56 protein-coding genes and 2 riboswitches (1 of these 58 cut by a window edge) are annotated in these 57,019 nt (G+C 50.6%); of the genes, 47 read left to right on the forward strand and 9 right to left on the reverse strand.

Annotation, left to right across the window (positions count from 1 at the left end):
* Positions 1 to 215 precede the first annotated feature (215 nt).
* The 27 genes from AB9R92_RS00690 (at position 216) to AB9R92_RS00820 (ending at position 30,331) form a co-directional block, all read left to right on the forward strand.
* The gene (locus tag AB9R92_RS00690) at positions 216 to 737 is read left to right on the forward strand and encodes a DUF2179 domain-containing protein (RefSeq protein WP_370667716.1); all 522 of its coding nucleotides are present in this window, start codon (positions 216 to 218) and stop codon (positions 735 to 737) included.
* Entirely contained in the window at positions 734 to 922 is a 189-nt protein-coding gene (locus tag AB9R92_RS00695) for an NETI motif-containing protein (RefSeq protein ID WP_370667641.1), read from the forward strand. The genes AB9R92_RS00690 and AB9R92_RS00695 overlap by 4 nt, the downstream gene beginning before the upstream one ends.
* Before the next feature lie 85 nt (positions 923 to 1,007).
* Positions 1,008 to 1,108, forward strand: a riboswitch (purine riboswitch).
* 136 nt (positions 1,109 to 1,244) lie between these two features.
* Entirely contained in the window at positions 1,245 to 1,733 is a 489-nt protein-coding gene (gene purE, locus AB9R92_RS00700; protein ID WP_370667642.1) for a 5-(carboxyamino)imidazole ribonucleotide mutase, read from the forward strand.
* On the forward strand, positions 1,730 to 2,854 hold the full coding sequence (purK, locus tag AB9R92_RS00705; protein ID WP_370667643.1) for a 5-(carboxyamino)imidazole ribonucleotide synthase: 1,125 nt from the start codon (positions 1,730 to 1,732) through the stop codon (positions 2,852 to 2,854). Before purE ends, purK begins: the two co-directional genes overlap by 4 nt.
* A 16-nt stretch (positions 2,855 to 2,870) precedes the next feature.
* On the forward strand, positions 2,871 to 4,166 hold the full coding sequence (gene purB, locus AB9R92_RS00710; protein ID WP_370667644.1) for an adenylosuccinate lyase: 1,296 nt from the start codon (positions 2,871 to 2,873) through the stop codon (positions 4,164 to 4,166).
* Between the two features lie 16 nt (positions 4,167 to 4,182).
* Complete coding sequence (gene purC, locus AB9R92_RS00715) at positions 4,183 to 4,896, forward strand: phosphoribosylaminoimidazolesuccinocarboxamide synthase (protein ID WP_370667645.1); 714 nt, start codon at positions 4,183 to 4,185, stop codon at positions 4,894 to 4,896.
* A complete protein-coding gene (purS, locus tag AB9R92_RS00720) occupies positions 4,896 to 5,150 on the forward strand; it encodes a phosphoribosylformylglycinamidine synthase subunit PurS (RefSeq protein WP_058381411.1) in 255 nt (84 codons plus the stop codon). The genes purC and purS overlap by 1 nt, the downstream gene beginning before the upstream one ends.
* On the forward strand, positions 5,147 to 5,830 hold the full coding sequence (purQ, locus tag AB9R92_RS00725) for a phosphoribosylformylglycinamidine synthase subunit PurQ (RefSeq protein WP_370667646.1): 684 nt from the start codon (positions 5,147 to 5,149) through the stop codon (positions 5,828 to 5,830). Before purS ends, purQ begins: the two co-directional genes overlap by 4 nt.
* Positions 5,814 to 8,039, forward strand: a complete 2,226-nt coding sequence (gene purL / locus AB9R92_RS00730) for a phosphoribosylformylglycinamidine synthase subunit PurL (protein WP_370667647.1) — start codon at positions 5,814 to 5,816, stop codon at positions 8,037 to 8,039. Before purQ ends, purL begins: the two co-directional genes overlap by 17 nt.
* Positions 8,015 to 9,436: an amidophosphoribosyltransferase gene (purF, locus tag AB9R92_RS00735; RefSeq protein WP_370667648.1), complete on the forward strand. Its 1,422-nt coding sequence runs from the start codon at positions 8,015 to 8,017 to the stop codon at positions 9,434 to 9,436. The genes purL and purF overlap by 25 nt, the downstream gene beginning before the upstream one ends.
* An 11-nt stretch (positions 9,437 to 9,447) precedes the next feature.
* Positions 9,448 to 10,509, forward strand: a complete 1,062-nt coding sequence (purM, locus tag AB9R92_RS00740; protein WP_370667649.1) for a phosphoribosylformylglycinamidine cyclo-ligase — start codon at positions 9,448 to 9,450, stop codon at positions 10,507 to 10,509.
* The gene (gene purN / locus AB9R92_RS00745) at positions 10,499 to 11,083 is read left to right on the forward strand and encodes a phosphoribosylglycinamide formyltransferase (RefSeq protein ID WP_370667650.1); all 585 of its coding nucleotides are present in this window, start codon (positions 10,499 to 10,501) and stop codon (positions 11,081 to 11,083) included. The genes purM and purN overlap by 11 nt, the downstream gene beginning before the upstream one ends.
* Before the next feature lie 11 nt (positions 11,084 to 11,094).
* Complete coding sequence (gene purH / locus AB9R92_RS00750; protein ID WP_370667651.1) at positions 11,095 to 12,630, forward strand: bifunctional phosphoribosylaminoimidazolecarboxamide formyltransferase/IMP cyclohydrolase; 1,536 nt, start codon at positions 11,095 to 11,097, stop codon at positions 12,628 to 12,630.
* A 16-nt stretch (positions 12,631 to 12,646) separates the two neighbouring features.
* On the forward strand, positions 12,647 to 13,897 hold the full coding sequence (gene purD, locus AB9R92_RS00755) for a phosphoribosylamine--glycine ligase (protein WP_370667652.1): 1,251 nt from the start codon (positions 12,647 to 12,649) through the stop codon (positions 13,895 to 13,897).
* Positions 13,898 to 14,087: 190 nt separating this feature from the next.
* Positions 14,088 to 14,678, forward strand: a complete 591-nt coding sequence (locus AB9R92_RS00760) for a GNAT family N-acetyltransferase (protein ID WP_370667718.1) — start codon at positions 14,088 to 14,090, stop codon at positions 14,676 to 14,678.
* 145 nt (positions 14,679 to 14,823) lie between these two features.
* A complete protein-coding gene (locus tag AB9R92_RS00765; protein WP_370667653.1) occupies positions 14,824 to 16,554 on the forward strand; it encodes an adenine deaminase C-terminal domain-containing protein in 1,731 nt (576 codons plus the stop codon).
* Positions 16,555 to 16,559: 5 nt separating this feature from the next.
* Positions 16,560 to 17,609: a DUF3048 domain-containing protein gene (locus tag AB9R92_RS00770; protein WP_370667654.1), complete on the forward strand. Its 1,050-nt coding sequence runs from the start codon at positions 16,560 to 16,562 to the stop codon at positions 17,607 to 17,609.
* Between the two features lie 43 nt (positions 17,610 to 17,652).
* The gene (locus AB9R92_RS00775; RefSeq protein WP_370667655.1) at positions 17,653 to 17,973 is read left to right on the forward strand and encodes a YerC/YecD family TrpR-related protein; all 321 of its coding nucleotides are present in this window, start codon (positions 17,653 to 17,655) and stop codon (positions 17,971 to 17,973) included.
* 129 nt (positions 17,974 to 18,102) lie between these two features.
* Positions 18,103 to 18,804 carry a heptaprenylglyceryl phosphate synthase gene (pcrB, locus tag AB9R92_RS00780; protein WP_370667656.1) on the forward strand — a complete coding sequence of 234 codons (702 nt, stop codon included), beginning with the start codon at positions 18,103 to 18,105 and terminating at the stop codon, positions 18,802 to 18,804.
* Positions 18,805 to 18,835: 31 nt separating this feature from the next.
* Positions 18,836 to 21,052 carry a DNA helicase PcrA gene (gene pcrA, locus AB9R92_RS00785; RefSeq protein WP_370667657.1) on the forward strand — a complete coding sequence of 739 codons (2,217 nt, stop codon included), beginning with the start codon at positions 18,836 to 18,838 and terminating at the stop codon, positions 21,050 to 21,052.
* 15 nt (positions 21,053 to 21,067) lie between these two features.
* Entirely contained in the window at positions 21,068 to 23,074 is a 2,007-nt protein-coding gene (gene ligA, locus AB9R92_RS00790) for an NAD-dependent DNA ligase LigA (RefSeq protein WP_370667658.1), read from the forward strand.
* A gap of 12 nt (positions 23,075 to 23,086) precedes the next feature.
* Positions 23,087 to 24,217 carry a CamS family sex pheromone protein gene (locus AB9R92_RS00795; RefSeq protein WP_370667660.1) on the forward strand — a complete coding sequence of 377 codons (1,131 nt, stop codon included), beginning with the start codon at positions 23,087 to 23,089 and terminating at the stop codon, positions 24,215 to 24,217.
* A 100-nt stretch (positions 24,218 to 24,317) separates the two neighbouring features.
* Positions 24,318 to 24,608, forward strand: coding sequence for an Asp-tRNA(Asn)/Glu-tRNA(Gln) amidotransferase subunit GatC (gene gatC / locus AB9R92_RS00800; RefSeq protein ID WP_370667661.1), 291 nt, complete (start codon positions 24,318 to 24,320; stop codon positions 24,606 to 24,608).
* Positions 24,609 to 24,626: 18 nt separating this feature from the next.
* Positions 24,627 to 26,096, forward strand: a complete 1,470-nt coding sequence (gatA, locus tag AB9R92_RS00805; RefSeq protein ID WP_370667662.1) for an Asp-tRNA(Asn)/Glu-tRNA(Gln) amidotransferase subunit GatA — start codon at positions 24,627 to 24,629, stop codon at positions 26,094 to 26,096.
* A complete protein-coding gene (gene gatB / locus AB9R92_RS00810; RefSeq protein ID WP_370667663.1) occupies positions 26,093 to 27,523 on the forward strand; it encodes an Asp-tRNA(Asn)/Glu-tRNA(Gln) amidotransferase subunit GatB in 1,431 nt (476 codons plus the stop codon). The genes gatA and gatB overlap by 4 nt, the downstream gene beginning before the upstream one ends.
* A 1,232-nt stretch (positions 27,524 to 28,755) precedes the next feature.
* Positions 28,756 to 29,316, forward strand: coding sequence for a thioredoxin family protein (locus tag AB9R92_RS00815; protein WP_370667664.1), 561 nt, complete (start codon positions 28,756 to 28,758; stop codon positions 29,314 to 29,316).
* 100 nt (positions 29,317 to 29,416) lie between these two features.
* A complete protein-coding gene (locus AB9R92_RS00820; protein WP_370667665.1) occupies positions 29,417 to 30,331 on the forward strand; it encodes a diacylglycerol kinase in 915 nt (304 codons plus the stop codon).
* A gap of 51 nt (positions 30,332 to 30,382) precedes the next feature.
* On the opposite strand, the gene AB9R92_RS00825 is transcribed toward AB9R92_RS00820, so the two are convergent.
* Complete coding sequence (locus AB9R92_RS00825; RefSeq protein ID WP_370667666.1) at positions 30,383 to 30,817, reverse strand: NUDIX hydrolase; 435 nt, start codon at positions 30,815 to 30,817, stop codon at positions 30,383 to 30,385.
* 199 nt (positions 30,818 to 31,016) lie between these two features.
* Between AB9R92_RS00825 and AB9R92_RS00830 the strand changes: the two genes are divergently transcribed.
* From AB9R92_RS00830 to AB9R92_RS00865, 9 genes are all read left to right on the forward strand, one after another.
* Complete coding sequence (locus tag AB9R92_RS00830; RefSeq protein WP_370667667.1) at positions 31,017 to 32,363, forward strand: cytochrome ubiquinol oxidase subunit I; 1,347 nt, start codon at positions 31,017 to 31,019, stop codon at positions 32,361 to 32,363.
* The gene (locus AB9R92_RS00835; RefSeq protein ID WP_370667668.1) at positions 32,360 to 33,388 is read left to right on the forward strand and encodes a cytochrome d ubiquinol oxidase subunit II; all 1,029 of its coding nucleotides are present in this window, start codon (positions 32,360 to 32,362) and stop codon (positions 33,386 to 33,388) included. Before AB9R92_RS00830 ends, AB9R92_RS00835 begins: the two co-directional genes overlap by 4 nt.
* Before the next feature lie 15 nt (positions 33,389 to 33,403).
* On the forward strand, positions 33,404 to 33,514 hold the full coding sequence (cydS, locus tag AB9R92_RS17085) for a cytochrome bd oxidase small subunit CydS family protein (RefSeq protein WP_374703198.1): 111 nt from the start codon (positions 33,404 to 33,406) through the stop codon (positions 33,512 to 33,514).
* Between the two features lie 88 nt (positions 33,515 to 33,602).
* A complete protein-coding gene (rlmD, locus tag AB9R92_RS00840; protein WP_370667669.1) occupies positions 33,603 to 34,964 on the forward strand; it encodes a 23S rRNA (uracil(1939)-C(5))-methyltransferase RlmD in 1,362 nt (453 codons plus the stop codon).
* Between the two features lie 229 nt (positions 34,965 to 35,193).
* Complete coding sequence (locus AB9R92_RS00845) at positions 35,194 to 35,670, forward strand: flavodoxin family protein (RefSeq protein ID WP_370667670.1); 477 nt, start codon at positions 35,194 to 35,196, stop codon at positions 35,668 to 35,670.
* A gap of 48 nt (positions 35,671 to 35,718) precedes the next feature.
* The gene (locus AB9R92_RS00850) at positions 35,719 to 36,189 is read left to right on the forward strand and encodes a GNAT family N-acetyltransferase (protein WP_370667671.1); all 471 of its coding nucleotides are present in this window, start codon (positions 35,719 to 35,721) and stop codon (positions 36,187 to 36,189) included.
* Positions 36,190 to 36,264: 75 nt separating this feature from the next.
* A complete protein-coding gene (locus tag AB9R92_RS00855) occupies positions 36,265 to 36,690 on the forward strand; it encodes a DUF1801 domain-containing protein (RefSeq protein ID WP_370667672.1) in 426 nt (141 codons plus the stop codon).
* Between the two features lie 125 nt (positions 36,691 to 36,815).
* Positions 36,816 to 36,974, forward strand: a complete 159-nt coding sequence (gene fbpA / locus AB9R92_RS00860) for a Fur-regulated basic protein FbpA (protein WP_083509116.1) — start codon at positions 36,816 to 36,818, stop codon at positions 36,972 to 36,974.
* A gap of 70 nt (positions 36,975 to 37,044) precedes the next feature.
* On the forward strand, positions 37,045 to 38,493 hold the full coding sequence (locus tag AB9R92_RS00865; RefSeq protein ID WP_370667674.1) for an amidase family protein: 1,449 nt from the start codon (positions 37,045 to 37,047) through the stop codon (positions 38,491 to 38,493).
* 41 nt (positions 38,494 to 38,534) lie between these two features.
* On the opposite strand, the gene AB9R92_RS00870 is transcribed toward AB9R92_RS00865, so the two are convergent.
* Entirely contained in the window at positions 38,535 to 39,374 is an 840-nt protein-coding gene (locus AB9R92_RS00870) for a TetR/AcrR family transcriptional regulator (protein WP_370667675.1), read from the reverse strand.
* Positions 39,375 to 39,556: 182 nt separating this feature from the next.
* On the opposite strand from AB9R92_RS00870, the gene AB9R92_RS00875 reads away from it, so the two are divergent.
* The 4 genes from AB9R92_RS00875 (at position 39,557) to AB9R92_RS00890 (ending at position 44,464) form a co-directional block, all read left to right on the forward strand.
* A complete protein-coding gene (locus AB9R92_RS00875) occupies positions 39,557 to 41,023 on the forward strand; it encodes a DHA2 family efflux MFS transporter permease subunit (protein ID WP_370667676.1) in 1,467 nt (488 codons plus the stop codon).
* Between the two features lie 109 nt (positions 41,024 to 41,132).
* The gene (locus AB9R92_RS00880; protein ID WP_370667677.1) at positions 41,133 to 42,290 is read left to right on the forward strand and encodes a DEAD/DEAH box helicase; all 1,158 of its coding nucleotides are present in this window, start codon (positions 41,133 to 41,135) and stop codon (positions 42,288 to 42,290) included.
* Positions 42,290 to 43,513 (forward strand): aminopeptidase, encoded by a 1,224-nt coding sequence (locus tag AB9R92_RS00885; RefSeq protein ID WP_370667719.1) that lies wholly within the window; start codon positions 42,290 to 42,292, stop codon positions 43,511 to 43,513. The genes AB9R92_RS00880 and AB9R92_RS00885 overlap by 1 nt, the downstream gene beginning before the upstream one ends.
* A 12-nt stretch (positions 43,514 to 43,525) precedes the next feature.
* Positions 43,526 to 44,464: an SGNH/GDSL hydrolase family protein gene (locus tag AB9R92_RS00890; RefSeq protein ID WP_370667678.1), complete on the forward strand. Its 939-nt coding sequence runs from the start codon at positions 43,526 to 43,528 to the stop codon at positions 44,462 to 44,464.
* A gap of 60 nt (positions 44,465 to 44,524) precedes the next feature.
* On the opposite strand, the gene AB9R92_RS00895 is transcribed toward AB9R92_RS00890, so the two are convergent.
* On the reverse strand, positions 44,525 to 44,674 hold the full coding sequence (locus AB9R92_RS00895; protein ID WP_167456542.1) for a hypothetical protein: 150 nt from the start codon (positions 44,672 to 44,674) through the stop codon (positions 44,525 to 44,527).
* Positions 44,675 to 44,738: 64 nt separating this feature from the next.
* Positions 44,739 to 45,821 (reverse strand): M20 family metallopeptidase, encoded by a 1,083-nt coding sequence (locus tag AB9R92_RS00900; RefSeq protein ID WP_370667720.1) that lies wholly within the window; start codon positions 45,819 to 45,821, stop codon positions 44,739 to 44,741.
* A 139-nt stretch (positions 45,822 to 45,960) separates the two neighbouring features.
* Positions 45,961 to 46,060: riboswitch (TPP riboswitch) on the forward strand.
* Positions 46,061 to 46,160: 100 nt separating this feature from the next.
* Between AB9R92_RS00900 and thiT the strand changes: the two genes are divergently transcribed.
* Together thiT and map are read left to right on the forward strand one after the other, a co-directional pair.
* Complete coding sequence (thiT, locus tag AB9R92_RS00905; RefSeq protein ID WP_370667679.1) at positions 46,161 to 46,736, forward strand: energy-coupled thiamine transporter ThiT; 576 nt, start codon at positions 46,161 to 46,163, stop codon at positions 46,734 to 46,736.
* A 159-nt stretch (positions 46,737 to 46,895) separates the two neighbouring features.
* The gene (gene map, locus AB9R92_RS00910) at positions 46,896 to 47,648 is read left to right on the forward strand and encodes a type I methionyl aminopeptidase (protein ID WP_211653615.1); all 753 of its coding nucleotides are present in this window, start codon (positions 46,896 to 46,898) and stop codon (positions 47,646 to 47,648) included.
* Between the two features lie 45 nt (positions 47,649 to 47,693).
* Here the strand turns inward: map and AB9R92_RS00915 are convergent, their stop codons facing one another.
* Entirely contained in the window at positions 47,694 to 48,434 is a 741-nt protein-coding gene (locus tag AB9R92_RS00915) for a tryptophan-rich sensory protein (protein WP_370667680.1), read from the reverse strand.
* 186 nt (positions 48,435 to 48,620) lie between these two features.
* Between AB9R92_RS00915 and AB9R92_RS00920 the strand changes: the two genes are divergently transcribed.
* From AB9R92_RS00920 to AB9R92_RS00930, 3 genes are all read left to right on the forward strand, one after another.
* Positions 48,621 to 50,420, forward strand: coding sequence for a M3 family oligoendopeptidase (locus tag AB9R92_RS00920; protein ID WP_370667681.1), 1,800 nt, complete (start codon positions 48,621 to 48,623; stop codon positions 50,418 to 50,420).
* 1 nt (position 50,421) lies between these two features.
* Positions 50,422 to 50,970: a GNAT family N-acetyltransferase gene (locus AB9R92_RS00925; RefSeq protein WP_370667682.1), complete on the forward strand. Its 549-nt coding sequence runs from the start codon at positions 50,422 to 50,424 to the stop codon at positions 50,968 to 50,970.
* A gap of 79 nt (positions 50,971 to 51,049) precedes the next feature.
* Positions 51,050 to 51,532, forward strand: a complete 483-nt coding sequence (locus tag AB9R92_RS00930) for a DinB family protein (protein ID WP_370667683.1) — start codon at positions 51,050 to 51,052, stop codon at positions 51,530 to 51,532.
* A gap of 416 nt (positions 51,533 to 51,948) precedes the next feature.
* On the opposite strand, the gene AB9R92_RS00935 is transcribed toward AB9R92_RS00930, so the two are convergent.
* From AB9R92_RS00935 to AB9R92_RS00950, 4 genes are all read right to left on the reverse strand, one after another.
* On the reverse strand, positions 51,949 to 52,521 hold the full coding sequence (locus AB9R92_RS00935; RefSeq protein ID WP_370667684.1) for a beta-class carbonic anhydrase: 573 nt from the start codon (positions 52,519 to 52,521) through the stop codon (positions 51,949 to 51,951).
* Between the two features lie 30 nt (positions 52,522 to 52,551).
* Positions 52,552 to 53,559 (reverse strand): rod-share determining protein MreBH, encoded by a 1,008-nt coding sequence (gene mreBH / locus AB9R92_RS00940; protein ID WP_370667685.1) that lies wholly within the window; start codon positions 53,557 to 53,559, stop codon positions 52,552 to 52,554.
* 128 nt (positions 53,560 to 53,687) lie between these two features.
* On the reverse strand, positions 53,688 to 53,828 hold the full coding sequence (locus AB9R92_RS00945) for a hypothetical protein (RefSeq protein WP_167358028.1): 141 nt from the start codon (positions 53,826 to 53,828) through the stop codon (positions 53,688 to 53,690).
* Positions 53,829 to 53,912: 84 nt separating this feature from the next.
* Positions 53,913 to 55,145 carry an aminopeptidase gene (locus AB9R92_RS00950; protein ID WP_370667686.1) on the reverse strand — a complete coding sequence of 411 codons (1,233 nt, stop codon included), beginning with the start codon at positions 55,143 to 55,145 and terminating at the stop codon, positions 53,913 to 53,915.
* A gap of 143 nt (positions 55,146 to 55,288) precedes the next feature.
* On the opposite strand from AB9R92_RS00950, the gene AB9R92_RS00955 reads away from it, so the two are divergent.
* Positions 55,289 to 56,383, forward strand: coding sequence for a carbohydrate kinase (locus AB9R92_RS00955; RefSeq protein ID WP_370667687.1), 1,095 nt, complete (start codon positions 55,289 to 55,291; stop codon positions 56,381 to 56,383).
* On the forward strand, positions 56,380 to 57,019 hold the 5' portion of the coding sequence (locus AB9R92_RS00960; RefSeq protein ID WP_370667688.1) for a pseudouridine-5'-phosphate glycosidase. 272 nt of this gene lie beyond the right edge of the window; the window shows 640 of its 912 coding nt (coding positions 1-640); its start codon is at positions 56,380 to 56,382; its stop codon lies off the right edge, out of view. The genes AB9R92_RS00955 and AB9R92_RS00960 overlap by 4 nt, the downstream gene beginning before the upstream one ends.

Consider the following 57,019-nt stretch of genomic DNA (forward strand, 5'->3'; position numbering starts at 1 on the left):
TAGTTGGGGGTTTCCCCCTGTGAGAGTAGGACGTCGCTGGGCAAATTGAAAGGCCGTTACCGGTTCATTCCGGTAGCGGCTTTTTTTTCTTTGAAATCATTTTTATTTTTCTTGAAACAAGGCATATTCCCTCTTGCATTCGTACTTTGATTGACCTAATATGAAATTTAATTGCGAAGGAAAGGGTGCAGAAATTGGATATTAATCCGTGGTTAATGGTTCTCATAATATTTTCAATCAATATAGTCTATGTCACCTTCTTTACTGTGCGTATGATTATGACCCTCAAAGGATTCCGTTATTTAGCGGCGCTTGTCAGCATGATCGAAGTGGTTATATATATAGTAGGACTTGGCTTAGTGTTGGATAATCTGGATCAGATTCAGAACTTGATTGCTTACGCGATTGGCTATGGATCGGGGGTAGTAATTGGTTCCAAAATCGAGGAGAAAATGGCTCTTGGATATATAACGGTCAATGTTATTAGCAACGATGAAAGTGATTATCTTCCCCGCAAGTTGCGTGAACAAGGTTATGGTGTAACAGATTGGGATGCGAACGGAAGAGACGGCGGCCGGCAAGCTATGCAGATCTTGACCCCGCGGAAGATGGAATTGAAATTATATAAAACCATTCAAGATATAGATCCTAAAGCGTTTATTATCGCGTATGAACCGAAAACGATTCATGGCGGGTTCTGGGTAAAACAAGTGAAAAGAGGTAGATTATTTAAATGAGTAAAAAGACAATCTGGTTTGAAGTGCAGGAGCATGAAACAATGGAAGACTGCCTAAACCGGATGAAACAAGAAGGTTATATGGCTGTTGGGCGAAAAGAAGAGCCCTTATTCGAAGAAATTAATGGAGAACCGGTACCGGTGCGCCAGATTATCAAGTTTAAAGGGAATAAAATCGAAAATTAACAGATGATGGGTAAAAAACACGAACGATGAAAGGGAGCTTTTATTTATCGTTCGACTTTATCGTTGACGCACTAGCGCCATCTTGTTATGATTAATAAGGAAACCCCATATATGCAGAAGAATTGGCTTCTGCGTCTCTACCAGGACACCGTAAATGTCCGGACTATGCGGGAAAGCAACTTATGGTACTTAAAACGGAGGATGTGCTTTTTTATGCCATCACGTATGTTTTCGTTGAATCAAAGTCCTTAAGTAAACTGCTTTTCACGTCATGTGAGCAGTTTATTTGAGGGCTTTTTACTTTTGAAAGAGAGGTTATTGAATGAATCCGCGAATCGGCATTATTATGGGAAGCTCGAGCGATTGGGAAACGATGAAACATGCTTGCGACGTTCTGGACGAATTAAAGATTGGCTACGAAAAAAAAGTGATATCGGCCCACCGGACACCGGATTTAATGTTCAGTTATGCAGAAGAGGCACGCGGTAAAGGTTTGCTTGTGATCATTGCAGGAGCTGGAGGTGCCGCTCATCTACCTGGAATGGTGGCGGCAAAAACCACTTTACCGGTTATCGGTGTTCCAGTGCAGTCAAAAGCCTTGAACGGGATGGATTCATTATTGTCGATTGTCCAGATGCCCGGCGGGGTGCCTGTCGCAACTGTAGCAATCGGAAAAGCGGGCGCGATCAATGCCGGACTCTTAGCTGCCCAAATTCTTGGGACGGTTGACAAAGAAGCGGCGCAAGCCTTAGAAAATAGACGCACGCGGACTGCCGAAGCCGTTTTGGAAAGTTCAGGTGATTTGGTGTGACGAGAACAATTTTACCGGGACAGACGATCGGTATTATCGGCGGCGGGCAATTAGGCCGCATGATGGCGCTGGCAGCTAAGGAAGCAGGATTTAAAATTGCGGTTTTGGACCCAGGCATGGATTCACCAACCGGCCAAGTCGCAGATATCCAAATTGTGGCCCCCTTCAATGATTCGGAAGCGTTGGAAGAACTGGCAGAGGTCAGTGATGTCATTACCTATGAGTTTGAAAACATTGATGTGGATGGGCTTCGCCACCTCACTGAAATCGCTTATGTGCCTCAAGGGGCTGAGTTGATCGGCGTCACGCAAAACCGGATTTTCGAGAAAAAGGCCATTCGGGAAGCAGGTGTGCCAGTAGCGGATTATATAGAAGCTTCTACATTTGCTGAGTTGAAGGAGCGCATTGCCGTTCTGGAATATCCATTCGTCGTCAAAACCGCAAGAGGCGGGTATGACGGCAAAGGCCAACAGATTGTAGAAAATGCGGAGCAGTTAGTAGAGGCGGAAGCCCTGTTCCAAAACGGGGATTGTGTGGCAGAAGCGTTTATCGATTTTACGATGGAAATATCCGTTGTCATCCAGCGCAATACATTAGGCGAAACGGCTATATTGCCGGTTGGGGAGAATATCCATAAAAACCATATTCTTCATCAAACCATCGTTCCAGCGCGAGTTAGTGAAGAGACGCTAACAAAAGCGAAACAGGCAGCGGAAGCAATTGCGGAGCATCTGCAAATGATTGGAACGCTTGCGGTTGAAATGTTTGTGTTGCCAAATGGAGAGATCCTGGTCAACGAACTGGCACCGCGCCCTCATAATTCAGGTCATTATTCAATCGAAGCGACGAACATCTCCCAGTTCCACCAGCACGTCCGCGCCATTTGCGGATGGCCGTTAAGAAAACCGAAGCTTTGGAGTACGGCTGTCATGGTCAATGTGCTCGGAGAACATGTGGCGCCGCTCACGACGAAAATCGCACATTATCCGGACTGGTCGATTCATTTATACGGCAAGGACGAAGCAAAACATAAACGCAAAATGGGGCATGTGACCATTTTGACCGATGATATAAACCAAACATTAAACGAAATCGACGCATCCGGCATTTGGCCGGAATAATTGGAGGAAATAGATTATGATCGCACGTTATACACGCCCGGAAATGGGTGCCATTTGGACAGAAGAAAATAAATACCAGGCTTGGTTGGAAGTGGAGATCCTTGCATGTGAAGCTTGGGCAGAAATCGGCGATATTCCAAAAGAAGACGTGGCCACAATCCGCGAGAATGCAGGGTTTTCAGTCGATCGTATCCTAGAGATTGAAGAAGAGACCCGCCACGATGTGGTTGCGTTCACACGTGCTGTTTCCGAGACGCTTGGGGAAGAGCGCAAATGGGTTCATTACGGATTGACGTCGACGGATGTTGTCGATACGGCACTTTCTTATCTGTTGAAGCAGGCGAATGAAATCTTGCGCAAAGACTTAACGAACTTTATCGACATTTTGGCTGTCAAAGCGAAAGAACATAAAATGACGGTCATGATGGGCCGCACACACGGGGTTCATGCAGAGCCGACAACATTCGGTTTGAAATTGGCGCTTTGGCACGAAGAGATGAAGCGCAACCTGGAGCGTTTTGAAGCGGCAGCGAAGTCGATCGAAACGGGCAAAATGTCCGGCGCGGTCGGAACATATGCCAATATCGACCCGTTCGTTGAAGAGTATGTATGCAAAAACCTAGGCATCGCTGCATCGCGCATTTCCACACAGACATTGCAGCGCGACCGCCATGCACAGTATATGAGCACACTCGCGTTGATCGCTTCTTCAATTGAGAAATTCGCGACGGAAATCCGCGGTTTGCAGAAATCCGAAACGCGTGAAGTCGAAGAGTTTTTCGCGAAAGGGCAAAAAGGATCATCAGCGATGCCGCATAAACGCAACCCGATCGGTTCTGAAAACATGACAGGCCTTGCACGCCTTATCCGAGGCTATATGGTGACGGCTTATGAGAACGTCTCGCTATGGCACGAACGCGATATCTCGCATTCATCTGCTGAACGCGTCATCTTGCCGGATGCGACGATTGCTTTAAACTATATGCTCAACCGTTTCGGCAATATCGTTAAAAACTTGACGGTGTTCCCGGAGAACATGAAGCGCAATATGGATTCGACTCTTGGATTGATTTATTCCCAGCGCGTATTGCTTACGCTGATTGATAAAGGAATGGCGCGTGAAGCAGCCTACGATACAGTTCAGCCGTGTGCAATGGAAGCTTGGGAAACGCAGACTTCTTTCCGCAAGGTCGTGGAAGCGAATGACACGATCACCTCGCAGCTGACAAAAGAAGAGCTGGATGATTGCTTTGATTACAACCACCATTTGCAGCAAGTCGATATGATCTTCAACCGTCTCGAATTAAATTAAACGGAGGCTTCAAATCATGGAAAAAGCTCAGCTATTGTACGAAGGAAAAGCGAAGCGTCTGTATCAAACGGATGAGCAAGGCATTCTTTGGGTGGAATATAAAGATTCCGCCACGGCGTTCAACGGAGAGAAGAAAGAAGAGATTTCAGGCAAAGGGCGCTTGAATAATCAAATCACCTCTTTGCTGTTTGAGAAATTGAAAGCAAACGGCATCGCTTCACATTTTGTGAAGCAGTTATCCGATAGCGAGCAATTGGTGCGCGAAGTGAGCATCGTACCTATCGAAGTCGTCGTGCGTAATATCGTCGCCGGCAGCATGGCGAAACGCCTTGGCATCGAGGAAGGCAAAGAGATCGAAAAGCCGGTCGTCGAGTTTTACCTGAAAGACGATGAACTGGGCGATCCACTTATTACGGATGATCATGTCGCCATGCTTGAGCTTGCAACGGAACAGGAAGTCGCTGTACTGAAAGACAAAGCGCGGAAGATCAATGATGTATTGATCGGCTTTTTCCAAGATATTGGCGTTGATTTGGTCGATTTCAAAATTGAATTCGGCCGTGATGAAAACGGAGAAATTCTATTGGCTGACGAAATTTCACCGGACACATGCAGGTTGTGGGATAAGGAAACAAAACAAAAACTCGATAAAGACGTATTTCGCCGCAATCTTGGCAATTTGACCGATGCTTATGAACTCATTTTATCTCGACTGGGAGGACAAAACTGATGAAAAAAGTAAAAGTGTATGTGACATTGCGTGAAAGTGTACTCGATCCACAAGGTTCCGCTGTGATGGGATCGCTCCATAAGATGGGCTATGACGAGGTTCAAGATGTCCGAATCGGCAAATATTTGGAACTTGTTATTGGAGACAGCGAGCGCGATGTCGATGCTTTGGTCGATGAACTCTGTAACCGGATGCTTGCGAATACGGTGATTGAAGATTACAGGTACGAAATCGAGGAGGTTGTCTCGCAATGAAATTTGCAGTGATTGTTTTCCCAGGGTCGAATTGTGACTTGGACATGTACCACGCCATCAAGGATGAGCTCGGCGAAGAAGCGGAATACGTTTGGCATGATACGCAAGACTTAAGCGGCTATGACGGAATCTTGCTTCCGGGCGGTTTCTCATACGGGGATTATTTGCGCGCAGGAGCGATTGCCCGTTTTTCAGGCGTCATGGACGAAGTGCGCAAAGCAGCGGAAGACGGCAAGCCGGTTCTCGGCATTTGCAACGGATTCCAGATCCTCACAGAAGCGGGTTTGCTTCCAGGCATGCTGATGCGCAATAAAGATTTGAAATTCACTTGCCGCACGGTCAGCTTAAAAGTGGAGAACGCCCATACTTTATTCACGAATGAATACAAAGAAGGCGAAGAAATCCGCATTCCGGTCGCGCACGGGGAAGGCAATTATTACTGCGACGATGCGACGTACCAGCATTTAAAAGACAATAACCAAATCGTTTTCACATACGCCGAAGATTTCAACGGCAGCCGCAATAATATTGCCGGCATCATCAACGATCGCGGCAATGTGCTTGGCATGATGCCGCATCCGGAACGTGCGGTTTCCGACTTGATTGGCGGAACGGACGGCTTGCCATTATTCAGATCAATCGTCAAACAGTGGAGGGAATCACATGTCAGTCACGCTTGAGCCGAACACACAACAGATTAAAGAGCAGAAAATCTACCAGCAGATGGGCTTGTCGGACGCTGAGTTCAAAATGGTCGAAGATATCCTGGGCAGAACGCCGAATTACACGGAAACAGGCTTGTTTTCTGTCATGTGGTCTGAGCATTGTTCTTATAAAAACTCCAAGCCGGTATTGTCGAAATTCCCGACTAAAGGCGACCATGTCTTGCAGGGGCCAGGAGAAGGCGCCGGCATCGTCGATATTGGCGACGGCCAGGCAGCAGTCTTCAAAATGGAATCCCATAACCACCCGTCGGCCATTGAGCCTTACCAAGGAGCAGCGACAGGCGTCGGCGGCATCATCCGCGACGTGTTCTCGATGGGCGCACGTCCAGTTGCATTATTGAACTCACTGCGCTTCGGTGAACTTGAAACACCGCGTGTGAAATATCTGTTTGAAGAGGTGGTTGCAGGCATCGCTGGTTACGGCAATTGCATCGGCATCCCGACCGTGGGCGGCGAAGTGCAATTCGATGCGTCATATGATGGAAACCCGCTCGTTAATGCGATGTGCGTTGGTTTGATTGACCATAAAGATATTCAAAAAGGCGTCGCTAAAGGAACCGGCAATCCGGTCATGTACGTCGGCGCAAAAACTGGGCGCGACGGTATCCACGGTGCGACCTTCGCTTCAGAAGAATTGACGGACGCATCCGATGAGAAACGCCCGGCTGTTCAAGTGGGTGACCCATTCATGGAGAAATTGCTCCTTGAAGCTTGCCTTGAATTGGTCAAATCCGATGCGCTGATTGGCATACAGGATATGGGTGCTGCAGGACTTACTTCATCTTCAGCGGAAATGGCGTCAAAAGCCGGATCCGGCATCGAGATGGATTTGGATCATGTGCCGCAGCGCGAAACGGGCATGACGGCTTACGAAATGATGCTGTCGGAATCACAGGAACGCATGCTCATCGTCGTCAAACAAGGGCGCGAACCGGAAATCGTCGAGTTGTTCGAAAAATACGGTCTTGACGCCGTTACGGTCGGACGGGTAACGGACGATTCCACATTGCGCTTGAAGCATAAAGGCGAAATCGTTGCGGAAGTGCCGGTTGACGCACTGGCAGAAGATGCGCCGGTCTATCACCAAAAATCAAGCGTGCCGGAATATTACCGTGAATTCCAAAGCTTGCCGAACGAAGAGCCGAAAGTGGAAGACCATCAGGCGACGCTTTTGGCGCTGTTGCAGCAGCCGACTATTGCTTCAAAAGAGTGGGTTTACAATCAATACGATCACCAAGTGCGTACTAGCACAGTCGTATCCCCAGGCTCTGACGCTGCGGTCATCCGTGTGCGCGGAACGAATAAAGGCCTTGCGATGACGACGGATTGCAACTCCCGCTATATCTATTTGGATCCTGAAACGGGCGGCAAAATCGCTGTCGCAGAAGCGGCGCGCAATGTCGTCGTATCAGGCGGGCGCCCGCTTGCGATCACCGATTGCTTGAACTTCGGAAACCCGGAAAAGCCGGAGATTTTTTGGCAATTGGAAAAAGCGGCGGACGGCATGTCTGCCGCTTGCCTTCAATTAAATGCGCCGGTCATCGGCGGAAACGTCTCTTTATACAATGAAACGAGCGGCACCGCGATTTACCCGACGCCGACGATTGGGCTTGTCGGGCTGGTCGAAGATTTGAAACATGTAACGACGCAGGACGCGAAAAAGCAAGGCGATTTCGTGTATCTCGTCGGCGGCACAATGACGGAGTTCGGCGGCAGTGAATTGCAGAAAATGGTGGAAGGCCGCATTTTCGGAAAAGCGCCGTCGATCGATTTGGAAGTCGAAGCACAGCGCCAATCGCAGATTCTTTCTGCGATCCAGCAAGGCTTGGTCCAGTCGGCTCACGATACGGCAGAAGGCGGCGTCGCAGTCGCATTGGCTGAGAAAACATTCGGCAATGGGCTTGGCGTCGAAGTGACATTGACAGGCTCAAAAACGACAGCGCTCTTCAGCGAAACACAGTCACGCTTTTTGCTGACGGTATCAGCTGAACAGGCGGAAGCATTCGAGAATATGGTTACAGATGCACGGAAAATCGGTGAAGTCACGGGTGATCGCATGATCGTCAAAGGGGAAGACGGAGCCGTATGGATCGATGAATCGGTCGACACGCTCCGCTCCGCCTGGAAAGGGGCTATACCATGCTTGCTGAAATCAGAGGCTTAAACGAAGAATGTGGGATTTTTGGCATTTGGGGCCACACCAACGCAGCGCAACTCACGTATTATGGGCTTCATGCTTTGCAGCACCGCGGCCAAGAAGGCGCAGGAATCGTTTCGACTGATGGCGAGGCTTTACGGGCATTAAAAGGCGAAGGCATGGTCAGTGAAGTGTTCACTCCGGAAAAATTGGAGCAGATCACCGGTACTGCCGCAATCGGACATGTCCGCTATGCAACAGCAGGAGGCAGCGGCATTGAAAATGTCCAGCCTTTGCTGTTCAATTCGACAACTGGCAGCTTGGCGATTTCGCATAACGGAAATCTCGTGAATGCGACGCAATTAAAGGGGCATCTGGAGCGTCAAGGAAGTATTTTCCAAACGACATCCGATACCGAAGTGCTCGCCCATTTGATCAAGCGCAGCGGTTATGAAAGCTTTGAAGAAAAAGCGAAAAATGCCTTGTCGCTATTAAAAGGCGCGTTTGCATGCTTGATTTTGACGGAAGAAGCCATGTTTGTGGCGCTCGACCCGAACGGCTTGCGTCCATTGTCCGTCGGGAAAATGGGCGATGCTTGGGTTGTCGCTTCTGAAACCTGTGCATTTGATATCGTCGGGGCGGAATTTGTCCATTCGGTTGAACCGGGTGAATTTTTGATTGTCAATGATGACGGCATGCGCAAAGAACGCTTTGCCTATCCGGAAGAACGCTCGATCTGTACGATGGAGTATGTGTATTTCTCGCGCCCGGATTCGGATATCGATGGCATCAATATCCATTCGGCGAGAAAAAGGCTCGGCAAGCAATTGGCGAAAGAAGTCCATATCGAAGCGGACGTCGTCACGGGCGTGCCAGATTCCAGTATTTCCGCAGCGATCGGTTTTTCTGAGCAAAGCGGCATTCCATATGAGCTAGGGCTGATCAAGAACCGTTACGTCGGCCGGACATTCATCCAGCCTTCACAGGAAATGCGCGAACGCGGCGTCAAGATGAAGCTGTCTCCAGTGCGCCAAGTCGTCAACGGCAAACGTGTCGTCATGGTCGATGACTCGATCGTCCGCGGCACGACATCCCGCCGCATCGTCGCTTTATTGAAAGAAGCGGGTGCGACGGAAGTTCACGTCGTCATCAGCTCGCCGCCGATCAAGAACCCTTGTTTTTACGGTATCGATATCAGCACATCCGGCGAATTGATCGCCGCAAACAATACAGTAGAAGAAATGCGTGAAATTATCGGTGCGGATTCACTGACGTTTTTGTCGGTCGATGGCATGGTCCAAAACATCGGGCGCACCGACCCAGGCTCGAAATGCGGCCATTGCTTGGCGTGTTTCACAGGCGAATATCCGACCAATATCTATCCGGATACGGTCTTGCCGCATGAAAAAGAAAAAGTGAAATAGGGGGAACCGAAGTGTCTAAAGCGTATGAAAAAGCAGGCGTCAATATCGAAGCGGGCTATGAAGCCGTCAAGCGGATGAAATCGCATGTCGAGCGCACCGCCCGTACGGGAATGCTCGGTGCATTCGGCGGGTTCGGCGGCATGTTCGATTTGTCCGAGCTGAATTTGAAACAACCGGTTCTCGTCTCCGGAACAGACGGTGTCGGCACCAAGCTGAAACTGGCCTTCATGGCGGATAAGCACGATACAATCGGTGTCGACTGCGTCGCGATGTGTGTCAACGACATCGTTGCACAAGGTGCAGAACCCTTGTTTTTCCTCGATTATATCGCTTGCGGCAAAGCGGTTCCCGAAAAGATCGAACAAATCGTCAAAGGCGTCGCCGATGGCTGCGTGGATGCAGGCGCGGCGTTGATCGGCGGAGAAACGGCTGAAATGCCGGGGCTTTACGATGAGAATGAATACGACATCGCCGGCTTTGCGGTCGGTGCTGCGGAAAAAGCGGATATCGTTACAGGCGAGCGCATCCAGGCAGGAGATGTCTTGGTCGGGCTTGCCTCTAGCGGCATCCACTCAAACGGCTATTCGCTCGTCCGCCATATTTTATTCGGCGACCAGGAAGGTTCGTTGGACGGGAAAGTAGCGGGCTTTGAAGAGCTCGGCACACTCGAATCCTTGCTGCTCGAGCCGACGAAAATTTATGCTAAGACTGTCCAATCGATCCGCAAACAGGCGGACGTCCACGGCATGGCGCATATCACGGGCGGCGGGTTTATCGAAAACTTGCCACGCATGATGCCACAGGGGCTAGGCGTTGAGATCGAGCTTGGCTCTTGGCCGGTGCTTCCAGTATTCGACCTGTTGAAAGCAAAAGGCGAACTGGCAGACCGTGATCTGTATTCCGTGTTCAATATGGGCATCGGATTTGCCGTAGCTGTTTCTGAAGCGGATGCACAACAAGCGATCCAGGCAGCCGAAGCGAGTGGAGACAAAGCCTATGTGATCGGTAAAGTGACAGAGATCGAGGGCGTTCAGTTCCAAGGCAGTCAGGACGGGACTTTACATGAAAAATAGAACAAAAATGGCCGTTTTCGCTTCTGGAAACGGCTCTAATTTTCAAGCGCTTTTCGAAGCCACACAAGATGGGCGGCTGGATGCGGATATCGTTCTGGTCGTGGCGGATAAGCCGTCCGCGTTTGTTTTGGAACGGGCGAAACAGGCAGAAGTGCCCGCATTTTCGTTTATACCGCGTGATTATGCGTCCAAACAGGCATATGAATCGATGCTGGTGGAAAAATTAGATAAAGCGGGTGTCGAATGGCTGGTGCTTGCCGGATTTATGCGCTTGATCGGCCCGGTTTTGCTCGGGGCTTATGAAAATCGCATCGTCAATATCCATCCATCGGTACTGCCGGCGTTTCCCGGAAAAGATGCCATCGGCCAGACGCTAGAAGCCGGAGCGGAAGTGGCTGGAGTCACCGTTCATTTTGTCGACGAAGGCATGGATACGGGGGCAATCATCGCACAGCGTTCATTTCCTGTAGACGGCGCAGACCGCGAGACAGTAGAACGCAAAATCCATGAAATCGAGCACCAATTATACCCTGAGAGTTTGCAGCAATTATTCAGCCGGCAACAGTCGGTTTAGGAGGTCCATGCATGAGAAGAAGAGCATTGATGAGCGTATCGGACAAATCCGGCATTTTGGAGTTTGCCCGTGAATTAGTGAAGATGGACGTAGAAATCTTGTCGACAGGCGGCACGCGCAAGCACCTGGAAGATAATGGCGTTCCGACGACGGCAGTGGACGAAGTGACCGGATTCCCTGAAATTTTAGGGGGGCGCGTGAAAACTTTGCACCCGCTGATCCACGGCGGTTTGCTGGCGAAACACGACGATAGCGAACACCAGCAGCAAATGAACGATAACGGCATCGCGCCGATCGAGTTTGTCTGCGTCAATTTGTACCCGTTCCGCGAAACGATTTCGAAACCGGATGTGACAGTGGAGGATGCTATCGAAAACATCGATATCGGCGGCCCGACGATGCTGCGTTCGGCGGCGAAAAACCATGCGTACGTGACGGTGATCGTCGATTCTAGTGATTACGAAGCGGTGCTTGCGGAACTGCGCGTGCAGCAAACAACGAGCCCCGAGCTGCGCCGGAAACTGGCAGCGAAAGTATTCCGCCATACCGCGGCGTACGATGCTTATATTTCCAACTACTTAACGGAATTGACGGATGAACAGTATCCGGAACAATTGACCCTTACATATGAATTGTCCCAAGCGCTGCGCTACGGGGAAAACCCGCACCAAAAAGCAGCGTTCTACAAGAGCGCGCTCGGTTCGGATTTCTCGATTGCACATGCCACGCAATTGCACGGTAAAGAGCTTTCTTATAATAATATTCAAGACGCTAACGCCGCACTGCAGATCATTAAGGAATTCACGATGCCGGCAAGTGTCGCAGTGAAGCATATGAACCCGTGCGGCGTCGGGACAGGAGAAACGCTTGCCCAATCTTTCCAAAAAGCGTATGAGGCAGACTCGACATCGATTTTCGGGGGCATCGTCGCCTTGAACCGTGAAGTCGATTTGGAAACTGCTGAGCAATTGTCGCAGATTTTCCTTGAGATCGTCATCGCGCCGGCATTTACAGAAGAAGCACTTGAAGAACTCGGCAAAAAGAAAAACATCCGCTTGTTGACGGTGCCGTTTGAAACGAAACGCCGCGACAAGTGGAATACGGTCACAGTCGAAGGCGGCTTGCTCGTCCAGGAGCCGGATACATTCGGCTATGAAGATGCAGACATTCGCGTCGTAACGGAAAGACAGCCAACAGAACAAGAACTTGAAGCTTTGAAACTTGGCTGGAGCGTCGTGAAACACGTGAAATCGAACGCCATCGTCGTATGCGACGAGTCGATGACTTTAGGCGTAGGCGCGGGACAGATGAACCGCGTGGGGGCAGCTGCCATTGCACTCGAGCAGGCAGCGGACAAAGCGCAAGGCGCAGCGATGGCATCTGATGCTTTCTTCCCGATGTCCGATACGGTGGAAGCGGCCGCGAAAGCCGGCATCAAAGCGATCATCCAGCCGGGTGGTTCGAAAAAAGACCAGGAGTCGATCGATGCAGCGAACGCGCACGGCATCGCGATGGTCTTTACAGGCGTCCGCCATTTCAAACATTAATCGGAGGTGCACGGCTATGAACGTATTGGTTATCGGTAAAGGGGGGCGCGAACACGCGCTTGCCCATCAATTCGCCCTCTCGCCATCGGTCTCGAGAGTTTATGTGGCGCCTGGCAATGACGGCATGACGCAAGACGCACAACTTATTGACCTCAACGAAACGGATTTTGAAGCTTTGGCAGCTTTTGCTAAGGATAACGACATCGCCTTTACATTCGTCGGTCCGGAACAGCCGTTGTCTGAAGGCATCGTCGATTTCTTTGAAGCACGCGGCTTGAAGATTTTCGGCCCAGATAAAGCAGCGGCGCGCATCGAAGGCAGCAAGGCGTTCGCCAAGGAATTGATGAAGAAATATGATATCCCGACCGCAGCTTATGAAAGTTTTTCGGATACTGAGAAAGCTATCAAATACATCAAGCAAAAAGGTGCGCCGATCGTCATTAAGGCAGACGGTCTTGCAGCCGGAAAAGGCGTCGTCGTCGCATTAAGCGAGCAGGAAGCGATCGATGCGGTAAAGGACATGCTCGACGGCCAGAAATTCGGCGACTCGGGATCGACTGTCGTCATCGAGGAATTTTTGGACGGTGAGGAATTTTCCTTTATGTCGTTCGTCCAGGATGGCAAGATCTATCCGATGGTCATCTCACAAGACCATAAGCGCGCGTTTGATGGCGATAAGGGGCCGAATACGGGCGGCATGGGTGCATACTCGCCGGTACCGCAAATTCCGCAGTCCGTCGTGGATGAGACTTTCGAAAAAATTGTCCGCCCGACGGTAGAAGCAATGAGCAGCGAAGGGACCCCGTTCAATGGGATTTTATACGCCGGCATCATCTTGACGGCTGGTGGCCCGAAAGTGATCGAATTCAATGCGCGTTTCGGCGACCCGGAAACGCAAGTGGTCTTGCCGCGCCTGAAAACCGACCTCGGGGCATTTATCGCGGCCATTTTGGACGGCGGGGAAATGGAGCTTGAATGGGACGCTCGCCCCGTGCTTGGTGTGGTCATTGCAGCGGACGGCTATCCGGGAACTGTGGGAAAAGGTGCGGTCTTGCCGGAGCTTGTTGAGTTGCAGGGAGTGACGGTGACCCATGCCGGGACGAAGCTCTCAGAAGGCCGCTTTACAGCAAATGGCGGCCGTGTGCTGCTTGTCGCAGGCAGCGGGGAGACATTAAAAGACGCTCAGACGACTGTCTATCAAGCGCTCGGGAAATTGGACTGGGACGGTTTCTTTTACCGCACAGATATCGGCTGGCGTGCAATATAAGTGAATAATTGTTATAATAGAATGGCACAATTTCATCATGAAACTGTGCCATTTGTTTATGCGGCACCTTGCCGCAGAGGATTTTCAAAAGCCCACTTTTACCTCTTTTACTAAACTCCAATTTTTACCCATCACTACCCCGGAACCAACAAAACCAGCAGGGCATTCAAACTCGGAAGGAGCAAAAATGATGAACTGGTATGAAAAACTGAATCAATATTTCCCTGTGGAGGAAATGAAATCGAAAGAGCATATGGACACTTTGCTGAAGGAAAAAGGCAGTGTCTACTACAAAGACGAGGGTCCGTATCACGTCTTGATGTATGCGGAATTCCCGAGCTTCTCGTTCGTCGACTATTTATTCGTGTCGAAAGAATCGCGCGGCATGGGCATCGGCAAGAAAACCTTGCAAATGCTCAAGGACAAGAACAAGCCGATCATTTTGGAAGTCGAGCCGGTCGATTACGAAGACACGGATTCTGAAAAACGCTTGCGCTTTTATGCACGCGAAGGATTCGAACATGCCTCGTCAATCGGTTATTGCCGACGTTCACTGGCGACAGGCGAAGAAAATTCGATGGAAATTCTTTATTGGGCACCGAACGGTGAAACCGAAGAAGAAATCTTCGAAGCGATGAAGAAAATGTATGAAGACATCCATACGTATAAAGACGAACACTTCTACGGCGAATCATATGATCCGGTTTCTAATGTCTTAACGAGAAAAGAACAAGACCAGCAGGATATCCTGAAGCCTTTCAGCAATCCGGTCAATAAATAAACAAAATCCACGTCACTGAGACGTGGATTTTTTATGTCCGATGCAGCAAAAGAGAGGAGCATTTTCGTGTCCTTCTCTGTAAAAAAATGCATAATTATGCTAGTATACGATGTATGGATATTGAAAAGAGAGCAGGTGCCTTCGGATGGTAAACCCTTTATGGAGAAATACAGAAATACGGAAACAATTAAAGATTGTGTCGAAAGAATTGTCGCCGGATCTTGTGCTGACGAATGCCACATATCTGCATGGGATATTTAAAAAATGGATGAATGGAAATATATGGATTAATGGGGATCGTATTATTTATGCAGGGCAAGACATGCCGAAAGTCGATGATTCAACTGAAGTCGTCGATGTCAGCGGCAAATGGGTCGTGCCTGGCTATATCGAGCCGCATGTGCATCCCTATCAACTTTACAACCCGCAGCAATTCGCCGATTATGCTGCACAAGGCGGAACTACCGGATTCATCTCGGACAACTTGCCATTATTTTTAGCGTTGGAAAACGAGAAAGCGTTTACATTGCTTGACCATATGGCCGAGCTGCCGTTCACATTTTATTGGTGGACGCGGTTCGATTCGCAGACAGAACTTGTCGGGGAAGACCAGAAATTTACGTCCAAAGCGGTCGGTGAGTGGCTCGAGCGCCCGGACGTCATCCTTGGAGGCGAATTGACGGGCTGGCCGAAACTCTTGGCTGGCGATGACCAGATGCTGTACTGGATCCAAAAAGCGAAAATCAGCTTAAAAAAAATCGAAGGGCATTTCCCGGGAGCTTCCGAGAAGACTTTGGCGCGCATGAAGCTGTTGGGTGCTGATGGGGACCATGAAGCGATGACCGTCGATGAAGTGGAGATGCGCTTATTGCATGGCTACGGCGTGACGCTTCGCCATTCTTCGATTCGCCCGGATTTGCCGGAACTATTGTCAGGGATTGTCGAGCGTGAATTGAATGTGTTCGATAAATTGATGATGACGACAGATGGCTCGACGCCGGTTTTCCATAAAGACGGCGTGATGGATTTGTGCATCCAGATTGCGCTTGACGCCGGCGTTCCGGCGATCGATGCCTATATGATGGCTTCTTATAATGTGGCGCGTTATTACAACTTGACGAGCTTGCACGGCTTGATTGCAACCGGGCGCTATGCAAACTTGAACATTCTCGATTCGATCGATAACCCGGTGCCGAGCGGCGTCATTTCCAAAGGGGTCTGGCTCAAGCGCGACAGCCAGAAAACACGTTCGCTCGACGATGTGGATTGGTCGGTGCTGCCGGAATTGGACCTCGATTTCGATTTGACCGATGACGATTTCCAGTTTTCGATGCCGTTCGGCGTGGAAATGGTCAACGATGTCATCACCAAGCCCTATTCCGTGAGTGTCGACACGAACGTGGAACGCTTGTCGAAAGAACACGGCGAAAGCTTCCTGATGCTGATCGACCGGAACGGCAAATGGCGGGTCAATACATTGATCAAAGGCTTCGCGACAGAAGTCGACGGTTTTGCTTCATCCTATACGAATACGGGAGACATTGTGTTGATCGGCAAAAGCCGTAAAGACATGTGGAAAGCGTTTGAAGAGGTGAAACGCCTCAAGGGCGGGATCGTCTTAGTTGAAGGCGGCGAGACGGTTTGCGAATTGCCGCTTCCTATTGGCGGCATTATGTCCGAATTGCCGATGGAGCCGCTGATGGAACAGGAAAGCGCGTTGAAGAAGGCATTGAAAGAGCGCGGCTATGAACACGGCGACGCTGTCTATACCTTATTGTTCTTGATGGCGACGCATTTGCCGTACGTCCGCATAACCCAAAAAGGGATATATGATGTGATGAATAAAACCATCTTATTCCCGGCATTCATGAGGTGACAGGGATGAAAAAATGGCTGATCTTGCTTGCTTTGCTGATCGTTGCAGCGGTCTTGGCTTTTTGGCTGGCCGGACGGGAAGACGCCGGAGAGCGGGAAATACCCGAAAATCCAGAAACACCGGAAGCGCCTGAAGTGCCGGAGGAAGTGCTCACTACGGCTCCGTTCACAGGAATGCAAGGAGATGGGCCTTACGACAGGCGGGCAGTGATGGCGGTCATCAATAATCATCCAGCCGCCCGTCCGCAAACGGGCTTGGTGGAGGCGGATATGGTATTTGAATTAATTGCCGAATACAATATCACGCGATTTTTGGCGCTTTACCAAAGCCAGTTTCCGGTGAATATCGGGCCGGTGCGCAGTGCGCGCGATTACTTTGTTGAACTCGCCGATGCGTATGATGCATTTTTTGTTGCGCATGGCTATAGCCCGGAAGCAAAGCAATTGCTCGATTCGGGAGTGGTCGACCATATCAACGGCATGCAATATGACGGAACACTGTTCAAGCGTTCATTGGACCGGGTGGCGCCGCATAATTCCTATATCACTTATGAAAACATCGAACTTGCGATGGAGATGACCGGCGCTTCAACCAATTACAGCATGAAAGCACCTTATACTTTCTCTGCACCGGGCAGTAATGATAAACTAGGAGAACAAGCTGCTTCTATAGAAGTAACCTACGGTGGCGACCCACTGTTTGCGAGCACCTATACTTATGATGCGGAGTCGCAGCTTTACGGCCGGTCATCGGGCGGAACCGCGACTGCAGATAAGGAAACGTTGCAGCGGATCGAAGTCGCCAATGTGCTGGTCATCGAAACAGCGCATGAAACGATCGATGCCAAAGGCCGCCAGGAAATTGACCTCACTTCCGGCGGGCGGGCATTATTGTTCCGTGAAGGAATCGTGCAGGAAATCACGTGGCGCGCAGAAAACGGCATGCTTGTGCCGGTCGGGGAAAACGCAACAGCCGAATTGACGCAAGGCAAAACCTGGGTACATATCATTCCCGATTCACCGGGGATTGGCCAGGCGGTTCAGTATAGCCCGTAGCAGCGGGATCAATCGAAGAGCAATGAAAGGACGTTGAATGTGCATGCAAGTTGATAAGATTAGAGGGCCGCAGACCGATCAATTGATCGAAGCGGTGCTGGCATTGGAAAATAAAGAACAAGCCTATCGATTTTTTGATGATTTGTGCACGATCAGTGAAATCCAATCGTTATCGCAGCGCTTTGAAGTGGCGCATATGCTGCGCTTGAAAAAGACCTACGAAAAAATCAAGAATGAAACGGGCGCGAGCACAGCGACCATTTCCCGCGTGCGCCGCTGCTTGAATTACGGAAACGACGCTTACGAGGAAATGCTCAATGTGCTGTATCCGGAGGAAAAACAAATTGAACTTCCAAAAGACTGACCAGCGAACGGTGCTGGTCATTTTTTTATGCGCCAAATCCTTCATTTATGGATGGATGGGAACGGAGTGTTGGCTGATCTTTTGTTATAATGGAAAGATGAAAACCAAAGTACAGTTAGGAGAATACCTGTGGACTTTCAAACATGGCGGCATGTCTTTAAATTAGACCCTGCGAAAGAAATTTCAGATGGACATTTGGAACGAATTTGTGAATCCGGGACTGATGCCATCTTGATTGGCGGAAGTGATGATGTCACACTCGACAATGTCCTGGAGTTGATGGCCCGTGTGCGCCGCTATTCGGTGCCGGTTGCGCTCGAAGTGTCGACGGTCGAATCGGTTACGCCGGGCTTCGATTATTACTTCATCCCGACAGTGCTCAACAGCAGCGACCCGAAATGGATCAAAGGGCTTCACCACGAGGCGATCCGCGAATACGGCGAGATCATGGACTGGACGGAGATCGTTCCGGAAGGCTATTGCATTTTAAATCCGGACTGCAAAGCGGCACGATTGACCGGGGCGGATGCTTCCTTGACTGAAGAGGACGTGCTCGCATATGCACGCATGGCGGAGCATTTTTTCCGGCTGCCCATCTTTTATCTGGAATACAGCGGCATGTTCGGCAATCCGGAACTGGTTCAAAAAACCGCGTCAGTGCTGTCGGAGACACGGCTGTTTTACGGCGGCGGCATCGATTCAGTGGAGCGCGCCAAAGAAATGGCCGCAATCAGCGATACGGTCGTTGTCGGCAATATCATATACGAAGATCTAAACAAAGCGCTTGCGACCGTCAAGGCAGTTGCGGAAACGGCTGAGCAATCGTTATAATAATAGGAACAAACGTTCGAGGTGGTGCACAATGGAATTAATCACAAAAAACCTGCTGCGGGGGATGAACCCCGAGCAGGAAGAAGCAGTCAAAACAACAGAAGGCCCGCTATTGATCATGGCCGGTGCGGGATCCGGGAAAACGCGTGTGCTGACGCATCGCATCGCATACTTGGTACTGGAAAAACAAGTTTATCCGTCCAATATCCTGGCAATCACGTTCACCAATAAAGCCGCGCGCGAAATGCGCAGCCGGATCGATGGGCTGCTTGGCCACGGAACAGGCGACCGCATGTGGGTATCGACATTCCACTCGATGTGCGTGCGCATCCTGCGCCGCAATATCGACCGGCTGGGATTCTCAAAAAGCTTCTCGATTTTGGATACGACCGACCAATTGACGGTCATCAAGAATGTCTTGAAGCAGCAAAACCTGGATCCGAAAAAATACGAACCGCGGACGATGCTGAACGCCATTTCATCGTCGAAAAACGAATGCATCGATGCAGAAACTTTTGCAGCGAACGCCAATCAATTCAACCCGTATGAAAAAACGGTCGCGGAAGTGTTCACGGGCTACCAAAAGCGCTTGCAGAAAAACCAATCGCTCGATTTCGATGATTTGATCATGATGACCTTGAGGCTGTTTGAAACGGTCCCGGATGTGCTGGAATATTATCAGGATAAATTCCACTATATCCACGTCGATGAATACCAGGATACAAACAATGCCCAGTATCAACTGGTGCAATTGATGGCGAAGAAATTCAAGAATATTTGCGTTGTCGGCGACTCCGACCAGTCGATTTATCGCTGGCGCGGGGCGGATATTACCAATATCCTATCGTTCGAAAAAGATTATCCGGACGCCAAAGTGATCATGCTCGAACAGAATTACCGTTCGACCAAGCGCATTTTGCAGGCGGCAAACGATGTTATCCAGAAAAACACGAGCCGCTACCCGAAAGAATTGCGCACCGATAACGACGAAGGGCCGGCGATCACGCTGCATAAAGCGGGGGATGAGCGCCAGGAAGCCCAGTACATTGTCCAGACCATCCAGAACCTCATGCAGGAAGAAGGGTACAAAACCTCTGATTTCGCCATTCTCTACCGAACCAATGCGCAATCGCGTATTTTAGAGGAAATGTTCGTCAAATCGAATATGAGCTATACGATCGTCGGCGGCACGAAATTCTATGACCGCAAGGAAATCAAGGACCTGCTTGCGTATTTGCGCTTGATTGCCAATAACGAAGATGACTTGTCGCTCGCGCGCATCATCAATGAACCGAAACGGGGCATCGGTGCGACCTCATTCGAGAAAATGGCGCGCTTTGCGATCGAACAGGACCGCACCATCATGGATTCCTTGCAGGAAGCGGATTTCATGGGCTTGACCGCGAAAACCGCACAGACCGCGCTCGAATTCCGGGCGATGATCGCCGGATTCACCGAAATGCAGGAATTCTTGTCGGTGACGGAATTGGTGGAAGAAGTGCTGAAGAAGTCCGGTTACCGCCAAATGCTCCAAAACGACAAGACCATTGAAGGCGAAAGCCGCCTCGAAAACTTGGATGAATTCTTGACGGTGACGCAAGCATTTGAAAAACAAAGCGATGACAAGTCATTGGTCGCGTTCTTGACCGATTTGGCTTTGATTGCGGACATCGATTCATTGGACGAAGAAGAAGACCAAGGCGACGGGCCGATCATCCTTATGACGATGCACGCAGCGAAAGGCCTGGAGTTCCCGGTCGTCTTCATTGCTGGACTGGAAGAAAACGTCTTCCCGCATTCGCGTTCGAATAACGACGAGGAAGAATTGGAAGAAGAGCGGCGGCTTGCGTATGTCGGCATCACGCGCGCCGAGAAACGGCTGTATTTGACACATGCCTCGTCGCGGACAATTTTCGGCAAGAGCAATTTCAATCTGCCGTCGCGTTTCATTTCTGAAATTTCGGAAGATCTCATCGAGCAGACGTTTGCCAATCACCGTGCAGGCGCTGCGACGAGCTATAAGCAGGCACCGAAACGAAAAGCGGTCATGAAACCTGCATACCAAGCATCCGGCGGCGACCGCTTGGGCTGGAAGACAGGCGACCGCGCGAAGCATAAAAAATGGGGCACAGGCACTGTCGTCAATGTCAAAGGCAACGGCGAACAAACGGAACTCGATATCGCTTTCCCGAGCCCGACAGGCATCAAACGGCTGCTCGCAAAATTTGCGCCGATCGAAAAAGAATGATCTGGAGGAACCCGAATGGACCGCATCAAAGCTGAAGAACGTGTAACCGAATTGAATGAATTGCTCCGAAACTACGGGCATGCTTATTATGTGCTCGACAAACCGAGCGTGCCGGATGCCGTGTACGATCAATTGCTCAATGAATTGATCGAGCTGGAAAACCTCTATCCGGATTTGATTTTTCCGGATTCGCCAACGCAGCGGGTCGGCGGGACACCCTTGTCGAATTTCGAGAAAGTCCGCCACGAGCGGCCGATGCTCAGTTTGTCGAACGTCTTCAATGAAGAAGATTTGCGTGATTTCGATAAACGCGTGCGCGGCGGTGCCGGGGACTCGGTCGAATATGTGTGCGAACTGAAAATTGACGGCCTGGCCGTTTCGCTTCATTACGAAAACGGCAAATTCGTGCGCGGCTTGACGCGCGGCGACGGCCGTGTCGGGGAAGACATTACGGTCAACCTCCGCACAGTCCGCTCGATTCCGCTGAAGTTAAAAGAGCCGGTATCGATCGAAGTGCGCGGCGAAGTGTTCATGCCAAAAAAATCGTTCCATGCCCTCAATGAACAACGTGAAGAACGCGGCGAGGAATTATTCGCCAATCCGCGAAATGCCGCAGCCGGTTCTTTGCGCCAATTGGATTCGAAAATTGCCGCCAAGCGCAATTTGGATGTCTTTATCTACGGCATCGGCGGCGACGGGGAAACATACGGCTTGAACGACCATGACGAATCGCTCCGTTACTTGACGAATCTTGGCTTTAAAACGAACAGCGAGCGGAAAGTTTGCCGTTCGGTGGAAGAAGTGCTGGCATACATTGAACAATGGACGGATGAGCGCAACCGGCTGAGCTATGAAATCGATGGCATTGTCATTAAAGTCAATCGCTTCTTGCACCAACAAGATCTCGGATTCACAGCGAAAAGCCCGAAATGGGCAACTGCCTATAAATTCCCGGCAGAAGAAGTGATGACGACCGTACGCAATATCGAGCTGAGCATCGGCCGGACTGGGGTTGTCACCCCGACAGCCATTCTCGAACCAGTGGCTGTTGCCGGCACTACGGTCCAGCGCGCGTCGCTTCATAATGAAGACTTGATTCGCGAGCGCGACATCCGCATCAATGATAAAGTCATCATCCGAAAAGCGGGCGATATCATTCCGGAAGTCGTCAAGGCGCTTGTCGAAATGCGCTCCGGCGACGAAATGCCGTTTGAAATGCCGACCGAATGCCCGGCATGCGGCAGTGAACTCGTCCGCATTGAAGGGGAAGTGGCGCTGCGCTGCGTCAACCCGAAATGCCCGGCGCAAATCGTTGAAGGCATGATCCATTTCGTCTCGCGCAATGCCATGAATATCGACGGGCTCGGCGAGAAAGTGATCGAGCAATTATACCGTGAAGGGCTGATTCAGGACATTTCGGATCTCTACGCTTTGACGAAAGAGCAACTGATGGAACTTGAGCGCATGGGCGATAAATCCGCCACCAACTTGATCGAGGCGATAGAGGCTTCCAAGAGCAACTCGATGGAACGCTTGTTGTTCGGCCTTGGCATACGCCACGTCGGCGAACGGGGAGCGCGCATCTTGTCGGAATATTTCGGTTCGATGGATCAATTGAAGCAGGCTGGACTTGAGGAATTGATTGCCATCCATGAAATCGGCGATAAGATGGCCGATGCCATCGTCACCTATTTCGAAAAAGAAGAAGTTTTGGCACTCGTGGAACGTTTGCGCGAGCGCGGCGTCAATTTATCCTATACAGGCACGATCGTCCGCGTGGAAGAAGGCGCCAATGCGTTTGCCGGCAAGAAAATCGTGCTGACGGGCAAATTGGAAAACATGACCCGCCAGGAAGCCGGCGCACGGATCGAGGCACTTGGCGGCAAATTGACCGGCAGCGTGAGCAAGAAAACCGATTTGCTGATTGCGGGCGAGGAAGCCGGATCCAAACTCGACAAGGCGCAGGATCTCGGCGTGGAAGTGTGGAACGAAGAACGCCTGCTTATGGAATTGAACGAATAAGGAGATTAGCATATGAAACGCATTTGGTGGATCCCGATCAGCATCTTGCTGCTTTCGGGATGTGTCCCTTCCGGAAATGACGAGGCGGAAGTGATCAACACAGAAGAAGAAGAGGCGGAAACGGCGATCATCCCGAGCATGCAGCTCGATGATCAATTTTACCGGACGCTATTGCCTTATAAGCAAAGCGCCACCCGCGGAAAAATCGTCAGCCGGCTGAATTCACGCTATGACATCAAAGAAGCGGAGCACGGCTTATTGCGCCTGTCGCAGCAGCAGTTCTCGCCGGATGATTATTATTTCCAGGAAGGCCAAAAAATCACCGATGAAGAAGCCTCGCTTTGGCTCCAGCGCGAAAGCAAAGACAATCCACAGGGGCTGAACCCAGAGGATGGCCGCAGCCAGTCGGAGACGGACGAAGGCGAGCGCCCGCAACCGGAACTGCTCGCACATATCCTCGAGCAAAATTACCTCGTCAAAACCGAGGAAGATAAAATCCGTCTTGGCGGTGTTTCCATCGGGCTTGCAATGAACACGGTTTACTATAGTTCGACAGACGACATCCCTTACGAAGAGTCGATCCCTCAAGATCAGATCGCTAAAGAAGGAAAACGGATGGCTGATGAAATCGTCAAGCGCTTAAGGGAGAAAGAAGGGATGGCGGATGTGCCGGTCCTCGTTGCTTTATTCGCGCAAAACAGCCGCAATGCAATGACGCCTGGGACGTATTTCTCTTATGGCGCTGCCCCGAGAGGCGAGACGGAAGTGGCGAACTGGAATGATGTCGACGAAGAGTATGTCGTGTTCCCGACTTCCGGGACGGACGAGCAATACCGGGATATCGATACAGCGTTCCGCAACTTCAAGCAAGATGTCGAAGTGTACTTCTCGAATTTCACGAGCGTCATCGGCAAAGGTTTTTACCAAAGCGGCCAATTGCAGGAGATGAAAATCGAAATCCCGATCCAGTTTTATGGCTCGGCTGAAGTGATCGGCTTTACCCAATATGTCACCGGCCTGATCCTGGATCATTTCCCTGACAATGTCCAGATTGAAGTGAACGTCACGTCGACGAACGGCGCGGAAGCACTCATTTTACGGAAAGCCGGGGAAACGGAACCGGTTGTCCATATCTACGAGTAAGTCGGCAACTTAAAGGGGCAGCCAGCTGGCTGTCTCTATTCATTTTTTTAGAAAAATGGTATGATAGACCGTATGTTTATTGAATCCGGAGGTGTAGAAAATGGCGAAAATGACAAAAGAAGAAGTAATCGAAGTGGCCCACTTGGCGCGTTTGGCAATTACCGATGAGGAAGCGGTGCATTTTGCGGATCAATTGGAAGCGATCACCAATGCAATGGAATTGCTGAATGAATTGGATACGGAACATGTAGAACCGACGACGCACGTATTGCCGCTGGTCAATGTGATGCGCGAAGATAAGTCGATCGAAGGCTTGCCGCGTGAATTGGTGATGAAAAACGTAAAAGAACATGAAGGCGGCCAAGTGCGTGTGCCGACGATTCTGGACTGATTGTGAGGAGGGAAAAAGATGAAGTTAGCTGATAAAACTGCAAACGAATTGCAGGAATTACTACATAGCAAAGAGTTGACGATTGCGGAGTTGACCGAAGCGACATTCAAGCGCATCAAGGAATTGGACCCGAAAGTCGACGCTTTTTTAGCTTTGAATGAAGAGCAGGCGACAAAACAAGCAGCTGAAATGGACCAAACGGATACAGGTGAACGCGGTCCGCTTTTCGGCTTGCCGATCGGCGTGAAGGATAATATCGTCACGGAAGGGCTCGAGACGACAGCATCGAGCTTGATCCTGAAAGGCTTTAACCCGATCTACAACGCAACGGTTGTGGATAAATTGCGCGAAGCCGGCATGGTCATCGTCGGGAAATTGAACATGGATGAATTCGCGATGGGTTCTTCCAATGAAAACTCTTACTACAAAAATACGAAAAACCCATGGAACTTAGAAACGGTTCCAGGCGGTTCCTCGGGCGGTTCAGCTGCGGCTGTAGCAGCGGGCGAAGTTCCGTTCACACTCGGTTCCGACACAGGCGGATCGATTCGCCAGCCGGCTGCTTTTTGCGGCGTCGTCGGCATGAAGCCGACATACGGGCGTGTTTCCCGTTTCGGTTTGATCGCCTATGCGTCGTCATTCGACCAGATCGGTCCGATCACCCGCACCGTCAAAGACAATGCGCTTCTTTTGAACGCCATTTCCGGGCACGATGAAAAAGACTCGACTTCCGCAAATGTTGAAGTGCCTGACTTCACAGCGGCATTGACTGGCGATATCAACGGCCTGCGCATTGGCGTGCCGAAAGAATATTTCGCAGAAGGCGTCAGCGAAGCATCGAAACAAGCCGTGAAAGATGCGTTGAAAGTATTGGAAGAAAAAGGCGCAACATGGGAAGAGATTTCCTTGCCGCATTCCAAGTACGCGCTTTCCACTTATTACATCTTGGCTTCATCTGAAGCATCATCGAACTTGTCCCGTTTCGACGGCATCCGTTACGGCTACCGTACGGAAAAAGCCGGCAGCCTTTTGGAGTTCTACATGAACACACGCTCTGAAGGCTTTGGCGATGAAGTGAAACGCCGCATCATGCTCGGAACTTACGCACTCAGCTCGGGCTATTACGATGCTTACTACAAAAAAGCGCAAAAAGTCCGTACCTTGATCAAGCAGGATTTCGATAAAGCGTTCGAAAACTTCGATGTCATCGTCGGGCCGACAACGCCGACACCGGCATTCAAGATCGGCGAAATCATCGATGATCCGTTGACGATGTACGCGAACGATATCTTGACGATTCCTGTCAACTTGGCAGGCGTTCCGGCGATTTCGGTTCCATGCGGATTCGATAACGGCTTGCCGCTCGGCTTGCAGATCATCGGCAATTATTTTGATGAAGAAACTGTCTACCGCGTCGCGGATGCTTTTGAGCAGGCGACCGAGTTCCATAAAGAAACACCGCAAACATGGGAGGGAGCAACACAATGAATTTCGAAACGATCATCGGGCTTGAAGTCCACGTCGAACTGAAGACGGAATCCAAAATGTTCTCGCCTTCCCCGGCTCATTTCGGTGCGGAACCGAATACCAATACAAACGTCATCGACCTTGGCTACCCTGGGGTATTGCCGGTCGTCAATAAAACGGCAGTCGATTGGGCGATGAAAGCGGCACTTGCGTTGAACTGTGAAATTTCCCGCCATACGAAATTCGACCGCAAAAACTATTTTTACCCGGATAATCCGAAAGCGTACCAGATTTCCCAATTCGATGAGCCGATTGGCGAGCACGGCTGGCTGGAAATCGAAGTGAACGGCGAGAAAAAACGCATCGGCATCACGCGCCTTCATATGGAAGAAGATGCCGGCAAACTGACGCATACCGGCAACGGCCATTCCCTTGTCGACTTTAACCGCCAAGGCACGCCGTTGATCGAAATCGTCTCGGAGCCGGATATCCGCACGCCGGAAGAAGCGTATGCGTATTTGGAGAAAATCAAGTCGATCATCCAATACACAGGCGTTTCTGATGTGCGCATGGAAGAGGGATCGCTGCGCTGCGACGCCAATATCTCTTTGCGCCCATACGGCCGTGATGAATTCGGCACGAAAACCGAGCTGAAGAACTTGAACTCGTTCAACTTCGTTAAAAAAGGCTTGGAGCATGAACAGATTCGCCAAGAGCAAGTGTTGCTTGCAGGCGGCATCATCGAACAGGAAACACGCCGCTACGACGAGTCGACTGGCAAAACCGTCTTGATGCGCGTCAAGGAAGGATCGGATGATTACCGTTACTTCCCGGAACCGGATCTGGTCGATATCGTCATTGATGATGCCTGGCTCGAGCGTGTGCGCGCAGAAATTCCGGAACTGCCAGATGCCCGCAAAGCCCGCTACGTATCAGAACTCGGCTTGTCGTCTTACGACGCGATGGTATTGACTTTGCAAAAGCCGATTTCCGATTTCTTCGAAGCGACCGTCAAAGCCGGCGCTGATGCGAAATTGGCATCGAACTGGCTGATGGGCGAAGTGTCCGCTTACCTCAATGCACAAAATAAAGAGCTAGAGGATACGGAATTGACGCCAGAAGGTCTCGCCGGTATGATCAAATTGATCGGCGAAGGCACGATTTCCTCGAAAATCGCCAAGAAAGTCTTCAAGGAATTGATCGAAAAAGGCGGCGACGCGAACAAAATCGTCAAAGCGCAAGGCTTGGTGCAGATCTCGGACGAAAAAGTATTGCTCGAGTACGTCAGCAATACCTTGGATGCCAATCCGCAGTCGATCGAAGATTACAAGAACGGGAAAGACCGCGCAATCGGCTTCCTCGTCGGGCAAATCATGAAAGCGACAAAAGGGCAGGCTAACCCGCCGCTCTTGAACAAAATCCTCCTAGAGGAAATCGCGAAACGTTAATCAGAAAAAGGATGGCTCACTTAGCCATCCTTTTTTTGCGGTTTGTTTTAGTGAGTTTTTAAAATGAAGATTTATAGTAAAAGGCGTAATGGAGATTCCGCTGCAAGGGGCACGCTTGCCGAGGGGCGGGTGTTGAGCCAATGTGCCGCAAAGAACGCGGCACATTTGTCTCGCCAGCCCGCGCGGTCCCTCAGGCGTCGGCCCCTTTCCGCTTCATCTCTAAGTGTAGTGTGGAAATCAAATTCAACTGTCACTGAAATTAGCATGAATAGTTTTGGACAGCTTTGTAATTGCATAAAGAATAGCTAGTGAACCATCTTTTCTACTATCAACTCTAGCTAAGCGTCTTCACCAGCGGACGAATACAAAAAAAAGACGCGTCCTCGCATGCAACATCCAATGAAATCCAAAAGCCGAACCGCGCACAAGGGTGAGCCGAAGCAATGAGACAAGCGTTCTTCTTGGCTCATTGTAAGAGGCTAGCCCCAAGCGGAAGGCGACTGCTCGAAGATGAAATAATCAATGGATTATTCATTTCACTATCAAGTCGAGCTAAGCGTCCCCACCAGCGGATGATGCCGATCAAAAGTGACGCTTCTTCGCACGTAACACCTAATGAAATCTAAAAGCCGAACCGCGCACACGGGCGAGCCGATGCAATAAGACAAGTGCTCTTCTTGGCTTATTGTAAGAGGCCAGCCCAAAGCGGGAGGCGGCTGCTTGACGATGAAATAATCAACGGACAATTCATTTCGCTATCAAGTCCAGCTAAGCGTCGACACCAGCGGATAAACACACTCAACAGCGATACTTCCTCGCACACAACACCTAATGAAATCTAAAAGCCGAACCGCGCACACGGGCGAGCCGACGCAATAAGACAAGTGCTCTTCTTGGCTTATTGCAAGAGGCCAGCCCAAAGCGGGAGGCGGCTGCTTCACGATGAAATAATCAACGGACAATTCATTTCACTATCAAGTCCAGCTAAGCGTACTTCTCGGCTCATTGCAAAAGGCCAGCCCAAAGCAGGAGGCGGCTATCTCCTGATAAAATGTATAATGAATTATCCATATCGCTCTCACGTCTAACTTACTGCTCCGCATTCTGCATTATAAAACAGCAACCGCCCACGAAATGTAGCGTTAATTGGAACAATTCCACTGCTTTTTGCTTAAAAGTTTGCCGCAAAGGGAAAAGAACAGGTAAACTGTTTTGTAAGGAGACGTGATAGAATGATGACGGAACTGGAATATTTTGAGCATGCCATCACGCTGGAAAAATATATGGCGCAGATGGAATCCAATCAGGAAAAAACTTACGCAATCTATGAGAAATTCGAACTGCCGGACGATCCGGAATTTATCGATATGCTAAAACAGCAGCAATTGAACATCCTGGCGATTACCGAAGACTGGTGCGGCGATGCGATGATGGTCAACCCGATTCTCCGGAAATTGGCGGAAGCGGCGAATCTCGAAGTCCGCTGCGTCTACCGCGACGACAATCCCGAACTCATGGACCGCTATTTGACGGATGGCGGCAAGTCAATCCCAAAATACATTTTCTTGACCGAAAGCGGGGAAGTGAAAGGGACCTGGGGACCGCGTTCACCGAAAGTCCAGGAGATGGTCGATGAAAAGAAAGCGAGACTGCCGGAAAAAGATGATCCCCAATACGAGCTGCATTGGAAAACGGTGATCGGGGAGATATCGGACCGTTTCACGTCCGACCCGGAGCTCTGGCAAGATACGTACGAAGACATTCGCAAGAGCTTGCAGAAAAGCTTGGCTTAATATTATACAGAAGCCGGCTGCAGGATGCCCCGTCCGCGGGAACTTTCTGCAGCCCTGTCATGTCCTGTTTTTATAGAATGGTCCAGAAAGGCTGAATCCGATGAAACGAGCACGCATAATTTATAACCCGACATCCGGCAGGGAATTGTTCCGCCGCCACCTTCCGGAAGTATTGGAAAAGATGGAAATCGCAGGATACGAAACTTCCTGCCATGCGACGACTTGCGAAGGGGACGCTGTGAGAGCGGCGGAGTATGCAGTCGAGCGCAAATTTGATTTGGTGGTGGCAGTCGGCGGGGACGGGACGCTTAACGAAGTCGTCTCCGGCATCGCCAAATACCCGGAACGCCCAAAAGTGGGCTTGATTCCGATGGGCACGACCAATGATTTTGCACGGGCTGTGCGCATCCCACGCGATATTAACCGCGCAGTTGACATCATCATCAAAGGCGAATCGATCCCGGTCGATATCGGGGTTATGAACGATGACCGCTATTTCGTCAATATTGCCGGCGGCGGGCGCTTGACGGAGTTGACATACGAAGTCCCGAGCAAGCTCAAGACGGTGCTCGGCCAATTGGCGTATTATTTGAAAGGCATCGAGATGATTCCTTCAATCCGTTCATCCCGTGTACGCATCGAATACGATGGGCAAGTGTTCGACGATAAAGCGATGATGTTTTTGATCGGGCTGACGAATTCCGTCGGCGGCTTTGAAAAACTGGCGCCGGATGCCAGCATCAACGACGGCAAATTCACCTTGCTCATCCTGAAAGAATTGAACATGGCAGAATTTATCCGTGTGGCATCACTGGCGCTTCGGGGGGAACATTTATCCGACCCGCACGTGCTGTATGTGAAAGCGAGCAAGATTTCCGTAACGTCCAATGAACGCGTATTGCTGAACCTTGACGGCGAGTTCGGGGGCATTTTGCCGGCTACATTCGAAAACCTGGAACGCCACATCGAAATGTTCGTGCCGCTTGAGTACATCAAAGAAAAAGACCGCAAATAAAAGCGATCCGCCCACCCCTAATTGGGATGAGCGGATCGCTTTTTGAATAGCTCAGTATTCCAGCAATTCGATCGCTTCGTCTTGGTCTGCTGCCAGTTTCGGCAAGCCTTCAATCGGTTCCCAGCGATACTGTACGATAAGCCCGTTGTCGCGCCCTTCGCTTTTGATCGTATGCTCGAATTCATCAATTTTTTCGCCGGTGTATTCAAAATGGAAGATGTTGCGCTCGTACGCTTTGTCTTTATGCGCCGGGTAGTAATTGTATTTGTGGATTTTCCCGACGAATTCCAGCACATCGCGCGGCAAGCCGGTTTCTTCTTTCACTTCGCGGTAAAGGGCATCGATCAATAATTCGCCTTCCCCAATCGTTCCGCCCGGCACTTGCAATCCGACTTCGGGTTCGCCTTTGTACTCGAATACGAGCAATTCTCGGTTGTTTTCTTCACCTCTGGTTATATAGGCAAATACCTTTCTTCTTGTTTCCATATGAATCATCCTTTTCTTTTGTTCATTATAGAATACTAAAAATTCAGGAAAATTTCAATGGGAATGTTTTCTTTTTGTCACAGCTTATTCAAACATCGGGCGGAATCGGATGCCTCGCAGAAGTTTATGGGAGGGCCTTTGAGGTACAATAAAACATATAACGGGCTGTGCTTTGGCCCATGTAAAGGGGACGAGAATTTTGGGATTTGAAGATGTGGCTTTTCAAAGCCGTATATTGACCTTAATGACCCTATCATTCCATATCATCTATGCAACGATCGGTGTCGGGGTCCCGCTCATGATCATGATTGCCCAATGGGTCGGGATCAGAAAAAATGACGAACACTATATTCTTCTTGCACGCCGCTGGGCGAGAGGGTTTGTCATCACGGTGGCGGTGGGGGTTGTGACCGGTACCGCAATCGGTCTGCAATTATCATTATTGTGGCCGAACTTTATGCAGATGGCGGGGAACGTCATTGCGCTTCCGCTGTTCATGGAAGTGTTTGCCTTTTTCTTTGAAGCGATTTTCCTCGGGATCTATTTGTATACGTGGGACCGTTTTGAGGACCAGCGCAAGCATTTCCTGTTGTTAATACCGGTCGCGCTCGGAGCGGCTGCGTCCTCTGTATTCATCACCATCGTCAATTCATTCATGAATGCGCCGCAAGGGTTTGATGTGTTGAACGGTGAGCTGGTCAACGTAAGCCCGTTGCTTGCGATGTTCAGCCCGGCCGTGCCGACGAAAGTGGCACACGTCTTGTCGACCGCGTTCATGACGAGCGCATTCGTATTGGCGTCAATCGCTGCATACCGGCTGATGCGCGGATCGAATCATATTTACCATAAAAAAGCCTTGTTCCTGACAATGAAGCTCGGGCTTGTATTTTCGGTCGCGACCGCCATCATTGGTGACTTTTCAGGGAAATACTTAGCCGAATACCAGCCAGAGAAACTGGCGGCTGCCGAATGGCATTTTGAAACGGAATCGGAAGCTGAACTTGTGCTGTTCGGCGTGTTGGACGGCGAAGAGCCGAAATACGCCATCCGCATTCCATACGCGCTAAGCATTTTGGCGCACGGTGTACCAAGCGGTGAAGTCATCGGCTTAAATGATTTCCCTGAAGATGAAATTCCGCCGCTGTGGATCCATTATCTCTTTGATACGATGGTCACGCTCGGCATGTGGCTTGCGTTCTTCTCCTTCGTCTACGTCGTCGGCGCGTGGCGCGGCTGGCCTATTGTCACGAGAAAGTGGTTCCGCTGGCTGACTGTGCTGAGCGGGCCGCTCGCCATGCTCGCGATACAGGCCGGCTGGTGGTTCACGGAAGTCGGCAGGCAGCCGTGGATCCTGCGCGGCTATATGAAGACCAGTGAAGGGGCGACGACAAGCGGGCAAGTCGATTTGATGATCGTCATGTTCGCCGGCCTCTATGTCATTCTCGGAATCGGGACGGTTGTCGTGTTATCACGTATGTACAAACGCAACCCAGTCGAGAAGGAATTGGCACAGCGTGAATCCGTAAAAGGCGGTGAGGAATCATGACACTCGAAATTATCGGGATTTCCGTTCTTTGGCTGTTCTTGTTCCTCTACGTTATTGTGGCGTCGATTGACTTCGGCGCTGGATTCTTTAACGCCTACAGTGCTTTTTCCGACAAGCAGCATATTCTGACAGGCATCATCCAGCGCTATTTGTCGCCGGTATGGGAAGTGACGAACGTCTTTTTCGTTTTCTTCTTCGTCGGCATCATCGGGTTCTTCCCACAGACGGCCTTTTACTACGGCACCACTTTGCTTGTGCCGGCAAGCATCGCGCTTATCTTGCTGGCAGTGCGCGGTTCCTATTACGCGTTCGCCACTTACGGTGCGAAGATCAATCACCGCGGCTATATTTATATGTACGGACTGTCCGGCCTATTGCTTCCGGCGGCGCTGTCGCCGGTGCTGGCCATTTCAGAAGGCGGCTTTATGCGCCTTGAGGGCGGGCAGCCTTCGCTTGATTACTGGGCGCTGTTTACAAGCCCCTTGATGTGGAGCATCGTCGTCTTGAGCATTGCCGCGGTGCTGTATATTTCCGCTGTGTTCTTGACATGGTATGCCTGGAAGGCAGGAGACGAGAAAGCGACGCAACTCGTCCGTAAGTATGCGCTGATTTGGGCCGGGCCGACGATTGTCACCGCGACCGGCATCATCTTTGAACTGCGCGGGCACAACCCGGAACATTACGCGAACTTGCTCGATTTATGGTGGATGTTCGCGCTATCGTTCCTATTGTTCCTCGGCACGGTGTTCTTGATCTGGAAAAAGCGCAATTATGGCTTGGCGTTCATCTTGCTTGTTGGCCAGTTCTTTACCGCGTTTTTTGCTTACGGAGCGTCGCATTACCCGTATTTGTTGTATCCGCATTTGACGATTTACGACAGCTTTACGAATGAATCGATGGCGATCGCCTTGATCATCGCCTTCATCGCAGGGCTCGGGCTATTGCTGCCGTCTCTTTACCTATTATTCCGCCTGTTCCTGTTTGACAAAGATTACGTCAAAGGGAAATCGGATTACCATGCCTGAAGGAGGCTGTAAAAGATGAATGATTTCTTCATTTTCTATGCGCCGTTTCTGGTGATCATCCTGGCTATTGCCGTCGGTTTCTGGATATCACTGAAAGATGGCCCTGTAACGAAAGATAAGAAATAAAACTGTGGCGGGAATTTCCCGCCGCAGTTTTTTACTGCTCAAAAAGCGGATATGTTACAATAAGTCAATGTGAAATGGAGTGAACGTAATGAAACCAGTAACGAAAAATGACCGCTTATCGGTCTACGTCGAAGACTTGACGCATGATGGTGCCGGCGTCGCCAAAGTGGACGGCTATCCGCTGTTTATCAAAGAAGCATTGCCGGGTGAGACCGTGACAGTGCATGTGCTGAAAACCTTGAAATCCTACGGGTTTGCAAAACTCATCTCGATCGAAGAGAAATCCGCAGACCGTATCGACGCGCCGTGCCCGGTATTCGAAATTTGCGGCGGCTGCCAATTGCAGCATCTGTCCTACGCAGGCCAACTGAAATACAAAGAAAAAGTCGTGCGCGATGCGATGGCACGCCTCGGCAAATTGCCGGACGTTCCGGTCCATCCGGTCAAGGGCATGGACAACCCGTGGCGCTACCGCAACAAGTCGCAGATCCCGTTCGGCCTTGATGACGGCCGCGTTGTCGCGGGCTTTTACCAGCCGCGCTCGCACCGCATTGCGGATACCGATATCTGCCTGATCCAAACGCCGGAAGCGGACACTTTAATGGCGTCGCTCAAGCGCAATTTGCAGGACATGGGCATCGAACCTTACGAAGAGAAGACACACCGCGGCATGCTGCGCCACGTCGTCCTGCGCAAAGGGCGCGTGACGGGTGAATTGATGGTCGTGTTGGTGACGAAGAAGCAGAAATTTCCGCAAGCAGAGCGCGCCGTGGAAGCGATCCGTGCGGCGTTGCCGGACGTGACGTCGATCATGCAGAACGTTAACCCGGAAAAGACCAATGTCATTTTCGGGAATGAAACAATCAATCTATGGGGCAAAGACATCATCGAAGACCGAATCGGCGATGTACGCTTCGAAATCTCCGCACGATCGTTCTATCAAGTCAACCCTGAACAGACGGAAGTGCTGTACGGACAGGCGCTTGATTACGCGGGCCTGACAGGAAGTGAAACGGTAATCGATGCGTATTGCGGCATCGGCACGATTTCGCTATTCCTTGCACAGCGCGCGAAGTTCGTCATGGGCGTCGAGATCGTCCCGCAGGCGATTGAAGACGCCAAACGCAACGCCGACTTGAACGGCTTCAAGAACACCTTATTCGAAGCGGGGCCAGCAGAAGAAGTCATTCCGCGCTGGTATAAAGATGGCAAAGAAGCCGATGTGCTTGTCGTTGATCCGCCGCGAAAAGGCTGCGACGAAGCGCTTCTTCAAACGATGCTCGAGCAACAACCTGAGCGCATCGTCTACGTCTCCTGCAACCCGGCGACGCTCGCACGCGACCTGCGCATTTTGGAAGACGGCGGCTACCGGACGCAGGAAGTCCAGCCGGTCGATATGTTCCCGCAGACGACCCATGTCGAATGTGTCGCGTGGCTAACGAGAAGCTGATGGGCTTCCGGTAAGAACGAATTGTTGATTTTTGGAAAATAACGCAATTTAATAGTCGACCCCCAATGATTGTTCTTTGAACAGGATTGGGGGTTTTATTATGGAAGAGGAAAACGCAACTGAGGACTTTAGGTGGAAGGAATATTTTGCGTCACAGGGAAGTAATCAGGCAATGATGGATGAAGCGTCGAAAAGGAATTGCGGATGCTTCAACAAAGGAGGGAACGGTATGAAAATCGGCATTATCATGCATTCCCAGACGGGGCATACCTTGCTTGTCGGCGAACGGCTTCGTGAGAAATTGCAAAGCGACGGCCATGAAGTTCGTTTAATGAGGATGCAAAATCTCGAGAACGAAGAAGCGAAAAATCCAACAGCTGTACAATTGGATTCTTTGCCGGAAACCAAAGGGTATGATGCTTTGGTTTTTGGCGCATGGGTACAGGGCTTTACGCTATGTCCTGGATTTATAAAGTATGCGGAACAACTTCCGGATCTCGGCCAAGCACCGGTATCTTGTTTCTTGACGCAGCAATTCCGCTATAAATGGATGGGCGGAAACCGGGCCATGGGAAAAATGAAAACATTGCTAAAAGCCAAAGGGGCAGTGGTCAATTCCGACGCCATCATCAATTGGTCCCATAAAAAAAGGCCACAGCAAATCGAGGAATTGGTAGCACGCTTCAGCAGCCAATATAAAGTTTAGTCAAGGGCAAGAAGGTAAGTCAGAAAGCAAGAAAGGGAGTTGGGGCTCATGTCGAACATCCAATTTAAACGGTTGGCAGATGATGCACAGTCGCTGGAGCGGTTCAGGGAATTGAATGTTTTATTTGCGGATGCATTTGAGGAGGAAGAAACATATCTTGGAAACCCGCCGCCTGATAGCTATCTCTTATCTTTACTGGCAAAAGACCATGTCCTGGTCTGCGCCGCCTTGTCGGGTGGCGAACTTGCAGGCGGGCTTGTCGCATACGTGCTGGATAAATTCGAGCAGCAGCGCAAGGAAGTTTACATCTATGATTTGGCAGTGGCCAGCAAATATCGCAGGAGAAAAATCGCGACCGAGCTGATCCGGTTTGTGCAAGGTCAAGCGCAAGAATTGGGAGCCTGGGTCGTCTTTGTCCAAGCGGATCCTGTGGACACGGCTGCCGTGAAACTTTATAGCTCGCTCGGTACGCGGGAAGATGTGTTTCATTTTGACTTTACCCTAGCGGAACGAAAATGATCAGGACTTTGTTGCAGGACAATGGGCACTATGTGTGGAAGTAGGGACGAAGCGGATGTTGGAGGAGGGGTAGGGATGTACGAACAAAAAACGAAACAACACGAAGGCAGCGTCGCCGAATTCATTGAATCGGTCGAAAAGCCGTCAAAAAAAGAAGATGCCTATCAATTGCTGGAGATTTTTGAACAAGCTACAGGTTATCCGGCGAAAATGTGGGGCGACAGCATCATCGGCTTCGGTTCTTATCATTACCGTTATGCCACAGGCCATGAAGGCGATGCGCCGCTCGCTGGATTTTCCCCGCGTAAAGCGAAAATCAGCTTATATTTGACGGGGTGTGCAGAAAAAGAGCCGGATGCGCTCGAGCGTCTGGGGAAATGCACAACGGGCAAATCCTGCATCTACATTAACAAACTGAGCGATATCGACCCGGAAGTGCTGAAAGAATTGATCCGCAATGCAGTGGCATATTTGCAGGAGCGCTATCCAGGCAACATGTGAGTTGAAATTTGTCGAAACAAGGGCGGCCGCAAAAATTATCGGCCGTTTTTCTTTTGGCAGGTTTTAGGGCTTGATCGTTTCGGGTATAGAAATAGTGACACTATCTGCAAGGAGAGAAAAGCAAGATGGAACACATACCCGAGTCAAAATTCGAAGACAAACGATCGATGGTCATTGATGAGCTCGTTTCGAAGAATGTCTTCAAGATCAACGGCAGGCAACTTTACGAACTGTCCTTATATGAACTGCTAAAGGAATACACCGATAAAAGCCTAAGCTCATGAGCTCAGGCTTTTTTAGATATTCACGGCTCTTGGAAAAGGGCTCATTTTGCACTACGCGGGAGGAACTGGCATGCATCATCAAAAACTGGAAGACTACCGAAAAAACAAGCTCGATGAAATGACGATTGCGGAATTGCAAAAGGAAATGGAAACAGGCAAGCTGACGTCGGAAGAACTCGTGCTGATGTACAAAGAAAATATTTCCTTGCGCGATCAAAATACCCGAGCCGTGCTCGAAATCAATCCCGATGCGTTGCTTACTGCCCAAGCATTGGATTTTGAACGGAAGCACAAAGGGCCGCGCTCAAAACTGCACGGCATCCCTCTGCTCGTGAAAGACAATATGGACACCGGCGATAAAATGCATACAAGTGCCGGTTCACTTTCCATGGCAGATCATTACGCGCTGCGCGATGCGAAAGTGGTGGAAAAGCTTCGGGCCGCGGGGGCAATTATCCTCGGTAAAACGAATATGACCGAGTGGGCGAATTTCATGAGCGATAAAATGACCAATGGCTACAGTTCACGCGGTGGCCAAGTGAAAAATCCGTACGGTGCATTTGATGTTGGCGGGTCAAGTTCAGGTTCGGCGGCCGGCGTGGCTTCGAATTTGGCTTCCGCTGCGGTCGGGACGGAAACATCCGGTTCGATCATCAACCCGGCGGCACAGAACAGCCTCGTCGGCATTAAGCCGACAATTGGCCTCATCAGCCGCACAGGGATTATTCCCTTATCGCATACGCAAGACACGGCCGGGCCGCTTGCGCGCACAGTGGAAGATGCAGTGACGGTGTTCGCAGCCTTGATTGGGACAGACCCAGAAGACGCAGTTACGCTGTTTGCCGAACAATTCAATGGCTATGACTGGCAGCAGCATTTGGATAAAGACGGATTGTCTGGCGCGGTACTCGGCGTGGACCGTCAATTGTTCACAGATATCACGGAAGAGCAATCCGCCGCATTCGAACAGGCCATGGAGCAGCTGCGTGCTTGCGGAGCCGCCATCAAGGAAGTCGACCTTGGCGCCGATCAGGAAGATCTCGGTTTTGCGGTGCTGCTCCATGAATTCAAAGCAGACTTGAACGCCTATTTGGCGCGCTCGAACCCCGACCACCGGATCCGTTCGATGGGTGATATCATTTCATACAATAATGAACATGCAGAAAGAATGTTGAAATTCGGCCAGAATCTATTGGAGCAAGCCAATAGCATGAGCGGAAACTTGACCGAGAGGGAATATGTGGAGGCACTTGAACGCAACCGCTTCCTGGCGGCTGAACTGGGGATGAATAAGCGCCTTCAGGAAGCAGGCGCAGATGCGCTTCTTTTGCCGAAGGATTTTGGCTGCAATATTGGCGCAGCTGCCGGATTCCCCTCGATTACGGTGCCAGCTGGATTGACCGAATCAGGCGAACCGTTCGGCATCACGTTTGCCGGACAGGCATTCGATGAACCGAAGCTGATTGAATATGCTTATGCTTTTGAACAAGCGGCAGCGGGGCGGAGGCCTCCATCATAAAAAATCCCCTTTCTTGGAATTTCTCCAGGAAAGGGGATTTTTTATTTGATTTGGCGCCATACTTGTTCCAAAAAAATCTGCAGCCCGGCATCGTCCGTACGATTGCCTAAAGTAGTCAATACGCTATTGACGATCGCTTTGCGCGGTTTTGCAGCTGTAAGTTCATCGGCAAGAAACGCGAGCATTTGCTGCAAGTCCGGGTCTTCCATATCAGCGGCAAGCGCCTGCAATTGTTTAGCGCTGTCAGCTAAAGTCGGCGACTGCCCATTTTGTTCCAGCAGATGTTCGGATAAAAATCGCTTGCCGTCTTTCAATTGGGCCTCGACCGCTTGTTTCATGCGATGGACGATGTAGACGGTCAGTTCATCAAGCGGCAGCTGCTGCGTGGTGCCGAGGCGCCACACATGCATCAATTGCTGGAGCGCGCCGTTTGCCATCGCGGCATTTTCGAGTGCATAAGGGCGCGCCTCTTCACCAAACATATCCACAATGCGGCTGCTCAGCCACTTAAGTTCTGCAATGTACTGGCTTTTCCCGAAAGCTTTCAGTTCCTCATCTTGCGAATAGAAGATGCTTTCGTACAAGGAGAAGAGATTCTTCTCGTGATTCATGCGGATGCGGATTGCCAATTGCCTGGCGAACAGGTCCGTGTCGGATGGAGATTCCCCGAAAGCCGCGGCAATGCGCTGCGCACGGATATCTTCACTGATCGATTCCATCAAGGCGATTAGGCATTCCGATTTCGACGCAAAGTAATTATAGAAAGTGCCTTTGGAGATGCCGGCTTCGTCCAGAATGTCCTGTATCGAGGAGGCGTTATAGCCCTTCTGGATGAACAGGCGATGGGCGGCATGGATGATTTGCTGTTTTTTAGGATTCATAATATCCCCTTTTTGGACTGGTTGTATAGAAAAATCATACCGTCAAAAGCTGATGAAATCAATGTTCCAAACTTATTGCCTGTTTTCGGTCCGTCTTTCTTGTAAAAATTATACCGCGAGTATAAAATATGTCGATAGAGTATAATCAGCCGAAAGAAATCGGCGAGACGGAGGAAAGAAAGATGAAAGAAACAACAAAACCACCTTATGCAATCATCGCCATTTTGTTCACTGGGGCATTCGTGGCGATTTTCAACCAAACCCTTTTGAATATTGCCCTGCCGGAAATCATGGTTGACCTGCAAGTAGACGCTGCGACAGCCCAATGGCTCGTTACGGGCTATATGCTCGTCAACGGCATCCTGATTCCGGCGAGCGCTTATTTGATCCAACGCTATTCAAACCGTGCCATTTTCATTGTCGCGATGTCCTTGTTCTCCCTCGGGACCTTATTTGCTGCACTGGCTCCGACATTTGCTGTGCTGTTGATCGGCCGCATGATCCAGGCGTCAGGCGCTGCGCTCATGATGCCGTTATTGATGAATGTCATGCTTGCCGCCTTCCCGGTCGAAAAAAGAGGGCAGGCGATGGGCATCTTCGGGATGGTCATGGTCGTCGCGCCGGCAATCGGCCCGACGCTGTCCGGGTTCATCGTCCAGACCTACTCGTGGCGAATCTTGTTCTTTATCGTATTGCCTGTTGCATTGATTCCGTTACTCCTCGGAATCTTCAAATTGAAAAACCTGACCTTCCAAAACCGCGAGCTGTCGCTTGATCCATTGTCTCTCGTGCTATCGAGCCTTGGGTTCGGCGGTTTGCTTTACGGATTCAGTTCGGCGGGGTCCCTTGGCTGGGAAAATCCGGCGGTCTATTTGACGATAGCGGTCGGCCTGTTGTCCTTGACGGTCTTTGCGTTCCGCCAAATGAAGCTTAAAGAGCCGCTGTTGGAGCTGCGCGTCTATAAGCACCCGATGTTCGCATTGTCTTCGGTCATTTCGGTCACTTTGTCGATGGCAATGTTCTCCGCGATGATCCTCATGCCGATCTACATCCAGACCATTAAAGGCATCTCGCCAATCCAATCCGGTTTGATGATGCTTCCGGGGGCGCTCGTCATGGGGGCCATGTCTCCCATAACCGGCCGCATTTTTGACCGGTTCGGGGCTAAAGTGCTGGCACTGCCTGGACTGGCCCTGGTTGTCATCACTACCTATTTGTTCAGCAATCTAACACTGGATACGGGTTACTATGAAATCATGGCCATCTATACCTTGCGCATGTTCGGCATTTCGATGGTCATGATGCCGGTCATGACGAACGGGCTCAACCAATTGCCGATGAAATCTTATCCACATGGCACGGCAATCAACAATACCTTGCAGCAGGTATCCGGCGCCATCGGTTCAGCATTTCTCGTCACTTTGATGAATTCGCGCACGGAGTCGGCGGCACAAGAACTGGTCGCTTCCGGGACAAGCGCACAAGAAGCGGCCATCCCTGCCATGCTCGAAGGCATCAACTTCTCGTTTACGGTGTCGACCTACATCGCGCTCGCGGCTTTTCTGTTGGCGTTCTTCATAAAAAAACCCGACCAGAAAGCAACAGAAAGACAAAAAGAGCATGTGTACAAACAACGTTATGCAGATTGAAAAGAGGCGGTTCCTTTTTAAAAAAGGAACCGCCTTTTCATTTGCCAAAAAAGCGGCAAAGCGCCGGATATGGTACACTTAAGGCATCGAAAAGAAGGTGGAATGACACATGAATTTTTTAGAAGAACTAAGTCCTGTCTGGCAGGATAAATGGAAACAAACCGGCTTTACCGAAGCGATGCCGATCCAGGAACAGATGATTCCGGAAATGCTTGCAGGAAATGACATCGTAGCGGAATCTCCGACCGGTTCCGGAAAAACCTTGGCCTATCTATTGCCGATCTTGGAACGCGTCGACCCGAAAAAACCGAATACGCAAGCGATGATCATCGCCCCGTCACAGGAACTCGCGATGCAAATCGTCAACGTCTTGCGCGAATGGACAACAGGGACGGATGTGACGGTCACGCCGTTGATCGGCGGCGCCAATATTCAGCGCCAACTGGACAAGTTAAAGAAAAAACCGACAATTGTCGTCGGCACACCGGGACGCTTGAATGAATTGGTCAAGACCAAGAAACTCAAAATGCACGAGGTGCGCATCATGGTGCTTGATGAAGGCGACCAATTGATGGCGCGTGAACACCGTGGCATCATGAAGGACCTCATCGAAAGAACACAGCAGGACCGCCAGCTCGTATTGGTATCGGCGACGATCACCGAGGAAATCGAATTGGTGGCAGAACGCCTGATGAAGCAGCCGATAAGATTGCAAGTATCCGCTGAACAGTTGCCGAAACAGGGCAAAGTGACGCATTCATTCATTAAAGTCGATGAGCGCGACAAGACCGACTTGTTGCGCAGCCTGTCGCATATGACAGGCGTAAAGGCACTTGCATTCGTCAACAATCTTGACCAAGTGTTGATGAAGGAAAGCAAGTTGAAATTCCGCGACGCGAAAATCGCGACTTTGCATTCCGAAATGAAAAAAGAAGAACGCAAGAAAGCGTTGGACGATTTCCGCAAAGGCGACACGGCTGTATTGATCGCGACCGAAGTGGCAGCGCGCGGCCTTGATATCGATCAATTGACACATGTCATCCATGTCGATGCACCGATGACAGTCGAGCAGTATTTGCACCGTTCCGGCAGAACCGGGCGTGCAGGGGCTGATGGGGAAGTGTTGACGCTTCTGGCTTATGCAGACGAAAAGCATTACAAGAAACTGACGAAAGAATTGCCGAACAAGCCGGTGCAGAAAATCATGCACGGCGGCGAGTTGATGGAAGGAAATAGCAAAACCATTTCAGCAAAGGGGAAGAAATGATGAGCTTTCAGGACAAGTTAGCGCAATATGCGGAATTGACTGTCCGTGTCGGCGTCAATGTCCAGCCGGGGCAGGAGCTGTTGATTGCGACGACAACCGATACCGTGGAATTCACGCGTTTGGTCGTCGAGAAAGCCTATGAGGCCGGGGCCAAGCAAGTCCACGTCGCGTTCTCGGATCCATCAGTAACGCGGACGCATTACGAATTGGCGCCAGACGCCGCGTTCCATGAATTTCCGGATTGGGTCGTCAAACAGCGCGACGCCATCATCGACCAAAAAGGCGCATTCTTATGGATTGACGCAGAAGACCCGGACTTGCTGACCGGCATTCCGGCAAAACGGCTGAGCGATGCCCAAAAATCCGCTGGAAAGGCATTGGAACGCTATCGCCAGGCTGTCGGATCCGATAAGATCGCTTGGTCGATCGTCGCGATCCCTTCCGAAAAATGGGCACAAAAAGTGTTCCCGGACGAACAGGACCAGATGGCCGCTTTATGGCAAGCGATTTTTCAGACCGTGCGCATCGGAGACGGTGACGCAGTCGCATTGTGGCACGAACACATCGCCAACCTGGAACGGCGGGCGGCCGCATTGAACGAACGGCGCTACCGAAAATTGCATTACCGTGCGCCAGGAACCGATTTGACGATCGGCTTGCCAGATGGCCATATTTGGATGAGCGGCGCTTCCCGCACACCAGACAATGTGCCGTTCATCGCCAATATGCCGACTGAAGAAGTGTATACCGTGCCGGCTAAATTGGAAGTCGAAGGCACCGTGCGCAATACGAAGCCGCTCGTTTACCAAGGCAATATCATCGATGGCTTCACGTTGGACTTTGAAAGCGGCCGTATTACAAAAGCGCAGGCAGAAGTCGGGCAGGAACTGCTGGATGAATTGATTTCAGCCGACGAAGGTGCCGCGTATCTTGGGGAAGTGGCGCTTGTGCCGGTTGAATCGCCGATTTCGGCTTCCGGCACCTTATTCTATAACACCTTATTTGACGAAAACGCATCAAACCATTTGGCTATCGGCGATTCCTACCCAACTTGCCTCGAAGGCGGAAAAGACTTAGAGCGCGGGCAATTAAAAGATTACGGATTGAATACATCGATTGTCCATGAAGATTTCATGATTGGCTCGAGCGAGATGGATATTGACGGCATTACGGAAGACGGCAAAACCGAAGCAATTTTCCGTAAAGGAAATTGGGCATTCTAACGAGGTGAGCATATGAAAAAGACGATGAGTGCGGTGGCGGCAGGGCTTTTGCTAATGGCTGGAAACCCGGTATCTGCAGAGCCGCAAATACCTGCCGCTTATGTGGCGATTGGCGATTCACTGGCGGCAGGCCAGACGCCGAACCGGTCAATCGACAGCGGCTATTCAGATTTGATTGCGCAGGAATTGACACGCAACCAGCCACTGGCGTTCTATTCGAAAGACTTGGCATTTCCTGGATTCACTACAAGCGATGTCCTGGAAAGCATCGAGTCGGATGAAGCAAAAGAGCTGCTGGGCTCGGCGAACGTCATCACGGTGTCTGCCGGCGCGAATGATTTGTTGCGCCTCGTGCAAGCAAATGCCGCTGAAGGCGCTTTGAGTTTTGAAGAGATCCAGGCAGATTACGCATTGAATGCAGCGCGTGAAAATGTCGAAACGATTCTGGCTGAACTGGGAGAGCTTGCGCCGACAGCGGATATCTATGTCATGGGCTATTATTTTGCTTATCCGCACGCCAGGGACAGCCAAAAACAAGGAACGGCGGGGCAGCTGGAACAATTAAACGCCATTCTCAAGCAGGAAGCGGAACAGGCCGGCGCGACATTTGTCGATGTAGCCGACCGTTTCGGTGAGGATGCGGTCGAACTCGTCCCGAATTCCGGTGACGTCCATCCGAATGTGGAGGGCTATCAGGAGATGGCAAACGCTTTCTTTGAGCATTACGGGGAAGGGTTTGAAGTGGAGGATGCAGAGCTTCCGGAACCGGCGCCTGTAACTTTCGAGGAAATCCAGCAAATGCAGGAACAGGAAGAGTCGACAGATGAAGCGGATGAAGCGGAAGAATCGCCTGCTACGGAAGATGCTTCAGGGGATGAGTCTGCCGCCAAGGCATTTCAAGGCGAAAAACTTGATTATCTGGCGATTCGCCAGGCATTGCCACTCATTTAGAAGTTCAAGTCAAATAAAAAAAGCCCGAGAAAATGGATTATTTTCTCGGGCTTTTATCGTTCAGCGGCTTTTTCGTGAGTCGCTGCGGTTGCGTGCATCGTTTTCATTGTTTGCGTTGTTCTTTTTGCGGTTATTCATCACTTTGCGGATGATTGGGTATGCAATCGGCCCATATTTAATCGCAGATCGGACAAGTCTTCCAATAGCCATATTTATCGCTCCATTCATTTTTTCGTATTGAGGTTTAGTAGAGTTTTCCCGTTTTCAGCTCTTATTAAACATCTGTCGGGGCGGTGGCGTGCGCGATCAAAATATCCTTATAGGACTGAACGCTTGAAATAGAGACGTATTCAGCATTGCCGTGCCAGTCGTCTCCACTCGGCCCGAACTCGATGGCGCCTTGCCCGCCGATTTTTTCGGCATAGTAACGGGTGTCGGCAGCACCGTGCTGGCCGAACAGCACCGGCTTTTCCGAAAGCGTCGTTTCGACCGCCTTCATCAAGGTCCGGATGTACGGATGGTCGTCCGTCGTCGTCAAGGCAGGGGTCGAACCGCTCGCTTTATATTCCATGTCGACGTCGAGTTTCTCCGCCAGTTGTTTCATCTGGCGGACGATCTCGTCTTTGTCCTGTCCGGGCATGAAGCGGATATCGTAGGACATTGTGCAGATTTCCGGCACGACATTATAACGGTCGCCTGCGTTGATGATCGGCAGGTTGACAGAAGGCTCCTCGTAGTATTCGGTCGATTCTTTGCGGAACGGCAAATCGTTCATGCCGGCATGGAATTTCATCGCCGATTCGATGGCGTTGATGCCTTCCCATGGGCGCGAGCCGTGTGCCGGTTTGCCTTTGAACGTCAAATCCATTCGTAAGATGCCTTTCGATTGCAAGCCGATCTTCAAATGGGTCGGCTCGCCGCAAATAACGAAATCGCCGTAATGGCCCTGGTCGACGAGCCATTTCGATGTATTGCGCCCGCCGATTTCTTCGTCGGTGACAATATGCAAATGCACTTCGCGCGGCAATTCAGAGGCGTCGAGTTCAACAAATGCCTGCATCATCGCAGCGACTCCCGCTTTCATGTCGGCCGAACCGCGGCCATACAGTTTGTCGCCTTCTTCGATAGGGGAAAATTGTTCTTTATGGCCCGGCACGACGTCGACATGGCCGTTCCAGATGATCTTTTCAGCGCCTTGGCCTTTGGCTGCTGTCAGCATAAGGTAGCCGTCATTATCATGGACTTCCACTTCTTCGCCTTTCGCTTTGAGCCAGGCAGAGCAGAACAGCAGCGCTTCGTTCGCCCCTTCTTTCGTATCGCTTTCGATTTTTATTAAATCCTTCAATAAATCAATCATTGATCCGGCAGTTTTCAAACTGCCTCCACCACCTTCCACAAAGTTTGCTAGTTTCTAACTACCCTAATCCGTTTGGTTGAAACAGCCTTGCATGCGAAGTGCGCGTTGTGTACAATACACATAATAGCGGAATAATTGTATACACCACAAGGGGAGCTTTGGCTGAGAGTGAACGATTAAGTTCTTACCCTTCGAACCTGCAAGTTAATGCTTGCGCAGGGATGTGGATGGAAAACCGGCCCAAGCGGCGCCAGGATCTATCCTGGCGCCGTTTTCTTTATAGTTCTGTGTAAAAACGGCCCTTCTGGTGATGTGCAAATCCAAAAGGAGGCAGTTTGAATGAGAAATAAACGTGTATTGTTAATGGTCGAAATTGCGATTTTTGCAGCTCTCGGCTTTGTATTGGATTTTATCGCCTTTCGCATGCCGCAAGGGGGATCGGTCAGCTTGGTCATGATACCGATTGTGTTGATGGCATTCCGGAGGGGCGTCGCAGCCGGTGTCGTCACGGGGCTGTTGGTGGGCTTGCTGCAGATCGTCACGGGGTTCATCTCGGTTGCGCCGCTATCGTTCGGCTTTGTCGTCATGCAAGTCATCTTGGATTATTTGCTGGCGTATGGCGTTGTCGGGTTCGCGGCGATTGTGCGCGACCGTTACCTGGAGGCCGTACAGGCGAGAAAGACCGGGAAAATCATTGCCATGGTCGCACTTGGCGTCTTGATCGGTTCGTTTCTCCGTTATGTGATTCACGTTATTACGGGCATCCTGTTCTTCGGCATGTTTGCGGAAGGTAACGTCTTCATCTATTCGGCGGTCTATAACGCCACCTATATGATTCCCGTTGCAATCGTTGCGGCAATTGTCTGCTCGTTGCTGTTCATTACAGCGCCGCGGCTGACACAGCCGGATGCATGATCAAAACCGCCTATAGCTAGGCGGTTTTTTAAGTGGATAAAGAAAATAATGAGTGCTTTTTATTGGTTATTTATGGGAATTCTCAAAAGGTATGAGAGGCGAGAGCGGCTTATTCTATGTTATAATGCTCAAATAGAATAGTTTGAAAGAAGGGTCAGTATGATAGCGACTAATGAAAAAGATATTGAAGGTTTGAAAAAAGCCGGACAGATGGTGGCGGAAATCCGCGAAACGATGAAAGCGGCCGTGAAGCCCGGCATCACGACGAAAGAACTCGATGAACTTGGGGGCCGCCTATTCAAGGAATGGGGCGGGGTCTCTGCTCCGAAATCGGAATATGATTTCCCAGGCTATACGTGCATTAGTGTCAACGAAGAAGTAGCGCACGGGATTCCAGGTAAGCGCGTTATCAATGACGGCGATATCGTCAATATTGACGTGTCCGGATCATTTGGGGAGTATTTCGCGGACACCGGCATTTCATTCGTGGTCGGAGAAGGGCACGAAGCGAAAGAAAAGCTTTGCCAAGCGGCGGAATCCGCATTCGAACGCGCCATGATGAAAGTGAAAGCCGGCGCCAAACTGAACCAGATCGGCAAAGCAGTCGAACGCGAAGCGAAAGACCAAGGTTTGTTCGTCATCAAGAACTTGACCGGGCATGGCGTTGGGAAATCGCTTCATGAAGCACCGCAATATATCCTTAATTATTACGATGCATGGGAAACGACGATCTTGAAAGAAGGCATGGTGCTCGCAGTCGAGCCGTTTATTTCCCAAAAGGCCGAGCATATCATCGAATCAGGCGATGGCTGGACCTTTATCACGCCGGACCAATCGCTCGTCGCACAGATCGAACATACCGTACTTGTCACAAAAGGCGAACCGATTTTGCTGACGAAACTCGAAAAATAAAATCATCGAATACAAAAAAACAACCATCAGTCGATGGTTGTTTTTTTATAGCGTCATACCCGTTTTTGCCGGCTTTTTCTTGATCAACAGAATGCCGGTCAGTAAAACGCCGCTCAGGAATAGAGCTGCCGTACTGACCAGCATCTCGTCCATGCCGTGGCGGACGGCGATCGCGACGAATGCCCAGATGAACACCAAAGTCAGTGGAATGTCTGAATGGTGGAAGCGTATGTGAAGCGCCAATGCGGTCGCAACCGTCAGCATGATGACCGTCCACAATTGATCGCTCAGCCCCCAGCCGCTCCAACTGTAGAAAGTCAAAACATAGCTAATATTGGCGATGGTCGCGACACTGATCCAGCCAAGGTTGACGGAGATCGGCAAACGTTCCGTAAAGCCCCGTTCGTCGTTTCCATATTCCAAGTACAAAGCGATCAGTGACAATAGATAGGCAATCATTGAAACAATCGACCAAATAAAGAACTCATAATGCCAGCAAAGCAGCCAAGCGATATTGAAAACAGCGCTCAAGATGAAATACATTGAGACTTTTGCTGAAGGGTGCACTCCTTTTTTCAAGCGCAGCCAAAAGCCGATAATCCAGATAGCCAATAAAATATATATAACGGACCAGATGGAAAATGCATAACCGGCCGGCGTAAAGAGAACCGGCACACGGTCGGAGATTTCACCGGTAGTCTGACCGTTGATCGGCAGTATATTCGCCAAGGCATTCATGGTGACGACGGCGATAAATGCCAAGGTCATCAGCAGTACGCGAATCATATGAAATCCCTCCTCAAATATCAGTATAAACTCGCCAGCCCGCACGACCAACAAGAAAGTGCAGGAAGTTTTTGAAAAATGGCGATATCGTGAAAAGTGGCAGGCAGTCGCCGTTCCCGTTCCGTGAAGGGAGATGTTATACTTATTAATGTATTTTGAAAATTCGTGACTGCAGGGGGAAAAAAGATGACAAATACATATCCGGAAGTATGGGAGCTCGACAGTTTATTTTCAGGGGGGAGCGATTCAGCTGAATTGAGAACGCATCTGGGCGCGACAGGTGATAAGCTGGCCGATTTCGAACAAGCCGCTGCGACGTTCGATGTGCCGAAGCGAGCAGCCGATGCGCAGCAGGTGGCGGCGTTTTTGGAACAGACGAGTGATGTATCGGTGGATATCCGCCAAGCAGGGGCGTTTATCGGCTGCTTGATGGCACAAAACACCGAAGACAAAAAAGCGGCATTGCTGCAAAGTGAACATGCATTGATGCGCTCCAGGTTCCAAAGCGCTTTCTTGAAATTCAAGCAGGCGCTCATGGAGACGGACCCCAACGTCTGGGCAGAGCTGCTTTCGACTGAAGACTTGAAGGAATTCGCATTTGTCTTGGACGAATGGCGCAAAGAAGCGAAACGCCTGCTGTCAGAGCAAGAGGAAGGGCTCATCACATCGCTCGGCATCGATGGCTATCACGCGTGGAGCGAATTATACGATTTGCTGATTGCTTCTGTATCGGTCCAAGTGAATGTGGACGGGGAAGAGAAGACGCTGTCTGTGGGTCAGGCGAATAATTTAAGCTCCCACCAAAATGGCAAAGTGCGCAAGGAAGCGTATGACAAGCTGGAAGCGGCCTGGGGCGAAAAAGAAGAGCTGTTTGCGAAGACCTTGAACTCTCTCGCAGGATTCCGGCTGCAGATGTATAACAAGCGCGGCGTCGACAATGTGCTTGAAGAGCCGTTGCAGATGAACCGCATGAAACAGGAAACTTTGGACGTCATGTGGCAGGCCATCAGCGAACATAAAACACCGTTTGCGGATTACTTGGTGCGAAAGGCGCAATTGCTCGGCAAAGACCAGCTCGCCTGGTACGATGTCGACGCGCCGGTCGTGGAAAACTCCCAGTCGTTCGATTACGGGCAAGGGTCGGAGTTCATCATCCGCCATTTCGGGAAATTCGGCCCGGAACTGGAGAAATTCTCCCGCCATGCACTGGAAAATGGCTGGGTGGAAGCGGAAGACCGCGCGCACAAGATGCCGGGCGGCTTTTGCACTTCGCTCCCGAAAAGCGGCGAATCGCGCATCTTCATGACCTATAGCGGATCGATGTCCAATGTCGCGACATTGGCCCATGAATTGGGGCATGCTTTCCATACGCATGCGCTGCGCCCGATGCATGATTTGAACCGCAGCTATGCGATGAACGTCGCTGAGACGGCATCGACGTTCGCGGAAATGATCGTCGCGGACGCAGCGGTCAAGAACGCTGTGACCAAAGAAGAGAAAATCTCTTTGCTAGAAGACAAGATCCAGCGCAGCGTGGCATTTTTCATGAACATCCATGCCCGTTTCCTATTCGAGACGAGATTCTACGAAGAGCGCAAGAACGGCGTGGTTCCGGCAAGCCGCTTGAATGAATTGATGGAACAGGCCCAAGAGGAAGCGTTTGCCGGTAGTTTATCCGAAGGGCATCCGCATTTCTGGGCCTCCAAATTGCATTTCTATATCACCGATGTGCCGTTCTACAATTTCCCGTACACATTCGGCTACTTGTTCTCGCTCAGCGTTTACGCGAAAGCGCTAGAAGAAGGAGAAGGGTTTGAAGAGAAATATATGGCCTTGCTCCGTGATACAGCGGTTATGAGTACAGAACAATTGGCGATGAAGCATCTCGGGGAGGACATCACCGAAAAAGGATTCTGGGAAAAAGGCATTGCCTTGTGTACAAAAGATGTTGAAGAATTCATCAAATTGACTGCAGAAGAGGGATAAGATGAATCTGCTTTTTGAAGGGAAAACGTGTTATCTGCGCACACTCACCGTAGAAGATGCTGAAGACATGGTGCGGATCCTCGTGAAGAACCGTGATTATTGGGCGATTTATGAGCCGAGGCATCGCGATAGTTATTTCACGGTTGCCGTACAGCGAGAGAAAATCCGCGAATCGATCTACCAGGCGCGGGAAAATCGGGAATACAGTTTCGGGATTTTCTCACATGACACCAATCAACTGATTGGCCATATTTCCATTTACAGCATCAAACGCTTGCCGTTTCTCAGCGCTTTGGTCGGCTACTCCATGGACGAAGAGTATATCAGGCGCGGCATTGCCAGCGAAGCGGTCCGCTTGGTCACGGCGTTTGGATTTGAACAATTGCGGCTCCACCGCGTGGAAGCGTATGTCGCCCCGGATAATGCCGGCTCTCTGCGCGTGCTCGAAAAAGCGGGGTTTGAAAAAGAAGGTTTGCTCAAGCAATTCCTGTTCATCAACGGCGAATGGAAAGACCATTATTATTACGCATTGCTCGAACAGGATTTTTGAAAGGGCAAGGCCGCCTATCTGAGATGGTGGAAGGATATGCGGAGATGGTTTGAAAATTGAGGAAGGGAGAGGGTGCCAGATGAATCCCGAGAAATTATTTGCCTATCACCAGTGGGCCAGCCAAAAGGTGCTGCAGTTAGTGGAAGACGCAGGTGAAGAATATTACACAAAAGCGGGCAAAAGTTCATTCCCATCGATCCGCGAAACGGTCGCCCATGTCATTGGCGTCGAAAAGATCTGGTTCAAGCGGATGAATGGGGTCAAGAGCCCGGAATTTGAACACTTCGATGTCGATACGGTAGAGAAAGCGAAAAATGCCTTGCTCTTGCTTCATGCGGAGATGGAATTGTATTTCGCCTCGCTATCAGAAGAACGCTGGCAAGAAGAGCTGGATTACCGCAATATGAAAGGCGACGAGTTCCGCCACAGCCGCGAAGAAATGCTCTTCACCGTCGTCAATCACGCGAGCTACCACAGAGGGCAGATCACGTCTTTATTGCGCCAATTCGGCAAGACAGGCATCCCGCTTGATTATATTTATTTCCAAAAAGAAAACCGCTGAGATTTCTCAGCGGTTTTTAGCTTGTCTAGAAAGTTAAGAAGTCGTATTTTCCGAAGCTAATCGCACGACTCCGCGGGCGGGAATCGAGCCTCCTCGTCACTAAAACCGTTGCTCAACTCTCACTGCGTTCGAGCATCGCAAATGAATTTGCTCAGCACAGCTTCGCTCATTCATTGCCTGGCGGGGTCTCTCAAACCCGTCGCTTCGCTGCTCCCGCAGGAAAGATAAGGCCGAACTACGTGAGACCTTATCTTTGCGAAGTAATGCGCAGCATTATTGAGCAGAAGGGTTTACGAGCGAACGCTTCTCCAAATACTTAGATAGGTCATTGATTATTGATTGTAGAAAAAGTGGTTCCTTTTTAATTCATTGTGAATCATAGACTTCATCAGCACTCTTAAAAAAGCTGAGATTTCTCAGCGGTTTTCGTCTTTATTGCCGTCGATGACGACGTCGAGTTTTCCGGTTTTCGGGTCGATGACAAGGCCGTGGACGGGAACCGTTTTATCCATCAATGGGTGATGGCGGACCATATCGACGCTGTGGCGCACGCTATCGGTTACGTTGTCGAAGCCTTGCAGCCATTCGTCGAGGTTGACGCCTGAGAATTTCATCTGTTCGATTGTGCTTTCCTCGATGCCGCGCTCTTTCATCTTTTCGATGATGCCTTCCGGTTTCACTTTGGCCATGCCGCAGTCGTGGTGCCCGATAATATAGATCTCATCGGCCTTCAACTCGTATACCGCCACAAACAGGCTGCGCATGATGCCGCCGAACGGGTGGTTGATGACAGCGCCGGCGCTTTTGACGATTTTCACGTCGCCGTTCTTGAAGTTCATCGCTTTTGGCAAAAGTTCAAGCAGGCGGGTATCCATGCAAGTCAAGATGACGATCCGTTTATCCGGGAGATTGGTGGTGATGAATTCCTCATAGCGTTTTTCTTCTACAAATCTTTCGTTGTATTCCAAAATCTCATTCAATAAAGACATCGATTTTCCTCCTTGATGGTCGTTTGGGATTTAACGCGACATTTTTTCAAGCTGGTCGATCATGCCGAGCGAGCGGCCGGTGCCGATTGCTACAGATTCCAGCGGGTCCGGTGCGATATGGACCGGTACGGAAATTTCTTGCGCCAGCCATTCCTGCAAGCCTTTCAATAAGGCGCCGCCGCCAGAAATGACGACGCCTTGGTCGACCATGTCTCCAGACAATTCGGCGGGGCAATTTTCCAGTGTGGCACGGATGCATTCCAAAATGGCTGACAAAGACTCGCTAAGTGCTTTTTGCATTTCGTCGGAACTCAATTCGATCGTTTTCGGCAATCCGCTCAATACGTCACGGCCGCGGATATTCATCTTTTTCGGTTCGTGAGAAATCGGCGCGTAGCCGATTTCTTTTTTGATCGTTTCAGCCGTTTTCTCGCCGATCAATAAATTGTAATGCTTGCGGACGTATTGGATGATGTCTTCATCCATCCGGTCGCCGGCGATCTTGATCGTATTGGAAGACACGACGCCGCCGAATGAAATGATGGCGACTTCCGTCGTGCCCCCTCCAATATCGACGATGACCGAAGCGACAGGTTCCGTAATCGGCAAGTCAGCGCCGATTGCTGCAGCGACCGTCTCTTCGATCAAGTGCACGGATTTCGCGCCGCTCTGTTTGACGGCATCATGGATCGCCCGGCGTTCAACAGCGGTTGCGCCGGACGGGGTGCAGACCATGACTTTCGGCTTCCTGAGAGAGCCGCCAAGTTGTTTCGCGGCTTTTTGCATGACCAGCTTCAAAAGCTCGCGGGTCACGTCAAAATCGGCGATGACGCCTTCTTTCATGGGGCGTACGATGCGGATGGAATCGGGTGCTTTGCCGAGCATTGCCTTCGCTTCGGTTCCGATGGCGATGACGGCGCCGCTGCGGGCATCCAGGGCGACGATGGATGGTTCATTTAAGATGACGCCTTTTGACTTTGTATAGACAAGAATATTGGCGGTACCGAGATCGATCCCGATATCCGTTGCAGAAAACATGGATAGATTCCTCCTAATCGGTATAAACACTGCTTATTTAAATTTTATCACTTTTCTGTGAGATGTGATAGAGGAAGGAGAGACAGAAAAAAGCTCTGCCCCGCATATGCGAGGCAGAGCTTTTTGACTTAATGACGCTCTTTCGGAAGCGGATCGATATGCTCTGCATCATGGCTATGAAGCTCTTTGCCAAGGAAATGAAGCAGTGTGAAGAAGAACATGAAGATCACAGCCATGAATCCGAGGACAGCAGTAATACCGTAAAGCATAGTGATAACCCCTCTCTAAACTGTAATTATCCTATTCAGTATACATGAAAACGCATGGAAAATTAAGTGTCGAATTATCGACCTTTAAAATGCCCAGTTGCCGCTGCGGAAAATCGGTTCGCGTGTACCGTCTTCCAAAATGCCATCGATATTAATATCGGCAGAGCCGACCATGAAATCGACATGCGTGATGCTTTGGTTTAGGCCGTGCTCTTTCAATTCATCCGCCGACATCGTCTTGCCGCCTTCTAGGCAAAACGCATAGGCGCTGCCGATCGCGAAGTGGTTGGACGCATTTTCGTCGAACAATGTATTGAAGAACAAAATGCCGGAATCCGAAATCGGTGATTGATGCGGCACCAACGCCACTTCGCCGAGGCGGTGGGAGCCTTCATCGGTCGCGACCAATTCCTTAAGCACTTCTTCGCCTTGTTCAGCGGATACCTCGGTGATGCGGCCGCCTTCGAACGTGATTTTAAAGCCGTCGATGATATTGCCGCCATAGCTGAGCGGTTTCGTGCTCGAGACGAAGCCGTTGACATCGTCTTTATGCGGGACCGTAAAGACTTCTTCGGTCGGCATGTTCGCCATGAACGTATCGCCTTTTTCGTTGACGGAACCAGCTCCAGCCCATAGATGACCTTTTGGCAGAGCCACTTCCAGGTCGGTGCCCGGTGCCTGGTAATGGAGCTTGGCGTATTTCTTGTCGTTCAAGTAATCGGCTTTTGTGTGAAGCGTGCGGTCATGCTCCCGCCAAGCTTCGATCGGGTCCTTCGCATCTGCGCGGACAGCTTTGAAAATCGCTTCCCAAAGTGCCTCCACTTGCTCGTTTTCCGGAAGGTCCGGGAACACTTTTTTCGCCCATTGCTCAGACGGCGCTGCCAGGACGCACCAGCTGATTTTATCGGATTGGACGTACTGGCGGTATTTGTTCAGCGCTTGTCCGGTCGCTTTTTGGGACGCCGAAATGCGTTTGGAATCGATGCCTTTTAGCAAGTCGGGACTTTGCGAGACAACGCTGATGAACGCTGCGCCTTGTTCGGCCAATTGCTCCCGCTCCTGGACTTTCCATTCCGGGAATTCCGCAAAAGAATCTTCCGGTGCTTTCTCGAAGCGCGTGCGGGAAATCACATCATCGCTCCAGTCCACGAATACTTGCCTCGCACCTTCGTCATAGGCTTTCTTGACGATCAAGCGGACAAACGGTGCTGCATCTATGGACGCTGCAATATACAATTTTTGGTCAGGCTGGATATTGACGCCTACCTTTACCGCCAATTCAGCATAGCGGGATAATTTCTCATCAAATGTAGTCATTTCCAAAAACACTCCTCTCATCCTTTCTATAGTAGCAATATTCAAACACGTTGCGCAATAGTCGTGCGCATGAAAGAAAAACGAGTTGCATCTTTTATTATAAAAGTTTAAAATGTAAACAAAAGTTTAAAGGGAGGGAGCCAATGAACCGCAACGAACAGAAAATCCTGGCGTTGATTGAGCGCAATCCGTATTTGTCCCAACAGGAAATGGCAGATGCGCTCGGGATTTCACGCCCTTCATTAGCCAATTTGATTTCCGGGCTCATTAAGCAAGGCCGGATTCTCGGCCGCGCGTATGTGCTGCCCGAAGAAAATGCGATCCTGTGCATCGGCGGGGCGAATGTGGACCGGAAATTCCACTTGAAAGCACCGTCTGTCCACGGCACCTCGAATCCGGCAACGGTAACGAGGAGCGTCGGGGGCGTCGCGCGCAATATCGCTGAAAACCTGGGCCGTCTTGGGCATGCAGTCCAATTGGTATCGGTTGCCGGAGACGACCCGGAATGGCGTTTCATCGAAGAAGTTTCTTCGCCTTATATGGACACAGGCATGACCAAAACACTTTCACAAGGCGCAACGGGGAGCTATACCGCCGTGCTGGAACCTGACGGCGAAATGACTTTGGCGCTGGCGGATATGGACATCTATACGGAATTGACGCCGGATTACTTAGAGCCGCACCGCAGCAAGTTGATGCGCGCGAAGCTATTGGCAGTCGACTTGAACTGCCCGAAAGAAACCATCAAGTATTTGCAGCATCTCGCATTGTCTTCTAACGTGCCGCTTGCCGTCATTCCTGTCTCAGCGCCCAAAATGGATCGTTTAGGAGAAAATTTAAACGGGGTTTCGTTTCTCATCCTGAACCGCGACGAAGCAGCGCTCAGGCTTGGCATCTCGATTCACGATCAAGCCGATTGGAAGCGTGCAGTCGAACTGCTTCTCAAGCAAGGCGCAAAAACAGCCGTCGTGACCGGCGGAAAAGACGGTGCCATGGCCGGTGACGACAATGGCGTGGTGCATTTCCCGTCAATCAAAACAAAGCAAGTGGAAGATGTCACTGGAGCGGGAGACGCTTTCTCAGGCGGTCTTCTCCACGCACATCTGTCGGGCCATGATTTTCATCAAGCGGTGCAGATGGGCATGTTGAATGCAGCGAAGACGCTCGCAAGCAGCCAGACAGTACGTCCCGAATTAACCGAAACGGTGCTAACCAAAGAATTGGAGGAATTGAAATGACAAACATGATCAGCTATTCAACAGAAGTGCAGGAAGCCATCGACCAGAACAAACCGATCGTCGCTTTGGAGTCGACGATCATCTCCCACGGCATGCCGTATCCGCAAAATGTCGAAACCGCGCGCGAGGTCGAACAGATCGTCCGCGACAACGGTGCCGTTCCGGCAACGATCGCTTTGATGGACGGACAGATCAAAATCGGCTTATCAGATGAAGAACTGGAGCTTCTGGGGAATTCACCGGACGTTGCGAAAGTATCGCGCCGAGACATCGGCCAATTGTTTGCGACGAAAAAAATCGGCGCGACGACGGTTGCTGCGACGATGATCTGTGCGGAATTAGCCGGCATCCGCGTATTCGCAACAGGCGGCATCGGCGGAGTTCACCGCGGGGCGGAAGAGACGATGGATATTTCGGCCGACTTGGAAGAACTTTCAAATACAGGTGTTGCCGTCGTCTGTGCAGGCGCGAAGTCGATTCTCGATATCGGATTAACACTTGAATACCTTGAGACAAAAGGCGTTCCGGTCATCGGCTACCAGACAGACGAGATGCCAGCATTCTATACACGCCACAGCGGGTTCCCGTTGAGCTACGGTTCGCAATCGACTGAAGAGCTTGCGGCTATCTTAAAAG

Origin of the sequence: Planococcus sp. SSTMD024 (assembly GCF_041320495.1) — a bacterium.
Lineage (GTDB): Bacteria > Bacillota > Bacilli > Bacillales_A > Planococcaceae > Planococcus.

What these genes read in the sequence shown, in the direction of transcription:
- AB9R92_RS00690 (WP_370667716.1), top strand. Translation starts at nt 216, where the DNA reads ATGGTTCTCATAATATTTTCAATCAATATAGTCTATGTCACCTTCTTT.
- AB9R92_RS00695 (WP_370667641.1), top strand. Translation starts at nt 734, where the DNA reads ATGAGTAAAAAGACAATCTGGTTTGAAGTGCAGGAGCATGAAACAATG.
- purE (WP_370667642.1), top strand. Translation starts at nt 1,245, where the DNA reads ATGAATCCGCGAATCGGCATTATTATGGGAAGCTCGAGCGATTGGGAA.
- purB (WP_370667644.1), top strand. Translation starts at nt 2,871, where the DNA reads ATGATCGCACGTTATACACGCCCGGAAATGGGTGCCATTTGGACAGAA.
- purC (WP_370667645.1), top strand. Translation starts at nt 4,183, where the DNA reads ATGGAAAAAGCTCAGCTATTGTACGAAGGAAAAGCGAAGCGTCTGTAT.
- purS (WP_058381411.1), top strand. Translation starts at nt 4,896, where the DNA reads ATGAAAAAAGTAAAAGTGTATGTGACATTGCGTGAAAGTGTACTCGAT.
- purQ (WP_370667646.1), top strand. Translation starts at nt 5,147, where the DNA reads ATGAAATTTGCAGTGATTGTTTTCCCAGGGTCGAATTGTGACTTGGAC.
- purL (WP_370667647.1), top strand. Translation starts at nt 5,814, where the DNA reads ATGTCAGTCACGCTTGAGCCGAACACACAACAGATTAAAGAGCAGAAA.
- purF (WP_370667648.1), top strand. Translation starts at nt 8,015, where the DNA reads ATGCTTGCTGAAATCAGAGGCTTAAACGAAGAATGTGGGATTTTTGGC.
- purN (WP_370667650.1), top strand. Translation starts at nt 10,499, where the DNA reads ATGAAAAATAGAACAAAAATGGCCGTTTTCGCTTCTGGAAACGGCTCT.
- purH (WP_370667651.1), top strand. Translation starts at nt 11,095, where the DNA reads ATGAGAAGAAGAGCATTGATGAGCGTATCGGACAAATCCGGCATTTTG.
- purD (WP_370667652.1), top strand. Translation starts at nt 12,647, where the DNA reads ATGAACGTATTGGTTATCGGTAAAGGGGGGCGCGAACACGCGCTTGCC.
- AB9R92_RS00760 (WP_370667718.1), top strand. Translation starts at nt 14,088, where the DNA reads ATGAACTGGTATGAAAAACTGAATCAATATTTCCCTGTGGAGGAAATG.
- AB9R92_RS00765 (WP_370667653.1), top strand. Translation starts at nt 14,824, where the DNA reads ATGGTAAACCCTTTATGGAGAAATACAGAAATACGGAAACAATTAAAG.
- AB9R92_RS00770 (WP_370667654.1), top strand. Translation starts at nt 16,560, where the DNA reads ATGAAAAAATGGCTGATCTTGCTTGCTTTGCTGATCGTTGCAGCGGTC.
- AB9R92_RS00775 (WP_370667655.1), top strand. Translation starts at nt 17,653, where the DNA reads ATGCAAGTTGATAAGATTAGAGGGCCGCAGACCGATCAATTGATCGAA.
- pcrA (WP_370667657.1), top strand. Translation starts at nt 18,836, where the DNA reads ATGGAATTAATCACAAAAAACCTGCTGCGGGGGATGAACCCCGAGCAG.
- ligA (WP_370667658.1), top strand. Translation starts at nt 21,068, where the DNA reads ATGGACCGCATCAAAGCTGAAGAACGTGTAACCGAATTGAATGAATTG.
- AB9R92_RS00795 (WP_370667660.1), top strand. Translation starts at nt 23,087, where the DNA reads ATGAAACGCATTTGGTGGATCCCGATCAGCATCTTGCTGCTTTCGGGA.
- gatC (WP_370667661.1), top strand. Translation starts at nt 24,318, where the DNA reads ATGGCGAAAATGACAAAAGAAGAAGTAATCGAAGTGGCCCACTTGGCG.
- gatA (WP_370667662.1), top strand. Translation starts at nt 24,627, where the DNA reads ATGAAGTTAGCTGATAAAACTGCAAACGAATTGCAGGAATTACTACAT.
- gatB (WP_370667663.1), top strand. Translation starts at nt 26,093, where the DNA reads ATGAATTTCGAAACGATCATCGGGCTTGAAGTCCACGTCGAACTGAAG.
- AB9R92_RS00815 (WP_370667664.1), top strand. Translation starts at nt 28,756, where the DNA reads ATGATGACGGAACTGGAATATTTTGAGCATGCCATCACGCTGGAAAAA.
- AB9R92_RS00820 (WP_370667665.1), top strand. Translation starts at nt 29,417, where the DNA reads ATGAAACGAGCACGCATAATTTATAACCCGACATCCGGCAGGGAATTG.
- AB9R92_RS00825 (WP_370667666.1), bottom strand. Translation starts at nt 30,817, where the DNA reads ATGGAAACAAGAAGAAAGGTATTTGCCTATATAACCAGAGGTGAAGAA.
- AB9R92_RS00835 (WP_370667668.1), top strand. Translation starts at nt 32,360, where the DNA reads ATGACACTCGAAATTATCGGGATTTCCGTTCTTTGGCTGTTCTTGTTC.
- cydS (WP_374703198.1), top strand. Translation starts at nt 33,404, where the DNA reads ATGAATGATTTCTTCATTTTCTATGCGCCGTTTCTGGTGATCATCCTG.
- rlmD (WP_370667669.1), top strand. Translation starts at nt 33,603, where the DNA reads ATGAAACCAGTAACGAAAAATGACCGCTTATCGGTCTACGTCGAAGAC.
- AB9R92_RS00845 (WP_370667670.1), top strand. Translation starts at nt 35,194, where the DNA reads ATGAAAATCGGCATTATCATGCATTCCCAGACGGGGCATACCTTGCTT.
- AB9R92_RS00850 (WP_370667671.1), top strand. Translation starts at nt 35,719, where the DNA reads ATGTCGAACATCCAATTTAAACGGTTGGCAGATGATGCACAGTCGCTG.
- AB9R92_RS00855 (WP_370667672.1), top strand. Translation starts at nt 36,265, where the DNA reads ATGTACGAACAAAAAACGAAACAACACGAAGGCAGCGTCGCCGAATTC.
- fbpA (WP_083509116.1), top strand. Translation starts at nt 36,816, where the DNA reads ATGGAACACATACCCGAGTCAAAATTCGAAGACAAACGATCGATGGTC.
- AB9R92_RS00865 (WP_370667674.1), top strand. Translation starts at nt 37,045, where the DNA reads ATGCATCATCAAAAACTGGAAGACTACCGAAAAAACAAGCTCGATGAA.
- AB9R92_RS00870 (WP_370667675.1), bottom strand. Translation starts at nt 39,374, where the DNA reads ATGAATCCTAAAAAACAGCAAATCATCCATGCCGCCCATCGCCTGTTC.
- AB9R92_RS00875 (WP_370667676.1), top strand. Translation starts at nt 39,557, where the DNA reads ATGAAAGAAACAACAAAACCACCTTATGCAATCATCGCCATTTTGTTC.
- AB9R92_RS00880 (WP_370667677.1), top strand. Translation starts at nt 41,133, where the DNA reads ATGAATTTTTTAGAAGAACTAAGTCCTGTCTGGCAGGATAAATGGAAA.
- AB9R92_RS00885 (WP_370667719.1), top strand. Translation starts at nt 42,290, where the DNA reads ATGAGCTTTCAGGACAAGTTAGCGCAATATGCGGAATTGACTGTCCGT.
- AB9R92_RS00890 (WP_370667678.1), top strand. Translation starts at nt 43,526, where the DNA reads ATGAAAAAGACGATGAGTGCGGTGGCGGCAGGGCTTTTGCTAATGGCT.
- AB9R92_RS00895 (WP_167456542.1), bottom strand. Translation starts at nt 44,674, where the DNA reads ATGGCTATTGGAAGACTTGTCCGATCTGCGATTAAATATGGGCCGATT.
- AB9R92_RS00900 (WP_370667720.1), bottom strand. Translation starts at nt 45,821, where the DNA reads ATGATTGATTTATTGAAGGATTTAATAAAAATCGAAAGCGATACGAAA.
- thiT (WP_370667679.1), top strand. Translation starts at nt 46,161, where the DNA reads ATGAGAAATAAACGTGTATTGTTAATGGTCGAAATTGCGATTTTTGCA.
- map (WP_211653615.1), top strand. Translation starts at nt 46,896, where the DNA reads ATGATAGCGACTAATGAAAAAGATATTGAAGGTTTGAAAAAAGCCGGA.
- AB9R92_RS00915 (WP_370667680.1), bottom strand. Translation starts at nt 48,434, where the DNA reads ATGATTCGCGTACTGCTGATGACCTTGGCATTTATCGCCGTCGTCACC.
- AB9R92_RS00920 (WP_370667681.1), top strand. Translation starts at nt 48,621, where the DNA reads ATGACAAATACATATCCGGAAGTATGGGAGCTCGACAGTTTATTTTCA.
- AB9R92_RS00925 (WP_370667682.1), top strand. Translation starts at nt 50,422, where the DNA reads ATGAATCTGCTTTTTGAAGGGAAAACGTGTTATCTGCGCACACTCACC.
- AB9R92_RS00930 (WP_370667683.1), top strand. Translation starts at nt 51,050, where the DNA reads ATGAATCCCGAGAAATTATTTGCCTATCACCAGTGGGCCAGCCAAAAG.
- AB9R92_RS00935 (WP_370667684.1), bottom strand. Translation starts at nt 52,521, where the DNA reads ATGTCTTTATTGAATGAGATTTTGGAATACAACGAAAGATTTGTAGAA.
- mreBH (WP_370667685.1), bottom strand. Translation starts at nt 53,559, where the DNA reads ATGTTTTCTGCAACGGATATCGGGATCGATCTCGGTACCGCCAATATT.
- AB9R92_RS00945 (WP_167358028.1), bottom strand. Translation starts at nt 53,828, where the DNA reads ATGCTTTACGGTATTACTGCTGTCCTCGGATTCATGGCTGTGATCTTC.
- AB9R92_RS00950 (WP_370667686.1), bottom strand. Translation starts at nt 55,145, where the DNA reads ATGACTACATTTGATGAGAAATTATCCCGCTATGCTGAATTGGCGGTA.
- AB9R92_RS00955 (WP_370667687.1), top strand. Translation starts at nt 55,289, where the DNA reads ATGAACCGCAACGAACAGAAAATCCTGGCGTTGATTGAGCGCAATCCG.